Source organism: Aeromonas sp. 55A (genome assembly GCF_051919665.1).
Classification (GTDB): domain Bacteria; phylum Pseudomonadota; class Gammaproteobacteria; order Enterobacterales; family Aeromonadaceae; genus Aeromonas; species Aeromonas veronii.
In genome coordinates, this window is the sequence record NZ_JBQBEH010000008.1 from 2050001 (window position 1) to 2106197 (window position 56197).

47 protein-coding genes, 1 tRNA gene, 2 rRNA genes and 3 pseudogenes (2 of these 53 cut by a window edge) are annotated in these 56197 nt (G+C 60.9%); 26 read left to right on the plus strand and 27 right to left on the minus strand.

Translation table 11 applies throughout. From position 1 onward, the window contains the following. The 5 genes from ACTG2G_RS13520 to ACTG2G_RS13540 form a co-directional block, all read left to right on the plus strand. Window positions 1–881, plus strand: a 23S ribosomal RNA gene (locus tag ACTG2G_RS13520); it begins 2009 nt to the left of the window's first position. A 123-nt stretch (window positions 882–1004) separates the two neighbouring features. Next, window positions 1005–1119 (plus strand): 5S ribosomal RNA (gene rrf, locus ACTG2G_RS13525). 97 nt (window positions 1120–1216) lie between these two features. Further along, window positions 1217–1293 (plus strand) — tRNA-Asp (locus tag ACTG2G_RS13530). 409 nt (window positions 1294–1702) lie between these two features. Continuing rightward, window positions 1703–2020 carry a PTS system regulator TmaR gene (gene tmaR, locus ACTG2G_RS13535; RefSeq protein ID WP_005336024.1) on the plus strand — a complete coding sequence of 106 codons (318 nt, stop codon included), beginning with the start codon at window positions 1703–1705 and terminating at the stop codon, window positions 2018–2020. 208 nt (window positions 2021–2228) lie between these two features. Continuing rightward, the gene (locus ACTG2G_RS13540; RefSeq protein WP_429204269.1) at window positions 2229–5312 is read left to right on the plus strand and encodes a transglycosylase domain-containing protein; all 3084 of its coding nucleotides are present in this window, start codon (window positions 2229–2231) and stop codon (window positions 5310–5312) included. A gap of 109 nt (window positions 5313–5421) precedes the next feature. On the opposite strand, the gene yidA is transcribed toward ACTG2G_RS13540, so the two are convergent. From yidA to ACTG2G_RS13560, 4 genes are all read right to left on the minus strand, one after another. After that, window positions 5422–6231 (minus strand): sugar-phosphatase, encoded by an 810-nt coding sequence (gene yidA / locus ACTG2G_RS13545; protein WP_421348307.1) that lies wholly within the window; start codon window positions 6229–6231, stop codon window positions 5422–5424. 114 nt (window positions 6232–6345) lie between these two features. Beyond that, the gene (locus tag ACTG2G_RS13550; protein ID WP_421386736.1) at window positions 6346–8013 is read right to left on the minus strand and encodes a DUF342 domain-containing protein; all 1668 of its coding nucleotides are present in this window, start codon (window positions 8011–8013) and stop codon (window positions 6346–6348) included. Between the two features lie 255 nt (window positions 8014–8268). Further along, the gene (locus tag ACTG2G_RS13555) at window positions 8269–9417 is read right to left on the minus strand and encodes a competence/damage-inducible protein A (protein WP_421386615.1); all 1149 of its coding nucleotides are present in this window, start codon (window positions 9415–9417) and stop codon (window positions 8269–8271) included. Window positions 9418–9470: 53 nt separating this feature from the next. Beyond that, entirely contained in the window at window positions 9471–10709 is a 1239-nt protein-coding gene (locus ACTG2G_RS13560; RefSeq protein WP_421386616.1) for an HD-GYP domain-containing protein, read from the minus strand. 144 nt (window positions 10710–10853) lie between these two features. On the opposite strand from ACTG2G_RS13560, the gene metA reads away from it, so the two are divergent. Next, window positions 10854–11801, plus strand: a complete 948-nt coding sequence (metA, locus tag ACTG2G_RS13565) for a homoserine O-succinyltransferase MetA (RefSeq protein ID WP_421386617.1) — start codon at window positions 10854–10856, stop codon at window positions 11799–11801. Here the strand turns inward: metA and ACTG2G_RS13570 are convergent, their stop codons facing one another. Next, window positions 11802–12320 (minus strand): cyclin-dependent kinase inhibitor 3 family protein, encoded by a 519-nt coding sequence (locus ACTG2G_RS13570; RefSeq protein ID WP_216980033.1) that lies wholly within the window; start codon window positions 12318–12320, stop codon window positions 11802–11804. It lies immediately after the preceding gene. A 143-nt stretch (window positions 12321–12463) separates the two neighbouring features. Here ACTG2G_RS13570 and ACTG2G_RS13575 point away from each other — a divergent pair, with 143 nt between their 5' ends. Next, window positions 12464–12934, plus strand: coding sequence for an Lrp/AsnC family transcriptional regulator (locus tag ACTG2G_RS13575; protein WP_005336001.1), 471 nt, complete (start codon window positions 12464–12466; stop codon window positions 12932–12934). Between the two features lie 90 nt (window positions 12935–13024). Here the strand turns inward: ACTG2G_RS13575 and ACTG2G_RS13580 are convergent, their stop codons facing one another. After that, a complete protein-coding gene (locus ACTG2G_RS13580; protein ID WP_439985533.1) occupies window positions 13025–14989 on the minus strand; it encodes an LTA synthase family protein in 1965 nt (654 codons plus the stop codon). A gap of 259 nt (window positions 14990–15248) precedes the next feature. Between ACTG2G_RS13580 and ACTG2G_RS13585 the strand changes: the two genes are divergently transcribed. Further along, the gene (locus tag ACTG2G_RS13585) at window positions 15249–15506 is read left to right on the plus strand and encodes a DUF2442 domain-containing protein (protein ID WP_005335997.1); all 258 of its coding nucleotides are present in this window, start codon (window positions 15249–15251) and stop codon (window positions 15504–15506) included. On the opposite strand, the gene ACTG2G_RS13590 is transcribed toward ACTG2G_RS13585, so the two are convergent. Beyond that, window positions 15503–15763 carry a hypothetical protein gene (locus ACTG2G_RS13590; protein WP_439968996.1) on the minus strand — a complete coding sequence of 87 codons (261 nt, stop codon included), beginning with the start codon at window positions 15761–15763 and terminating at the stop codon, window positions 15503–15505. The genes ACTG2G_RS13585 and ACTG2G_RS13590 overlap by 4 nt on opposite strands. Between ACTG2G_RS13590 and ACTG2G_RS13595 the strand changes: the two are divergent. Both ACTG2G_RS13595 and ACTG2G_RS13600 read left to right on the plus strand, forming a co-directional pair. Next, window positions 15752–17718 (plus strand): annotated as a pseudogene (locus tag ACTG2G_RS13595) (TonB-dependent copper receptor). The gene ACTG2G_RS13590 and the pseudogene ACTG2G_RS13595 sit on opposite strands and share 12 nt — an antisense overlap. Window positions 17719–17827: 109 nt before the next feature. Then, entirely contained in the window at window positions 17828–19456 is a 1629-nt protein-coding gene (locus ACTG2G_RS13600) for an alpha-amylase family glycosyl hydrolase (RefSeq protein WP_421386624.1), read from the plus strand. A gap of 83 nt (window positions 19457–19539) precedes the next feature. Here the strand turns inward: ACTG2G_RS13600 and ACTG2G_RS13605 are convergent, their stop codons facing one another. Further along, entirely contained in the window at window positions 19540–20979 is a 1440-nt protein-coding gene (locus ACTG2G_RS13605) for a RimK family protein (protein ID WP_144713921.1), read from the minus strand. 186 nt (window positions 20980–21165) lie between these two features. On the opposite strand from ACTG2G_RS13605, the gene ACTG2G_RS13610 reads away from it, so the two are divergent. The 3 genes from ACTG2G_RS13610 to ACTG2G_RS13620 are packed head-to-tail and all read left to right on the plus strand — an operon-like array spanning window position 21166 to window position 22767. After that, entirely contained in the window at window positions 21166–21687 is a 522-nt protein-coding gene (locus ACTG2G_RS13610) for a GNAT family N-acetyltransferase (protein WP_106844032.1), read from the plus strand. Window positions 21688–21718: 31 nt separating this feature from the next. Further along, window positions 21719–21964: a DUF3624 domain-containing protein gene (locus ACTG2G_RS13615; RefSeq protein ID WP_076493290.1), complete on the plus strand. Its 246-nt coding sequence runs from the start codon at window positions 21719–21721 to the stop codon at window positions 21962–21964. Window positions 21965–22020: 56 nt separating this feature from the next. After that, window positions 22021–22767 carry an SDR family oxidoreductase gene (locus tag ACTG2G_RS13620; protein ID WP_421386627.1) on the plus strand — a complete coding sequence of 249 codons (747 nt, stop codon included), beginning with the start codon at window positions 22021–22023 and terminating at the stop codon, window positions 22765–22767. 61 nt (window positions 22768–22828) lie between these two features. Here the strand turns inward: ACTG2G_RS13620 and ACTG2G_RS13625 are convergent, their stop codons facing one another. Continuing rightward, window positions 22829–24301 carry a C69 family dipeptidase gene (locus tag ACTG2G_RS13625; RefSeq protein ID WP_439985534.1) on the minus strand — a complete coding sequence of 491 codons (1473 nt, stop codon included), beginning with the start codon at window positions 24299–24301 and terminating at the stop codon, window positions 22829–22831. Window positions 24302–24774: 473 nt separating this feature from the next. Here ACTG2G_RS13625 and ACTG2G_RS13630 point away from each other — a divergent pair, with 473 nt between their 5' ends. Together ACTG2G_RS13630 and ACTG2G_RS13635 are read left to right on the plus strand one after the other, a co-directional pair. Further along, complete coding sequence (locus tag ACTG2G_RS13630) at window positions 24775–25230, plus strand: hypothetical protein (protein WP_019446593.1); 456 nt, start codon at window positions 24775–24777, stop codon at window positions 25228–25230. Between the two features lie 143 nt (window positions 25231–25373). Then, window positions 25374–26525, plus strand: coding sequence for an iron-containing alcohol dehydrogenase (locus ACTG2G_RS13635; RefSeq protein WP_421386631.1), 1152 nt, complete (start codon window positions 25374–25376; stop codon window positions 26523–26525). An 89-nt stretch (window positions 26526–26614) separates the two neighbouring features. Here the strand turns inward: ACTG2G_RS13635 and ACTG2G_RS13640 are convergent, their stop codons facing one another. From ACTG2G_RS13640 to ACTG2G_RS13650, 3 genes are all read right to left on the minus strand, one after another. Beyond that, entirely contained in the window at window positions 26615–27073 is a 459-nt protein-coding gene (locus ACTG2G_RS13640) for a methylglyoxal synthase (RefSeq protein ID WP_005354960.1), read from the minus strand. Window positions 27074–27244: 171 nt separating this feature from the next. Next, window positions 27245–27721: a bacterioferritin gene (bfr, locus tag ACTG2G_RS13645; RefSeq protein ID WP_421386632.1), complete on the minus strand. Its 477-nt coding sequence runs from the start codon at window positions 27719–27721 to the stop codon at window positions 27245–27247. Window positions 27722–27865: 144 nt separating this feature from the next. Next, entirely contained in the window at window positions 27866–28072 is a 207-nt protein-coding gene (locus ACTG2G_RS13650) for a bacterioferritin-associated ferredoxin (RefSeq protein ID WP_005335965.1), read from the minus strand. Between the two features lie 136 nt (window positions 28073–28208). Here ACTG2G_RS13650 and ACTG2G_RS13655 point away from each other — a divergent pair, with 136 nt between their 5' ends. Both ACTG2G_RS13655 and ACTG2G_RS13660 read left to right on the plus strand, forming a co-directional pair. After that, window positions 28209–28520 (plus strand): HlyU family transcriptional regulator, encoded by a 312-nt coding sequence (locus tag ACTG2G_RS13655; protein WP_429204257.1) that lies wholly within the window; start codon window positions 28209–28211, stop codon window positions 28518–28520. Next, window positions 28517–30583: a tRNA(Met) cytidine acetyltransferase TmcA gene (locus tag ACTG2G_RS13660; protein WP_429204255.1), complete on the plus strand. Its 2067-nt coding sequence runs from the start codon at window positions 28517–28519 to the stop codon at window positions 30581–30583. The genes ACTG2G_RS13655 and ACTG2G_RS13660 overlap by 4 nt, the downstream gene beginning before the upstream one ends. Here ACTG2G_RS13660 and ACTG2G_RS13665 read toward each other — a convergent pair. Continuing rightward, a complete protein-coding gene (locus ACTG2G_RS13665) occupies window positions 30570–31289 on the minus strand; it encodes an SDR family NAD(P)-dependent oxidoreductase (protein ID WP_374996357.1) in 720 nt (239 codons plus the stop codon). The two genes, ACTG2G_RS13660 and ACTG2G_RS13665, sit on opposite strands and share 14 nt — an antisense overlap. A gap of 201 nt (window positions 31290–31490) precedes the next feature. Here ACTG2G_RS13665 and ACTG2G_RS13670 point away from each other — a divergent pair, with 201 nt between their 5' ends. From ACTG2G_RS13670 to ACTG2G_RS13680, 3 genes are all read left to right on the plus strand, one after another. Beyond that, entirely contained in the window at window positions 31491–32507 is a 1017-nt protein-coding gene (locus ACTG2G_RS13670; RefSeq protein WP_005335957.1) for a chemotaxis protein, read from the plus strand. A 175-nt stretch (window positions 32508–32682) separates the two neighbouring features. Further along, on the plus strand, window positions 32683–33162 hold the full coding sequence (locus tag ACTG2G_RS13675) for a hypothetical protein (RefSeq protein WP_346215908.1): 480 nt from the start codon (window positions 32683–32685) through the stop codon (window positions 33160–33162). A gap of 17 nt (window positions 33163–33179) precedes the next feature. Beyond that, window positions 33180–33794 (plus strand): superoxide dismutase, encoded by a 615-nt coding sequence (locus ACTG2G_RS13680; protein ID WP_439985535.1) that lies wholly within the window; start codon window positions 33180–33182, stop codon window positions 33792–33794. A gap of 83 nt (window positions 33795–33877) precedes the next feature. On the opposite strand, the gene ACTG2G_RS13685 is transcribed toward ACTG2G_RS13680, so the two are convergent. The 8 genes and pseudogenes from ACTG2G_RS13685 to ACTG2G_RS13720 form a co-directional block, all read right to left on the minus strand. Further along, window positions 33878–34825 (minus strand): SanA/YdcF family protein, encoded by a 948-nt coding sequence (locus ACTG2G_RS13685; protein ID WP_421255754.1) that lies wholly within the window; start codon window positions 34823–34825, stop codon window positions 33878–33880. Window positions 34826–35012: 187 nt separating this feature from the next. Continuing rightward, on the minus strand, window positions 35013–37772 hold the full coding sequence (locus ACTG2G_RS13690; RefSeq protein WP_439985536.1) for a collagenase: 2760 nt from the start codon (window positions 37770–37772) through the stop codon (window positions 35013–35015). A 218-nt stretch (window positions 37773–37990) separates the two neighbouring features. Then, complete coding sequence (gene menE, locus ACTG2G_RS13695; RefSeq protein WP_439985537.1) at window positions 37991–39418, minus strand: o-succinylbenzoate--CoA ligase; 1428 nt, start codon at window positions 39416–39418, stop codon at window positions 37991–37993. After that, window positions 39411–40339, minus strand: a pseudogene (gene menC, locus ACTG2G_RS13700) (o-succinylbenzoate synthase). Before menC ends, menE begins: the two are co-directional and overlap by 8 nt. Continuing rightward, on the minus strand, window positions 40339–41199 hold the full coding sequence (gene menB / locus ACTG2G_RS13705) for a 1,4-dihydroxy-2-naphthoyl-CoA synthase (RefSeq protein WP_005354934.1): 861 nt from the start codon (window positions 41197–41199) through the stop codon (window positions 40339–40341). Before menB ends, menC begins: the two are co-directional and overlap by 1 nt. Beyond that, window positions 41192–41989, minus strand: coding sequence for a 2-succinyl-6-hydroxy-2,4-cyclohexadiene-1-carboxylate synthase (menH, locus tag ACTG2G_RS13710; RefSeq protein ID WP_279500839.1), 798 nt, complete (start codon window positions 41987–41989; stop codon window positions 41192–41194). Before menH ends, menB begins: the two co-directional genes overlap by 8 nt. After that, window positions 41949–43706, minus strand: coding sequence for a 2-succinyl-5-enolpyruvyl-6-hydroxy-3-cyclohexene-1-carboxylic-acid synthase (menD, locus tag ACTG2G_RS13715; protein WP_335876109.1), 1758 nt, complete (start codon window positions 43704–43706; stop codon window positions 41949–41951). Before menD ends, menH begins: the two co-directional genes overlap by 41 nt. Before the next feature lie 32 nt (window positions 43707–43738). Beyond that, on the minus strand, window positions 43739–45061 hold the full coding sequence (locus ACTG2G_RS13720) for an isochorismate synthase (RefSeq protein ID WP_245097858.1): 1323 nt from the start codon (window positions 45059–45061) through the stop codon (window positions 43739–43741). A 208-nt stretch (window positions 45062–45269) separates the two neighbouring features. On the opposite strand from ACTG2G_RS13720, the gene ACTG2G_RS13725 reads away from it, so the two are divergent. After that, window positions 45270–46175 carry a 1,4-dihydroxy-2-naphthoate polyprenyltransferase gene (locus ACTG2G_RS13725; RefSeq protein ID WP_335862527.1) on the plus strand — a complete coding sequence of 302 codons (906 nt, stop codon included), beginning with the start codon at window positions 45270–45272 and terminating at the stop codon, window positions 46173–46175. 75 nt (window positions 46176–46250) lie between these two features. Here ACTG2G_RS13725 and ACTG2G_RS13730 read toward each other — a convergent pair. Then, window positions 46251–47644: pseudogene (locus ACTG2G_RS13730) on the minus strand (PepSY-associated TM helix domain-containing protein). Between the two features lie 268 nt (window positions 47645–47912). On the opposite strand from ACTG2G_RS13730, the gene ACTG2G_RS13735 reads away from it, so the two are divergent. Further along, the gene (locus tag ACTG2G_RS13735; protein ID WP_005335923.1) at window positions 47913–48320 is read left to right on the plus strand and encodes a hypothetical protein; all 408 of its coding nucleotides are present in this window, start codon (window positions 47913–47915) and stop codon (window positions 48318–48320) included. A gap of 171 nt (window positions 48321–48491) precedes the next feature. On the opposite strand, the gene ACTG2G_RS13740 is transcribed toward ACTG2G_RS13735, so the two are convergent. Both ACTG2G_RS13740 and dbpA read right to left on the minus strand, forming a co-directional pair. After that, window positions 48492–48782: a YkgJ family cysteine cluster protein gene (locus tag ACTG2G_RS13740; RefSeq protein ID WP_005341481.1), complete on the minus strand. Its 291-nt coding sequence runs from the start codon at window positions 48780–48782 to the stop codon at window positions 48492–48494. An 89-nt stretch (window positions 48783–48871) separates the two neighbouring features. Further along, entirely contained in the window at window positions 48872–50251 is a 1380-nt protein-coding gene (gene dbpA / locus ACTG2G_RS13745) for an ATP-dependent RNA helicase DbpA (RefSeq protein ID WP_421386644.1), read from the minus strand. Between the two features lie 542 nt (window positions 50252–50793). On the opposite strand from dbpA, the gene ACTG2G_RS13750 reads away from it, so the two are divergent. Continuing rightward, window positions 50794–51999, plus strand: coding sequence for a NupC/NupG family nucleoside CNT transporter (locus ACTG2G_RS13750; protein WP_421386645.1), 1206 nt, complete (start codon window positions 50794–50796; stop codon window positions 51997–51999). Window positions 52000–52062: 63 nt separating this feature from the next. On the opposite strand, the gene ACTG2G_RS13755 is transcribed toward ACTG2G_RS13750, so the two are convergent. Beyond that, the gene (locus ACTG2G_RS13755; protein WP_216980260.1) at window positions 52063–52563 is read right to left on the minus strand and encodes a metal-dependent hydrolase; all 501 of its coding nucleotides are present in this window, start codon (window positions 52561–52563) and stop codon (window positions 52063–52065) included. A gap of 125 nt (window positions 52564–52688) precedes the next feature. Next, window positions 52689–53138: a YaiI/YqxD family protein gene (locus ACTG2G_RS13760; protein WP_005335916.1), complete on the minus strand. Its 450-nt coding sequence runs from the start codon at window positions 53136–53138 to the stop codon at window positions 52689–52691. 139 nt (window positions 53139–53277) lie between these two features. Between ACTG2G_RS13760 and zntB the strand changes: the two genes are divergently transcribed. Together zntB and ACTG2G_RS13770 are read left to right on the plus strand one after the other, a co-directional pair. Next, a complete protein-coding gene (gene zntB / locus ACTG2G_RS13765) occupies window positions 53278–54243 on the plus strand; it encodes a zinc transporter ZntB (protein WP_439985900.1) in 966 nt (321 codons plus the stop codon). Window positions 54244–54256: 13 nt separating this feature from the next. Continuing rightward, window positions 54257–54769 carry a mechanosensitive ion channel domain-containing protein gene (locus ACTG2G_RS13770; protein WP_005354921.1) on the plus strand — a complete coding sequence of 171 codons (513 nt, stop codon included), beginning with the start codon at window positions 54257–54259 and terminating at the stop codon, window positions 54767–54769. Window positions 54770–54910: 141 nt separating this feature from the next. On the opposite strand, the gene ACTG2G_RS13775 is transcribed toward ACTG2G_RS13770, so the two are convergent. After that, on the minus strand, window positions 54911–55324 hold the full coding sequence (locus ACTG2G_RS13775; RefSeq protein WP_216952830.1) for a hypothetical protein: 414 nt from the start codon (window positions 55322–55324) through the stop codon (window positions 54911–54913). Between the two features lie 262 nt (window positions 55325–55586). On the opposite strand from ACTG2G_RS13775, the gene pulA reads away from it, so the two are divergent. After that, window positions 55587–56197 carry the beginning of a pullulanase-type alpha-1,6-glucosidase gene (gene pulA, locus ACTG2G_RS13780; protein ID WP_439985538.1) on the plus strand. Its footprint extends 3454 nt past the window's final position, so only the first 611 of its 4065 coding nucleotides appear in the window; it begins with the start codon at window positions 55587–55589; its stop codon lies beyond the right edge, outside the window.

The following is a 56197-nucleotide window of genomic DNA, read 5'->3' on the forward strand; positions in this document are numbered from 1 at the left end:
CCGTGAAGATGCGGTGTACCCGCGGCTAGACGGAAAGACCCCGTGAACCTTTACTACAGCTTGGCACTGAACATTGAACCTACATGTGTAGGATAGGTGGGAGGCTTTGAAGGCGTGACGCCAGTTGCGCTGGAGCCGTCCTTGAAATACCACCCTTGTATGTTTGATGTTCTAACGCAGGGCCCTGAATCGGGCTCGCGGACAGTGCCTGGTGGGTAGTTTGACTGGGGCGGTCTCCTCCCAAAGAGTAACGGAGGAGCACGAAGGTTGGCTAATCCTGGTCGGACATCAGGAGGTTAGTGCAATGGCATAAGCCAGCTTAACTGCGAGACGGACAGGTCGAGCAGGTACGAAAGTAGGTCATAGTGATCCGGTGGTTCTGAATGGAAGGGCCATCGCTCAACGGATAAAAGGTACTCCGGGGATAACAGGCTGATACCGCCCAAGAGTTCATATCGACGGCGGTGTTTGGCACCTCGATGTCGGCTCATCACATCCTGGGGCTGAAGTCGGTCCCAAGGGTATGGCTGTTCGCCATTTAAAGTGGTACGCGAGCTGGGTTCAGAACGTCGTGAGACAGTTCGGTCCCTATCTGCCGTGGGCGTTGGATGATTGAAGGGAGTTGCTCCTAGTACGAGAGGACCGGAGTGAACGAACCTCTGGTGTTCGGGTTGTCACGCCAGTGGCACTGCCCGGTAGCTAAGTTCGGAATCGATAACCGCTGAAAGCATCTAAGCGGGAAGCGAGCCCTGAGATGAGTCATCCCTGACCCCTTGAGGGTCCTAAAGGGCCGTTGGAGACCACAACGTTGATAGGTGGGGTGTGTAAGCGCGGCGACGTGTTGAGCTAACCCATACTAATTACCCGTGAGGCTTAACCATACAACACCCAAGAAGTGTTCTAAGGCTTGTAGCAAATACCAAGCGAACTACTCAAAATTCAGTGATAGTGACAAGCCAAGCGAAACATCACTACTCACGTCAGCTTTCTAGATTAAGAATTTGCCTGGCGGCCATAGCGCCGTGGAACCACCTGATCCCATGCCGAACTCAGAAGTGAAACGCGGTAGCGCCGATGGTAGTGTGGCATTCGCCATGCGAGAGTAGGACACTGCCAGGCACCCAATTAAACGGTGATGTGAAGAATCACGTCACTGGCTGCGAGGATGACACCTCATAAGAAGCGGCAACCAATTTAGCGCAAGCTAACCGAATGCGGAGCGGTAGTTCAGTCGGTTAGAATACCGGCCTGTCACGCCGGGGGTCGCGGGTTCGAGTCCCGTCCGCTCCGCCACTAATTTGAAGGCCTTCCCAGATGGGAAGGCCTTTTTGCTATGGGTGGTTTTGTCCAGTGGCCACAGATTTGTACGCAAGAATCAACACAAAGCCCGGTTTCATAACCGGGCTTTGGTGTTTTTAGCGTGTTAAACAGCCAGTGTTAGCATTTATCTGCAGGAAGAGAACTAAAACCCTGTCATCTCCTCCATTTTCTATCTATATCAAGCCCTTATCTGATGAATTGCTGGCCATTTTAACTGGTTTACTTTTGGCCAAACTCTGTTCATGGCGCGCGATTAGGGTTGTATCTCGTTTATAACTCGGTAGAGTAAGGGCATCTTGAGTTTGCCTGTCCCGCGCCGAGTTTGCCGGGTTCCAGGTGTAACTTGGCCAGTTTTTATCAACCTTAAGTCAGTGGTATCGATATGGAACAAGTAAACAAGTCCACCTTCAGCGATGTACTGGAATATGTGCGTATGTCCCGTCGCCAGAACAAACTCAAGCGTGAAATTGCGGATAACGAGAAGAAGATCCGTGACAACCAGAAGCGCGTGCTGCTGCTCGACAACCTGAGCGACTACATCAAGCCGGGCATGAGTATTGATGATGTGCAGGCGATCATCGCCAACATGCGTGCCGACTATGAAGAGCGCGTGGATGACCACATCATCAAGAACGCCGAGCTTTCCAAAGAGCGTAAAGAGCTGAGCACCAAGCTGAAGGGCATGAGCTCTCACAAATAAGCGTTGCGCTTTCGCTTAAGAGACACCGGCCACTGGCCGGTGTTTTGTTATCAGCTCTGATCTCTGCCACTCCTGCAACAATCGGCTCCCCTTTTTAGAATTGCCCTGTTACCATCACTACAAAGCGGTCAATAGTTTCAAGCCATTGACTTGAAAAGACTAAGCTTGAGTGAAACACAATAAATTGCGCAACCATGGTGGGGCTGATATGGGCGCATCAGAACAGACGGATTTGACACAAGTGGCATCTCAAGATTCATCTGTCCAGACCTCGGACGGGAACCCAAAGCGCAAGCGTCGTCCCTGGTGGCGTTGGCTGTTCTGTTTTCTCTTTTTATTTTGCCTGGGGGCGGTGATCGCTCTGGTTGGCTATGAGATGAAAACCTCGAAGCTGCAATCTCAGGAGATCTCCCGCTATGCCGCCAAGCTCACCTATCAGGTCGAGCCAGGCCAGAGCAAGCAGATCGCTTTCCCTGAGGATGGCCCGTTCGACAAGCGGCTCGGCTATGTGCAACTGCCGATGATGCAGGAGCGTTTGCTTCAGCGGGGCTATGAAGTCAGCAAGCAGGTGCATTTCTCCGACGCGCTCTATGACTACGCCAGTCGTGGCTTTTTCGTGCCCTATACCGAGAAGGTGCAGGCCGGACTGACGCTGCACGATTGCCGTGCCGAGCCCTTCTATCAATTCAAGTATCCGACCCATCACTATCCGGATTTTGACTCCATTCCGCCTCTTGTCATCCAGTCGCTGCTCTTTATCGAGAACCGCGACTTGCTGAGCAACGAAGAGCCGTTGGCCAACCCGGCGGTCGACTGGCCCCGTTTTGCCAAGGCCGCGCTTTCTCAAGTGGGCAAGGCGCTCGATATGCAGGATCAATCTGCCGGTGGCAGTACCCTGGCGACCCAGGTGGAGAAGTATCGCCACTCGCCGGATGGCCTGACCCTGTCGCCGACCGAGAAGATCCGTCAGATGGCCTCTGCCAGCGTGCGGGCTTATCGTCTCGGGCCGGAAACCCTCGAAGCGCGCAAACTAGTCGCCTGGGCCTACCTCAACTCGGTACCGCTCTCGGCTGCGCCGGGATATGGTGAAGTGCATGGTCTGGGAGATGGTCTCTGGGTCTGGTTTGGTGCCAATGTTGATGACGTGAACCGTCTTCTGGACCCCGCCCGCAACCAGAACACACCGCTGGCCGAACAGGGGCTTGCCCTGCGTCAGGTCGTCTCGCTGATGATTGCGCACCGCCGTCCCTCTTACTATCTGGCTCAAGGGCGAGAGGCATTGGCTACCCTGACCGACAGCTACCTGCGCCTGTTTGTGCAGGAGGGAATGATCACGCCACCTCTGATGGAGGCGGCGCTCAAGGCCAAGATTACGTTTCGTGACTTCCTGCAGTCCCCGGCTATCACCCGGGTGAACAACAACAAGGGGTTGCAGGTTGCCCGTACTCGCCTGAGCCGTCAGCTCGGGGTGCAGCTCTATGACCTCGACCGGATGGATCTGACCGCCGATACCAGCCTCAACATGCCGTTGCAGAACGAAATCTCCCGTTATCTGCAACAGCTGGCCGACCCGACGTTTGCCGCTCAGGTAGGGCTGTTTGGTGAGCGCCTGCTCTCGCCGGAGAAGACCGGCGATGTGCGCTACAGCTTCACCCTGTTCGAGAAGTCGCCGGAAGGGTTCAAGGTGCGGGTGCAGACCGACAACACCGATCAGCCGTTCGATATCAACGAAGGTTCAAAGCTGGAGTTGGGCTCAACCGCCAAGTTGCGGGTGCTGACCACCTATCTGGAGATCGTGGCCGAGCTGCACGACAACTATGCCGGGATGCCGGTCGAGAATCTGCGCAAGCTGGCTGCCGTCTCTCAGGACAACCTCAGCCGTTGGGCCATCTCCTATCTGATGACGGCTCAGGACAAGAGCCTGCCTGTGATGCTGGAAGCGGCGCTGGATCGTAAATACTCCGCCAGCCCCAACGAAGGGTTCTTTACCGGTGGCGGCATGCACACCTTCAACAACTTCCGCCGCGAGGATAACAATCGTATTCCGACGTTGCGTGACTCTCTGCGTGAGTCGATTAACTTGCCCTTTGTACGGCTGATGCGCGATATCGTGCGCTACAGCCTCTACAAGGAGGGCAACCGTGCCCAGTTGCTCAAGGATGACAAGGATCCCCGTCGTCAGGAGTATCTGGCCAAATTTGCTGACAAAGAGGGCCAGACCTATCTGCTGCGCTTCTGGCGCAAATATCGCGGCAAGACTCCCGAGGAGCAACTCGATACCTTCCTCGACGGTCTAAAGCCGAGTGCGGTACGTCTGGCGGCGGTTCACCGCTACCTGATGCCGGAAGCCAGCGAAGCTGCATTTGCTGCCTTCCTGGCGGAGCGGTTGCCGCGGGAGAAGTTGAGCGCCAAGCGGGTCAATCAGCTCTACGTCAGCTATGGCCCGGGCAAGTATTCACTTCCGGATCAGGGCTACATCGCCCGGGTTCACCCGCTGGAGCTGTGGCTGCTGGCCTATCTCAAGGAGTTCGACAAGGCCACCTTTGCCGACGCGGTGGCGGCCAGTCGTGACGAGCGGCAGGAGGTCTACAGCTGGCTGTTCAAGACTCGCCATCGCAGTGCTCGTGACAGCCGGATCCGCACCATGCTGGAGGTTGAAGCCTTCCTCGATATCCATCAGCGCTGGGCCAAGCTCGGTTATCCGTTCGACCATCTGGTGCCTTCGCTGGCGACCGCTTTGGGTAGCTCCGGCGACCGCCCGGCAGCACTGGCCGAGCTGATGGGGATTATCCAGAATGGCGGTGTCCGCTCGCCAACCCTGCGTATCGAGCACCTCTCGTTCGCCAAGGGGACGCCCTTCGAGACCGAGTTTGAGCCGCAGCACACCGAGGGTACCCGGGTGATGCCAGCAGAGGTGGCGGCCGCCCTGCGCAGTGCGCTCTCCAAGGTGGTCGAAGGGGGCACGGCAAGACGTATCGCCGGTGCCTTTACCTTGCCGGACGGCACTGTGCTGCAGATGGGGGGCAAGACCGGAACCGGGGATAACCGGATTGAAACCGTGGGTCGTTATGGCAACGTGACCAGCTCGCTGGCGCGCAACCGCACCGCGACCTTCGTTTTCTATCTGGGTGAGGATCACTTCGGTACCCTGACCGCCTATGTACCGGGTAGCCAGTCTGACAAGTTCAGGTTCACCTCGGCGCTGCCGGTGCAGGTGCTCAAGGGGATGGCTCCTCTGCTGACGCCTTACCTGCAACCGGGCTCCCATACTCAGTGTCTGGCGAACCAGTGATGCGAGCGAATTACCGCTCATCACGCAGATAACTGACCAGAAAAAACGGGGAGGCTGACAGCCTCCCCGTTTTTATTTCCTCATCGGACGCAGCAGCGCTCGATTGCGATCAGGCATTCAGTACGAACTGCTCGATCACCTGAGCCACGCCATCTTCATCGTTGCGGGCAGTGGTGTGCTGGGCGAGAGCCTTGATCTCGTCGGTGGCATTGCCCATCGCCACACCGAGGCCTGCGTATTCGATCATGTGGCGATCGTTGCCCGCATCCCCGACGCAGATCACCTGATCGGCGGTCAGGCCTAAGTGCTCGGCCAGTGCGGCCACGCCTGTTCCCTTGTTGCTCTGCTTGTTCATGAACTCGAGGAAGAAGGGGGCGCTCTGTACCACGGTATAGCGCTCATAGAGCTCTGCAGGCAGTCGCTCGATGGCGCGGGAGAGCTGGGGCGGCTCGTCGATCATCATCACCTTCATGATCTGTTCGTCGGCAGGCAGGTTGGCGAAGTCGATCAGATTGATCGGCATGCCGATCAGGCGGGATTCGTGCTCGGTGTAGGTGCTGACACGGGGACTGATGAGGCCCTGGGTGACCGAGAAACCATGGACGTTCACTTCCAGCTCGTCAGCCAGTCTGGCGACGGCGCTGGCGTCACTGCCGGTCAGCAGCTGGCTGCGGATGATGCGCTGATCAGCCACCTGTTGCACCAGAGCGCCGTTGTAGCAGATGACGTAGTCATGCTCTGTGGTGAGGCCGAGCTCTTCCAGATAGCGGCTCATCCCTTCCAGCGGGCGGCCGGAGGCCAGCACAACGGTTACCCCTTTGGCGCGCGCGGCACTGATGGCGGCGTGGGTGCGGGGAGTAATCTGGCCCTGCGGGTTGAGCAGGGTGCCATCCATATCCAATGCGATCAGCTTGTACATCTCTCACTACCTGAGTCTGGGTGGCCCGCCCGGTGGGGCCAAGGAAGTGGCGAGTGTAGCGAAAATCGGCGGCGGGATCACGGCCGGTTCAGCGATGGGGCCGTGCCGGTTGAGCTATTTGTGTCCCTCGTAAGGGGTCATCTCCAGGGTTTCATCATGGATGGTCAGGCGGGTAGGGCCTCGGGTGATGGTAACCTTGCGTTTGAAGCTGGCCATCTCGACCTCGATGCCGGAGTAGAGGTGCTGGGTGGCAATGACCTCCATCTGAGCCATCAAGTTTCGCAGCTCCTCCTGGTTGGCGGTGAGCTGCTCATCGAGCTGGGCCAGTTCGGCCAGCTGATGGTCCCGGATCGGTTTGAGCTTGCGCAGGGTATCCGGATTGCGCTTGTCGCTGGGCAGTTGCAGCAACTTCATGACCAGCTCCTTGATTTTCTCCAGCTGGGCCTGACACGCCTGCTGGCGCAGCTTGAGCTGGTGTTCCTGCTCCTTGTGGGTGAAGTAGCCGCCAAGGATCTGCAGCCGGGTATGGTTGGCGGCCTCGGCCCCCAGGCTGGGTGCCATGATCAGGCGATTGGCAATGCTGGTGCCCCCCAGCAGAGTGCCTTTGCGCATGTTGCTATCGCCCACCTTGATATCTTGTCCGCTGCGGGAGTAGCAGTGGCTGAGCTGGCTCTGGATCTGGATATCCCCCCCTGCTTCCAGCTGGGCATACTGGGCGTAGCTGGCGTGGATCTCCCCCTGCGCATTGAGCTGGCAAAGGTACTCTCCCTGCTCGTTGCGGCGGCCAATGATGCCGTGGCGTACCGTGATGCTGCCTCCAGCTTCGATCCAGCCCCCTTCGATAAAGCCGCCAATCACGATGTCACCGCTGACCTTGATCTTCATGCCCGGGTTGACGTCGCCGCTGACGATTAAGCCCCCTTCAAAATCAATGTGGCCGTGGCGGGCATCCACCTGTTTGACGCTGAGTACCTCGTCCACCTTCATGCCTGCTTTCTCCTGACAGGGCAGGCCAGCCCGACCGGCAATCAGCAGGTCTGGATCGTCGGGGGAGATAAAGGTACCCTCGCCAGCACTCATCGGGCTGTCTTTGCCATCCTTGGCGGGCAGGTCCTGACCGGTCACGGTAAAACCGGGCACCCCGACGGTGGCTGGATGGCGGCGCATCAGCGGAGCGCCTGCCTTGACGGTGACGATGGAGCCGAGATCCCGCAGATCGACCTTGCCATGCCCCAGCTCCTGCGGTTTGAGGATCCGTTCGGCCGGGGTCTCCACCAGCCGCTCATAGCGAGTGTCCTGACCATTGACGGCAGGCTGGCCGTTGGCAATCACCAGCTTGAGCTGACTGCCGGGGGCGGCCTCCTTGGCTGACTGGATGGCAGCGGTGAGCAGTTGCTCACTCACCCCCTGTTTGATTTCGCTGATGGCGATCGCCTCTTTCAACTGTTCCAGCGTCACATACTTGCCACCCCAGTCGGCAGTGATCTGGGCGATGGCGCTCATGCGATCCTTCTCCACTATTACGGCGAGTCGGGCATCCTGACGCTTGCCGACAGGGATGGGGTTGGCGGGAACGGGGGCGGCAGGGTTGGTGAGCAGGGTATTAAGCAGGCTGATAGCCTGTTTGATCCCCTCGGGCAGCGGCTGATAGCGGCGACAGTTGGAAGCGAGCAGCAGAGCCTGCACATCCTGTTCCGTGACAGGTTTGGTGAGACCGGCGGCAATCCGCAGGCAGACCAGTTCCATATCGCTTGATAGCAGCAACCACTCTTTGCTTAACACCGCATCTCCTTGCTGGATGAAAACGGAGCGATCGGCTCGCTCCTTTACTGTCATTTAATCTCTCAATGATTAATAAAGCGAGTCGCCAACCCTGAGAGTGGGCAGTATTCAGATATTTCCTCTGAATGGTCAATGAATTGAAGTCAAATCGGTGATGGCGGCCAGATAAATGTGGGCGCTGTTTGGAGACGGAGTGAAAAGGCGGATCGCAGCGCCAGCGACATATGGTCGCTGGCAGGGGAATGGCGGTTCTTATCAGCTGCGCTGGGCTGTTCTGGCCAGGGTGAGGTAATCGCCGAGTACCGGCTCACCCAGCATATGGCGGCGCAGCATATCGAGGGCGGCAAAGGCGAGGATCTTGCGGCGGCTCTCCGGGTCGGGGTGGCTGACCTTGACCGTCTGACCGATGTGCATGCCATCGGCGCTGAGCAGCAGTGGCACCCCCTCTGCACCCTCTCGCCCAATGGTCAGTTGCAGGCCTGCATCGGTGGTCGGCAGTTGTGCCAGCTCATTGGCCAGTTGCGTACTGAAGTTGGCCTCCAGCCGGGGATGGCCGTGACAAAGCGCCAGCAGGGCGCCGCCACTCTCTCCCTCCAGCAGAGCCAGCGGTTTGTCTTGCAGCAGCGCCAGGGTCTGCAGCGCCGGTTCAGTATCTCCGCTGCCAACCAGCCAGGGGTGGATCGTATCCAGCAGTCGGCGCTTTGCACTCTCCATGTCAGCGGTACTGGCGCCGTGGCCGATCAGTTTCAGCTCGATAAGGGGCATGGAGGAGCGGTAACCCAGCTCAATACCAGCTGGCCAGGGTTCGGCATCCAGCATATCGCTGAGCGCTGACTCCGAGACACCGAAGGTGTAAAAGCGACGCAGCTCGGTATCGACTTGTGCCCCGGCCAGCTGTTTGAGGCGCGGCAGAATTTGCTCGCGCACCATCTGTTTGAACTCGAACGGCACGCCCGGGGTGAAGAAGAGCTGACTCTGGCCACTTCGCACCACAAAGCCGCAGGCGGTGCCGACCGGGTTGTCGAGGATTTCGCTCCCCTGTGGCAACCAGGCCTGTTTGGCATTGCTTTGTGCCATGGGGCGACCACGGCTGGCGTAGCGCGCTTCGATGGTAGCGAGCCAGTCGGGGAAGAGGGTGAGTGGCTGGTCAAAGGCCTCGGCGGCGGCCTGAGCGGTGAGATCGTCGGCAGTGGGCCCGAGTCCGCCACACACCAGCACCACCTCGGCGCGGCTGGCACTCTCTTGCAGCACAGTTTTCAGGTCGGCGAGGTTGTCACCCACCGTCAGGCGACGGCGCACCTGCCACCCCTGTTCCAGCAGCAGGGCGCTGAGCCAGGCGGCATTGGTATCCACCACCAGACCCGTCACTATTTCGTCTCCGGTACTGATGATCTCGATACGCATGGCAGGCTCCTTGGATTAAACGGGTGGCAACGGTTGGCCTCGAGCCAACACAATCAGGCTTTATTGTGTTCGAAGTAGTAGCTGATCCGGGTACGCGGATTGAGGTACTCGAACACGGCGGGCGGCAGCCGTTTGGGGTGGATCACTTTGGCGATCGACAGTTCGGCTTGCTGCAGGTCGATGATGGCGGCTTCCTGACGGGGAATGCGCGGATCGTAGACCAGCACCGAGGGGTAGAGCAGGCGGGAAGCGTTGACCGACATTACCAGTCCCACCTGACCGTTGGAGAGTTGCACCACGCTGCCGGGGGGATAGATCCCCATCAACCGGATCAGCATGCTGAGGTACTCCGGATTGAACTGCGCCTTGCGCTGCTTGTAGAGGCCGCTCAGGGCTGAGTAGGGCACCTTGGCCTGCATGTGGCAGAGGTTATCGTACTCGTTGATCAGCGACACCATCTGGGTCAGCGGATCGAGCTGGCCACCCTTGAGCCCTTCCGGCCCGCTGCCATCGAGATATTCATGGTGATGGAGCACGATCCCCTTTGCCTCGGCCGGGAAATCCTTGGCCAGATTGAGCAGATCCAGCCCGTAGCGCGGGTGCTGGGCCATCAGGTTTTGCTCCGGCCTAGTGAGCGGCTCGGTCTTGCGCAGGATCTGGCTCGGGATCTTCAGTTTGCCGATATCGTGGAACAGCGCCCCCATACCGATATGGCGGATCTGGTCGGCCGACATGTTGCACTCCTTGGCCAGCAGCATGCTGAGTACGCTGACGTTGAGGGAGTGGAAGTAGAGGTTGTTGCCATCCTCGCTGTCGGAGACCAGATGGAGCACCATCTCGTCCACCGAGAGCAGCTGTTCTGTCATGGCGTTGACCAGCTCCTGCGCCTCGCCGATGGCATTGAGGGGGCGGGACTGGAGCTTGCTCATCACGCTGCGCACCTGGGCCAGCGACTGCTGAAACTGTTTCTCGCACTGCTGCAGGTTGCGACGATACTGCTGCAACTGCTCGATGCGGCGGTCCTTCTCCTGCTGCATCTGAGCCTGGCGCTGGGCGGCGTCTGCGCTCTCTTGTGGTTGAGGCTGTACCTGATTGAGGGGCTTGGGCGGAACGTCGCTCTTGTCGGGAATGATGGTGACCAGTTTCAGACCGAGTCGGCGGATCAGCTCGATCTCCTCTTCATTCTTGATCTTGAAGCTGGAAAACAGGAACGGGTGTTCGCGCCACCCCAGTGGCAGGGAGACATAGTTGCCGACTTGCAGTCGATCTACGGAAATCTTGATACCGGTCATTATCTTGGATGCAGGGGAGATACTGAGCCGTATGCTAGTCAAAGGCGAGAGTGAATACAAAAGGTATCTGATGACAGGGTGGGAGCTTTATTATAGGCTTCTGGATGTCCAGACATATTTACCGATGCAGTACAGGGAGTAAGCATGCCGATCAAGATCCCGGATCAGTTACCCGCCGCCGAAGTGTTGGGGCAGGAGAACATCTTCGTGATGACGGAATCCCGGGCCGTCACCCAGAACATCCGCCCGCTGCGGGTACTGATCCTCAATTTGATGCCCAAGAAGATTGAGACCGAGATCCAGCTGATGCGGATGCTCTCCAACTCGCCGCTGCAGGTGGATGTGGATCTGCTGCGCATTGATGACAGGGAGTCAAAGAACACGCCGCAGGCCCATCTCGAGAACTTCTATCACGACTTCGAGCAGGTGCGTGGCAACAACTACGACGGCATGATCATTACCGGCGCGCCGCTCGGGCTGGTGGAGTTCGAGGAGGTGGTCTATTGGCCGCGTATCGTCGAGATCATCGAGTGGTCCCATCAGCATGTTACCTCCACCCTGTTCCTCTGCTGGGCGGTGCAGGCGGCGCTCAAGGCACTCTACGGCATGGAGAAGCAGACCCGTGGCGAGAAGCTCTCCGGTGTGTATCATCATCATCGCCTCGATGAGCACGAACCGCTGCTGCGCGGTTTCGATGACGAGTTTGTCGCGCCCCACTCCCGCTATGCGGCGTTTGATGGCGATTTGATCCGCGCCCAGACCGACTTGCAGATTTTTGCCGAGTCAGAAGAGGCGGGGGTTTATCTGGCGGCGACCAAGGATTGTCGTCAGGTGTTTGTCACCGGGCATCCGGAGTACGACGCCCTGACTCTCGATGGGGAGTACCAACGGGATCTGGCGGCGGGCCTTGACCCGGCTATTCCGGTCAACTACTACCCGAATAACGATCCGGGCAAGACCCCGCGCGCCAGCTGGCGCAGCCATGGTCATCTGCTGTTTGCCAACTGGCTCAACTACTACGTCTATCAGCTCACCAGCTATCGGGTGGAGGATATCGGCAAGGTCTTCACCTATGACCAAGGGGGCAAGTAGTCAGTCGCCCAGCTCCAGCCGCTGGGCCAGCTGGTCGAGCCATTGGCGGTGGCAGGCCAGGGTAAACGCCTTGGGTCTGTGGGCCTTGATAGCGGCCATCGCTTCTTGCTGTGGCTGGCCGAGGGTCATCAGCAGCGCGGCGGCGACCAGACCGGTACGACCGCTGCCCCCTTTGCAGTGGATGACCAGATGTTTGCCATCCCCCAGCAGCTCGCGCAGCTGCGGCAGCGCCTGTTGCCAGGCGGCCTCGAAGGCTGCATCGGGTGCCAGATCATCCTCGATGGGCAGGTGGAGCCAGCGCATTCCTTCGTGCTCGACCTGCTGGCCGAGCTGCGCCAGTTCGAGTCGGGTCAACTCGGCGCTCGTCATCAGGGTCACCACCCCGTGGGCACCGGCCAGCCGCAGTTGATCGAGCGCCAGGGTCAGCGGCACCTGCTGGGTGCCGGGGCAGGGGGTCAGCAGCAGCTGACCGTCGACACGGGGAACCTCAAGGCTCCAGAAGGGGTGATACGGGTGCATGGCGGATCCTCGCGTGGTGGCCGCAGGGTTGCGGCCGGTGAATGGCGCCAAGGATAGGCGGGGCAGGGGGGATGTCAATGGCCGTTGTGTTTACCCCGGTTTACGGGCAGAGTCTAAAAAATTGAGCGGTTCAAGGAGTTAAGATGAGAAACCTGGATCAACTGGATTTGGATATCCTGGCCCATCTGTTTCGGGATGCGGGCATGACCAACAAGGATCTGGCCGCGCTGGTGGGCGTTGCCCCCTCCACCTGTCTGGAGCGGGTGCGCAAGCTGCAGCAGGATGGCGTGCTCAAGGGAGCGCACTGCGAAGTGGATTATCAGGCCCTCGGTGGCCACATTCAGGCCATGGTCTCCCTGCAGTTGGCCCGCCACAGCCGCCAGATCATCGATGCCTTCCGAGATGCCATTCTGGCGCTGCCCGAAGTGATCAGTCTGTTCCACATGGGGGGCAAGGATGATTTTCTGGTGCACCTGTGTGTCTCCGATACCGAGCACCTGCGCAACTTCGTCTTCGATCACTTCACCTCCCGTGAGGAGGTGGTGCACCTCGAAACCTCGCTGGTATTCGAGCACAAGTTCAGCCGCTCCCTGCCTTGCTTTCCCCAGCCATAACGGCCAGTGGGCCGACAGTCTGAATAGATGGAAAAAACCGCCAGCTGGCGGTTTTTTCATTCTGCTATCGGCTGAATCTGCACGGGTGGCTCAATTGGCGGCGGTGCGTTCATCCTTGGCCGTCTGATAGAGACTCTTCTGATAGGCCATGCTGCCCCACAGGGCCAGACCAAGCGCATCCTCCTTCAGGGCGTCCGGCTGCGCCGCCAGGGTCAGCTTCTCGCTGGCATTGTCGTAGACATAGCCTTCTGCCGCCCGCTCCGGTTGCAGGATCACCACATCCTTGCCGCGCATCAGGGCGAAGTTCTTGTCGTACTGCATGATGGCGCGCCCTGGCCAGTCGGCAGGCATGCGGGTCAGATCCTTGCCGAGCATGGGGTAGTCGGCACTGATCCCCATCAGGGAGAGCAGGGTCGGCGCCATGTCGATCTGGCTGACGACGCGCGGATCTTTTCTCGGCACTATGCCGTCGCCCACGATAACCCCCGGAATATGAAAGCGGGGGATGGGCACCAGACTGGCGCCACCGACCCGGCTGTCGTGGTCGGCGATGACCAGGAACAGGGTGTCCTGCCAGTATTCGGACTGTTTCGCCCTCTTGAAGAACTCGCCGATGGCGTAATCCGCATACTTGGCCGCATTGTTACGGGTCTGTTTGGGTTGCTCGAAGAGTTCGATGCGGTTGTCCGGGAATTCGAACGGATCGTGGTTGCTGGAGCTGAACACCAGACTGAAGAAGGGTTTGCCCTCTTTGTGCAGCGCCTTGAAGGTTTCGTCGGCCTTGGCCATCAGATCCTCGTCGGAGGCGCCCCAGGAGCCCTTGAACACCGGATTGTCGAAATCCTTCTGCTCGACGATGGTGGTGAAGCCGTTGCCGAGGAAAAAGCTGCGCATGTTGTCGAAGTGACTCTCGCCGCCATAAATAAAGCTGGTGTCATAACCCCGCTGTTTGAGCAGATCCGCGATGGTGAAGAAGTTGGTCTGGCTCTTGCCGAGTTTGACCACCGACTGTGCCGGGGTCGGCGTGAAGCCGGTTAGTACCGCCTCGATACCACGCACCGAGCGGGTGCCGGTGGCGTAAAGCTGCTCGAAGGCCCAGCCCTGCTGCGACAGGGCGTCGATGTTGGGGGTAAGCGGCAGGCCGCCGAGGGAGCCGACAAACTGGGCGCCCAGGCTCTCCTGCAGCAGGATCACCAGATTCTTCGGTTTACCCTGGAAGCTCGCCTCGTTGAAGGTCTGGCTGGGCAGCAGATCTGAGTTGAAATCACTGGCCGAACGGCCACTCTCCTTGCGCATGACTTCGAGCACCTTCTGAGGGGTCATCTCGCCGTAAAACTGGCCGGCATCCTCCTCGGCGCCCATCTGTTTGATGGCAAAGAAGAGGGAGTAGGCGGAGTTGACGGTGAGCGAGTTGACCAGCGGATCTTCGGCAAAGGCGACCATAGCCGGGTTCAGGGCGCGGTGGCCGAGACTGGAGCGGGCACCGAGAAAACCTATGGCCAGAATGAGCAGGGCGAAGGCCGGACGCAGATACCAGCGGGGGAAGCTGAGGCCATGCACCAGACGGCCGCTCAGCCACCAGCCACCGGTCAGCACGGCGCCACTGAAGAGTACCGCCAGCAGCAGTTCGGCCTTGCGGCCCGCCCACAGCATGGCGAACACCTCTTTTGGATAGATGAGGTACTCCACATAGAGACGATTGGGGCGTAATCCGTACTCATTGATAAAGGAGGGGGTGGAGATTTCGAGAAACAGCATCAGCCAGAGTCCGACGGTCAGCCACACTCGCATCAGTTGCAGCCAGCCGCGACCGATGGCATGGGGGCCTGCCAGCAGCAGAGTGAGCATGGCGGGGACACCCCAGACCCAGCAGAGGGTCGCAAAGTCGACCCGGATCCCTTGCAGCAGCATCTCCTGCCAACCGGCCACGGCATCCACCCGTTCCAGTTGCCAGAGACCGAGGGCGATTCGGCTGAAAGAGAGAGAGAAAAGCGCGAGCGCGCAGAAGACGGCGAAGGGCCAAAACGGGCCGAGTCGCTGTTTTAGAACTGTCATGTTTGTTCCTGAATGAGACTGTAAACGTCTGTCCACAGACGTTTTTTTAGTTGTTGTGAGGTTATGACAGATCGAATTGGTTAAGGTTGCATTCAAGTTTGTTAAAAGTCGGCATTAACACATTTATCATCTAAAGATGTGATGTCGCGCCACTAATGAGCACAGCATAATCTGCTGGGTAAAATGTGAGCTACAGCGTGTATGGATGGAGCGCTGGTGTTTATAATTGCCGCGAATTATCTCAATCGGAGCCGAAGGGATGCCGGTCTTTATCGATGTCGAGTATGTGCGGGGATGGCGCCTGTTTCTGGTGTTATCGGATGGCACCACGGGGGTGCTGGATCTGACCCCCTGGCGAACCCAGCCGCTGTTTGCAAAGCTGGAGAGCGAGCGTCACTGCGCCCGGGTCTTCATCAACCGTCACCACCAGCTGGAGTGGCCCGTCGGATGTACCTTGTCAGCCCATGAGGTCTATCACCTCATCTCTCCCATCGATGAGCGGGAAGCCTTCAGCTAATCCCCATTTTTTGTGAGCCAACGCCAGATTCCTGTTACTGGAATGTTTGCCCGTTTGCCTTTCTGAGCCAACTTGGGTAAAACCTGCGCAACATTTTGCCAACTTGCCTTCGCTTCACCTGACAGAGGCTTGCCGCTTTCGCGCCGCAGGCCTTTTTTGCGGCCTGATGGCAAACCTTTCCCTAGCTGAAAGGTTTGATTGGTTGAATGAAAATAACAAAACAAACAAATACATAAGGAAAATGTATGGCTTGTCATATGCGCCCCCCCCTTGCCCTGCTGGTGGGAGGGCTCGCCTGTCACGGCGCCGCCGGTCAGGAGCCGGTTCAACAGCTGGATCCCATGGTGGTGGTGGCAACACGCCCCGCCAGCACACTTGAAGTGACGCTGGATCCCAAGAAGCCCGGTTCCCCCATGCCCGCTGCCGACGGCGCCGGTTATCTGAAGAATGTCACCGGCATGAGCATGGTGCGCAAAGGGGGCTCGGTGGCGACCCTGTGCTGCGGGGGATGGGGATGTCCCGCCTCAACGTGCAGATGGATGGCGGCATGCTGGCCGGTGGCTGTGGCGGCCGAATGGACCCGCCCACGGCCTATGTGTTCCCCCAATCCTTTGACCGGATCCGGGTGCTGAAGGGGCCGCAATCCCTCGAGCAGGGGGCAACCCTGGCGGGAACCGTGCTGTTTGAGCGGGACCGGCCAGAGTTTATGGCACCGGGCTTCAAGAGCGACGCCTCGGCCCTCTTTGGCAGCTTCGGCCGCGATGACCAGATGGTCGACATGACGGCAGGCTCGACCGACGGTTATCTGCGTGGTCAGTTTACCCACTCCGACAGTGACGATTACCGCGATGGCCACGGTGACAAGGTGCGCTCCTTCTATCGCCGCGAGAACGGCACCGCCCAGCTGGGCTGGACGCCGAGGGAGCACACCTGGCTGGAACTCACCGCCGAGCGCAGCAACGCCCGCGCCGCCTATGCGGACCGCACCATGGATGGCCCCATGTTTGATCGCGAATCCTTCGGGCTGAAGCTCAAGCAGGAGCAGGTCACCACTCACTGGCAGCGCAGCGAGCTGACCCTGTGGGACAACTACATAGACCACATCATGGACAACTTCAGCCTGCGGCAAAACAGCAGCACCAAATCCCTGAGCAACCCTGATCGCCGCAATACCGGCGGCCGCTGGGCCAACGATATCGCCCTTCCTGCCGACTGGTTGCTGACCGCCGGGTTCGACAGCAACCGGGATCAACACAGATTTCGCAAGGATCTGGATTATGCTGACAAGCCACGTCAGCGCACCCTGCGCTTCGAGCAGCAGGGTGGCTTTGCCGAGCTGGGTCGTCAGCAGGGGGCTCACAGCTACAAGGGCGGTTATCGTCAGGATAGGGTCGAGACCACCCGCTATGGCGCCGGTGAACAGACCCTCTACAGCGATACCCTGAGTCTGAACAGCGGGTTTGGCCGCTACGAGTACCAGTGGTCGCAACGCTGGTCCAGCTATCTGGCGTGGGGGCAGGCAGAGCGGGCGCCGGACTACTGGGAGCGCAGCAAGGACAGCACCCCGTTCACCCTCAACCCGGAGCGCAGTCGCCAGTGGGATGCGGGGTTGGCTTTGCGCAGCCGCGAGCTGGACCTGACCCTCTCCCTCTTTAGCGCCGATATCAAGGACTACCTGCTCTACAACAGCAAGTCGAACAAGGTGCGCAATATCGATGCCCAGACCCGGGGTGGCGAGCTGGAGGGGCGCTGGCAGTTTGCCGAGCAGTGGCGTCTCGATGGTGGTTTGGCGGTGGTCTACGGCGAAAATCAGAGCGACAACAAGCCGCTGGCCCAGATGCCGCCGCTTGATGGCAAGCTGGCATTGGGCTGGCAGCCGGACGAGGCGCTGAGCTTTACCTTGCTGGGGCGCGCGGTGGCGGCGCAGGATCGGGTGGACGTCGGTTCCGGCACGGTCGCGGGTCAGGATCAGGGGGAGACTCCGGGCTTCTTCACCATGAACCTGAGCGGCGCCTGGCAGTTTGCCAAAGGGTGGCAGCTTTCGGCCGGGGTGGACAACCTGTTCGACACCTTCTACTACGAGCACCTCTCCAAGTCGGTGCACAGCAGTCAGGCCGGGCTGGGCTACGAGCAGAGCGGCCGCATCCCCGAGCCGGGCCGTTCCTACTGGCTCTCGCTCAACTACCGTTTTGCTTCGGCAGGGGTGCTATAACCAGTTGAGTCAGATAACGTTTTCAGTCACAGACACCGCTGTGTGAGCATCGCTATCATGGTGAAAAACAGGCGTATCAGACGCCTGCTCTCACAGCGGGAACATAACAATGAAACAGGGAACGTTACGCTATGGCGGCCTGCTCGGGGCCGCCCTGTTACTTGCGGCTTGCGGCGGCAGCGGTAGTTCAGGTGGGGAGAGTTCTCCCCCCGTCGTCAATCCGCCGGTCACCCACCCTCCGGTTGCCACGGCCAGTCGAGCCTGCTATGGCGACGATCAACCCGCCTGCAACCTGCGCATCTATCAGGTAATGGTGGAGTCGTTTGCCGATGGTGACGGCAGTGCCAACTACGGCGTCGGCTATGGCCCCTCCCAGCACAACGGCGATCTGCAGGGGATCATCGACAGTCTCGACCACATCAAGAGTCTCAACGTCAACGCCATCTGGCTCACCCCGGTGTTCGACTCCTGCGCGGGGCAAGGCGGCGATAATAAGCTCGATGCCACCGGCTACTTCGCCTGCGACTTTTTTACCGTGGATCCCAACTTTGGCAGCAATGCCAAGCTCAAACAGCTGGTGGATGGGGCGCACCAGCGCGGCCTCTATGTCTTCCTCGACGGGGTGTTTGGCCACGTCAACAAGGTGGGGGTGAGCAAGCCCTCGCCAGAGGGGCGTCTGCCAGCCCTCACCAGCGGCGGTGCGGGTTATCCCGGCCAGCTGGTGGATTACAGCAAGCCGGAGAGCCTCGCCTACTTCAAGGAGGTCGCCCGCTATTGGGTCGAGCAGTACGGCATCGACGGCTGGCGCCTCGATCAGGCCTATCAGCTTGGGCTGGATGATTGGCGCGCCATTCGCAGCGAGGTGGGGCAGGCCAGCGCAGCGCGCAAGGCGGCAGGGCAGCAGTGGGGTACCCTCGGCTACATGGTGGGCGAGGTGTGGAAGGGGGCTGACGACATTCGCGCCCAGGCTTACGGCAGCAGCGACAATCCGGCACTCTCATCTGCGTTCGACTTCCCGCTACGCTACGGCATCGTGCAGGCGCTGGCGGTGGAGGAGTCCGGCAAGGGCGGGCAGGGGGCCAGCGTGCTCGATGCCAGCTGGAACAAGGTGGAGAACTACCCAAATCACGCCATGCCGAACCTGATGCTGGGCAACCACGATCTGGTGCGTTTTGGTGATCTGCTGGAGCGTGGCAACTTCAAGTCGACCGAGTACTGGCAGCGCCACAAGGCGGCCTTCAGTTTCCTCGCTGCCCGCTCCGGCCCCATCACCTTCTACTATGGCGAGGAGTTTGGCGACGAGGTGCCGGGCTTTGCCGCCAAGGTCGGCGTTGACTGTGCGGCACAGGGCTTGTGCGACGATCATGTGGCCCGCAGCGATGGCAAGGTGCCCGCTGTCACCGGCTTTGTGCCGGGTAGCGAACAGGCCGAGTTGAAAGAGTGGCTGGCCCAGCTGCTGGCGATGCGCGCCGCCCACCCCGCCCTCTATCAGGGAGAGCGAGTCAAACTGGTGGCCGATGGCAGCCTCTATGGTGACATCAAGCAGACGGCGGGGGAGCAGATAGTCTACCTGCTCAACCTCTCCACCACGGCGCTCAGCTACAACCTGCCGACGGGCAAACTGCGCAGCGGCAGCGCGCTGGTGGATCTGCAAAGCGGCGAGAGTCTGGCCATCGGCGGCAGCAGCGTAACGGTGGAGATACCGCCCTTGAGCGGGCGTTTCCTGCGTCTGCAATAAGACAGCCGCAGCACGCTTTGATATGAGAGAGGGCCCCTTCGCGGGGCCCTCTCTGTCATTGGGGGCGACAAGGTCAGGACCGGTTATACGGTGGTCTGGCCCCGGTTTTCCAGCCGCTGGCGGAAGGCACGGGCCAGTCGCTCGTAGAGATCCTGCGCCTCCTTGTCTTCGATATCGCCGCGGATCCAGGGGTTGTCGACGATCTCCAGCAGCACGCAGTCGCGCCCCTGCTGGCGCAAATCGAGCCCATAGAGGCCATTGCCAAGTTGATGCACTGCACGGCGAGCGGTCTGCAGTACCCGCTCCGGCACCTCGTTAAGCGGCAGCGCCTCGATGCGGCTCATATCGAGGGGGTGCTTGCGGCGGCGAATGCGGTTGCCGGGTTCGGGCCGGTAGCGGCGGCAGGCGAACAGCGGCGAGCCGTCGAGAAAGCCGATGCGCCAGTCAAACTCGGCGGGGATCCGGCTCTGCACCAGCAGCAGGGCGGAGCGGCCCAGCCCCTCGTCCAGCAGGCGGGCCAGCTGTTGCTCGTCGCTGGCCATGGCGAGATCGCGCCCTTGCGCCCCGTCGGGCACCTTCACCATCAACGGCAGGCCGAGCCGCTGTACCAGCTCATCCACATGGTGGCGGCCGCGGCGGGTGACCACCATGGTGGGCGGCATGGGCACGCCGCTGCGCACCATCAGCTCGTAGAGGTAGAGCTTGTTGCTGCAGGCGAGGATGGCGCGGGAGCTGTCGATCACCGGCATCTTGAGCTGTTCGGCACGGTGGGCAAATTCGAAGGTGTAGTGGCCGACTGCGGTTTCGGCACGCAGCCAGAGGGTGTCGAACTCCGGCAGCCGCTCGATGGCCGACGGTGGCAGGATCTCGGCCCGGATGCCCTGGGCGGCGGCAGCTCGGATAAAGCGCTCCAGCGCGAGCCCGTCACTGCTGGCACGGCCGTCATCGGGGTCGACCAGAATGGCGAGCTGGTAGAGCGGCGCCGCCTGCTCCTCGTCACCGGTCCCCACCAGTGCCTGGGCGTGGTGCAGCATCAACTCTTTCTCGCTTGGGCTCAGCTCCAGCGGTGACAGGCTCTGCTGCTGGCGCACCGACCAGCCGTGGCGGCCGCGCTTGAGGGTCAGCTCCTGCAGCGGCAACTGGCTCAGGCCATAGTAATAGCGCGCCAGCCCTGCCAGCTCGTTCTGTTCACACTGGCCGAAGATGGCGCGTACTCTAATCCGATCCTCGCTCTGCTGGGCCAGCCATCCCTGCGCCTTGCGCCACAGCTTGGCCGGTGGCTGCTGGGGTTGCAGTCGGCTGATGGCTTGCAGACCCGGCAGGCAGTGGTGGCCGCGGGCCTGGGCCAGCAGCGAGCAGTAGTAGCCTGCGCTCAGGTGCTCCAGATTGCGGCAGAGGTTGATGATGCGGGGTCGGCCGCCGGTAGTCGGCACGCCATGTTGCAGATAGGTGCGGGCGGTCAGCAGATAATCGGCATGGCAAGGCCAGTCGCCCAGCTCTTCGACGATGACATAGGTACTCATATTTTCGGCTCCACAGATCAGACTGCCTGAACAGGCAGGATCCCCAGTGGGCTTCGATGCACCGACAAGCACGACAATGGCGCGAGGGGAAACAAGAGGTTACAGTGCCTAATATGACGCCTTGGTAACTTGTGATACAAGTCGCATTTTTGGTGCTGAGGATAAATAACCGAACAAGGACTCCCCGTGTTGACCGTACGTGCGGCCCGAACCGATGATCTGGGCGCCATCGTGAATCTGGAACGCTACTGTTTTCCTCCCGAAGTCGCCTTTGGCCGCAGCCGCTGGCACTATCTGCTGGCCCATGCCAAGGGGCGCACCCTGTTGCTGCTGGACGAGAAACATCAGCTGATGGGCTATCTCTGCCTGCTTGAGCACAGAGGCTGGGATCGGCTGGTCATTCAGGCGCTTGCCATCCGCTGGACGGTGCGCCGTCTGGGCTGGGCCCGCCGTCTGCTGGAGCAGGTGATCCGCGAGGGCAAGGCCGCTGGCTGGGGGGCGATCCGGCTGGAGGTGGCGGATGCCAACGAAGAGGCGCTGGCGCTCTATCAGGGATTGGGATTTCGTCCCCAGCAGCGGCTGGCGGACTACTATGGCCGCGACCAGCACGCCCACCGGCTGGTGCTGCCGCTGGTGAGCGACGAGGAGCGTGAGCGGCGCAGAGTAGCTCGCACTCAGGCGCGCAAGCCATCTTCACAGGCCAACTGACCGTATTGAACAAGCAACATCGAGGAGCTGGATGAGCTGCGACAACTGTCTTGCCACCGCCATCAGGGCCAAGCTGGGGCGCTGTCCGGTCTGCGCCGGCCAGACTTTTGTCATCGGCCTGAGTGGCTGGCTGGTCTGGTGGTGGTGCGGCGCTGATACCTCGGTCAACGCCCTCACCGGCCTGCTGTTTGCGCTGGGTGGCTCGGGCTTGTTGCTGCTCCATCTGGTGGTATTTGTCTGGCGCAAGGCGACCGGACGTGAATTGAGCGATGAATGAATCTTAATAGATTCAAAAAGATAAATAACAATATCGGTGTAGATATGGAGGTTCAGATGATTGCAATGGTAACGGGCGCCTCGTCCGGGTTTGGTGAAGCCATCAGCCGCCAGCTGGTGCAGGCGGGGTACAAGGTGATCGGTACCGGTCGCCGCGCCGAGCGGCTGGCTGCGCTGGCTGACGAGCTGGGCGAGCAGTTCCTGCCGCTGGCGTTCGATGTGCAGGACAAGGCGGCTACCCGCACCGCCATCGCCGCTCTGCCAGCCGCCTGGAGAGAGGTGGATCTGCTTGTCAACAACGCCGGTCTGGCGCTGGGGCTGGAGCCGGCCCACAAGGCGGATCTGGAAGATTGGGAGCAGATGATCGCCACCAACATCAGCGGTCTGACCCTGCTCACCCGCCTGCTGCTGCCGGGCATGGTGGCGCGCAATCGCGGTCACGTCATCAACATCGGCTCCATCGCGGGCACCTACCCCTATCCGGGCGGCAACGTCTACGGCGCCACCAAGGCGTTTGTGAAGCAGTTCAGCCTCAACCTGCGCGCCGATCTGGCGGGCACCGCCATCCGCGTCACCAACGTGGAGCCGGGCCTGTGCGGCGGCACCGAGTTCTCCAACGTGCGCTTCCACGGTGACGATGCCAAGGCTGCGACCGTTTATCAGGGGGTGGAGGCGATCCAGCCGGAAGATATCGCCAATACCGTGCTCTGGGTGAGTCAGCAACCGGCCCACGTCAACATCAACAGCATCGAGATCATGCCGGTGGCCCAGACCTTCGGCCCGCTCAATATCAGCCGCAGCTGATCGCTGCATTGGCTGAAACGAAAGAGGCTCCCGTGGGAGCCTCTTTGCGTTGGCGAGCCGATTACAGGCTCATGATCTTCTTGAACTCCTCCGGCGAATACTTCTTCTCGGTGCGCTTGGTGAGATCCGTCATCAGCTTGTAGCGCAGCGTTTTGGCCATCTGATAGGTCTGCTCCAACTGGCCATAGGAGTAGTCGGCAGCCAGCCCGATGGCGGTAGCCTTGTCGCTGGTATAGGCCTGCTTGAGGCTCTTGTCGAGCAGCGCCACCTCCTTGTAAAGCTTGTTGCTCTCCTTGCTCCAGACGCCGCGCAGCAGCGGCAGGTACTTGTCCGGATCGGCGCTGGCCAGTGCGGTCAGGCTGCGGAACTGCCAGTAGGCAGAGTCATCGGAGTAGCTGTCGCTACCGGTGCGATAGGGCAGGGGGTAGGACTCCAGGGTGTTGTAGAGCGGCACCATCACGGATTCGGCCAGCACGCCATAGCTCTGCCAGATGAGCCCCTGCAGCTCTTTGGGCATCTCCTTGCGCAGCTGGATGACGTGGGATTCCAGCTGGCGATCGATGCGGATCGGCCGCTCCGCCTTGCCCGCCAGCGGCGTGCCCTCATAGGTGGCGCTCAGCAGTTTGGCTACGTCCGGCACGGCGATGGGGGCATCCGGCTTCATAAAGAGCGGATATTGCGCCTGCCGGGTCGGCTGCGGGTGGCTGGCGGTCAGCATTTTCTGGCCGAGCCACTCCCGATCCACGTTGTACGGGTCAGCGATGACCCCGAACGCCTTGGCGAAGTTGAACTCTTTCGGATCGGCGTTATCCAGCAGTTTGTGTTCGCGTACAAACTCCAGCAGCTTGGGCGAGTGCAGCACATCGGCGCTGTCGAGATTGACGCCGTGGATGCGTAGGCCGTTGGCCACCATGGCATAGCTGTCGTCCGGCACCCGCACCGCAATCCAGTGGTGGCCGGAGCCGATCTCCATCAGCCAGGCCTCGTTCACATCCGCCAGATAGAGGCTGTTGCCTTCACCGGCGCCATATTGCTCTACATAGCGGCCAAGCAGCTCGACCCCCTCTTTGGCCGTCTTGGCCTGCGGCAGGATCAGGGTCGGGATGATGGCTTCAATCACTCCCTTCTCGATCAGCGGATCGGCTTTCTGGGCCTTGTCGTTGACCTCGGCACTAGTGGTGGCCGAAATGGCGACGTTGAACTCGTTGATGCCGCGCTCCTCGTAATACTTTCCGTCCGGGTCGCTGGACGTCGCATCCCAGTCACGAATGGCTGAGTAGGCGAAAAACGCCTTTGGCATCGGCACTTCCAGCCCGTTACCCAGTTTCCAGACCTTGCCCTCGTTCTGCTGCGCGGACCGGAAGGCGAGGTACTTGTTCCAGTTGTTGACGCCAAAATCCTCGTTTCTGGCGATCATCACGCTGCCATCGGCACTGGCCCCCTTGCCGACGATAAGGCCGGTACAGGCGTCGGCACTGGTGCCAAGCAGGGTGAGCAGGGTAGCGGAGAGAAGACTCAAGGTGTGTTTTTTCATAGATGTACCCGAAGGGTTGCGGTGAGTGAGAGTCAGGCGAGGGGATGAGGTGTGGGGAGGCTGCAACTCCGAACTGGCAGCGGAGTGAGCACGACAGATTGGTCTGCCTGTTATTGGTTTTTCGAACAGATCATCCATGACACGGCTGGCTGGTTGTGATGTGCGCCAAAATTGTATTCCTGAGTGGTTGTTTATTTTGTGATCGAGCTGCTGTTCCTGACTTTTCTCTGGCGTCGTGGTGCGCGGACGGCGAAATGTGCCAAAACAGCGTGGGCAGGCAGCAGATGAGTCATGATTCTGACGCCTGCTTGCGAGGGATGCGTGGTGAGATCCGCCATATCTCTGGAACTCGCACTATCTGACAAGTTGGCCTGTAACTTGCTGGTTTAATTGATAATGGTGGGGCCTGACGCCCCATGTGACCGGATCAGCCTGTGCCCATTGCCGCAGATGCGCACCGAATTGGAGCCCCCATGGATATCAAACCCTACAGCCAGCAGCTTGCCCAGAGCGCATCCAACAACCGTGCCCTCGCTACCCTCAACAGTGCCAGTAGCGGCGGCCAGGGCGGTGGCTGGGAGGAGATGGTCAGCCTCTCCACCCAGCGCATGACCGGTCAGGCCCAGCAGGTGCTGACCTACGAACATCTGGCCAAGAACAACAAGTTGCCGCCGGCGCTCGATATGAGCTCCGACAAGGGGGGCGTGGTGCAGCAGCTGGTGGACAAGGCGCTTGGTTTCGATCGCAAGAAGTTCAACGAGATCGAAGAGAAGCTCAAGACCATCGCCGATAACAAGAAGCTGACGCCGGAAGAGCGGGCGGAGCAGAGCAAGCCGCTCAACGAGCAGCGAGAGGCGATGCTCAAGGAGGCGATGGATCGCCTGACCGGCAAGAAGAGCTCATCCAAAGATGAGGCCAAAACTGCCTGATCCTGCCGCTGTTCTGAGATCTACCCGGTCGGCACCGATGGGCCAGTGTCGACCGCCTATGGGCAAGCTTCTGCCACCTCTTTTGACCTCACCTCCCCACAGGCGCACAATGTTCGCGCATTGAGCCAGTCGAGGAGTCCGCCGTGTACAACTTCCAATATGCCAATCCGACCCGTATCTGTTTCGGCGAGGGGCAGATCGCCAGCCTGCCCGAACTGATCCCGCCCGGCAGCCGGCTGCTGGTGCTCTACGGCGGTGGCAGCATCAAGCAGAACGGGGTGTATGAGCAGTTGACCCGGGCGCTGGAGGGGGTGACGTGGCAGGAGTTTTCCGGCATCGGTGCCAACCCCAGATTCGAGCTGTTGATGGAGGCGGTGGCGCAGGTTAAACGCGATCGCATCGACTTCTTGCTAGCCGTCGGCGGCGGCTCGGTAGTGGATGGCACCAAGTTTGTTGCGGCCGCCGCCTGCTACGAGGGGGATGATCCCTGGGATATCTGCGGTAAACAGGCGAGTGTGCACAAGGCGCTGCCGATGGGCTGTGTGCTGACCCTGCCAGCCACCGGCTCCGAGAGCAATCCCACCTCGGTGGTGAGCCGGGGGGATGTGAAGATCTCCTTCAGAAGCTCGCTGGTGCAGCCGCAGTTTGCGGTGCTCGACCCGACCACCACCTACAGCCTGCCGCCGTGCCAGACCGGTAACGGAGTGGTGGATGCCTTCGTCCATATTGCCGAGCAGTACCTCACCTTTCCGGTGGGAGGCGAGGTACAGGATCGGCTGGCGGAAGGTTTGCTGCAGGTGCTGGTGGATAATGGCCCCAGGGCGCTGGCGGAGCCGACCAACTATCAGGTGCGGGCCAATCTGATGTGGGCCGCCAGTCTGGCACTCAACGGCCTTATCGGTTGTGGAGTGCCGCAGGATTGGGCCTCTCACGCCATCGGCCATCAGCTGACGGCGCTCTACGGGCTGGATCACGGCCAGAGTCTGGCCGTGGTGCTCCCTTCGCTGCTCCGTGAGCGGGCGAGCCAGAAGCAGGACAAGCTGGCCCAGTTTGCCGAGCGGGTGTGGCATTCGACCCGCGAGGACAAGGCCCTGCGCATCGAAGAGGCGATTATCCGCACCGAGCAGTTCTTCCAGAAGATGGGACTGGGTACCCGGCTGGCCGATTATGGCCTCAGCGAAAGTTGCATTCCGGCGGTCTGCTCCAATCTCAAGCGGGTGGGGCGCACCGCGCTCGGTGAGCAGCAGGATATCGACCCGGATCGGGTGGCACGCATTCTCGCCCGCGCGCTATAAGCCGGCGCCGGTTTGTTTCCCTGGCTGATGCATTTTCCCAATTAAAGAGGGCCGCTTGTTGCGGCCCTCTTGCATGACGGGTTAGCCGATCACTCGGTGCGAGCCTTCAGATAACCGGCGTAATCCGGGATCTGCACGCTGAACGCCTGGCGCATATGGGGGCTGTCCATGATGAAGTCGGCGGTCGCTTCGTTGGTGGCTACCGGGATGTTCCAGACTGCCGCGAGGCGCAGCAGCGCCTTCACGTCCGGATCGTGGGGCACCGCATTGAGGGGATCCCAGAAGAAGATCAGCACATCGATCTTCCCTTCGGCGATCAGGGCGCCGAGCTGCTGGTCGCCCCCCATGGGGCCGGAGAAGAGGCAGGTGATGGGCAGTTGCGCCTGCTTGCCGAGCATGGTGCCGGTGGTGCCGGTCGCATAGAGGTGGTGGAGCTTGAGCTCCTCCTTGCGGCGCATCACCCAGTTCAGCAGAGGGGTCTTCATGTTGTCGTGAGCCACCAGAGCCACCCGTTTGTGGGGCGCCATCTCGCGTGCAATCTGTTCCATGGAAATCGTCCGTAGCATTGTTATTGGAAGAGAGCCGTATCCTAATCGAAAGCCATGACAGATGCTGCGTCGGGCGTATTAACTGTGATCCTGTCGAAAAGTTTTCGGGTCATGGCTGCTCAAATAAAGAGACCCGCGCTGGCGGGTCTCTTTATTTGCTGGCCTGCTGGCTCAGGAGACGTGGTGCAGTTGCGACTGCTGGTAGTTCTCCAGCCCGATGCGATCGATAAGATCGAGCTGGGTCTCCAGCCAGTCCACATGCTCCTCTTCATCCTCCAGGATCTCCTGGAACAGGTCGCGGCTGATGTAGTCCTGCACCGACTCGGCGTAGGCGATGGCCACCTTGAGGTCGGGGATGGCATCCATCTCCAGCGAAAGGTCGCAGCGCAGCATCTCTTCGACGGTCTCGCCGATACGCAGCTTGCCCAGATCCTGCAAATTGGGCAGCCCTTCGAGAAACAGCACGCGCTTGACCAGCTCGTCGGCGTGTTTCATCTCATCGATAGACTCGTGATACTCCTTGTGCCCGAGCGCCTTGAGGCCCCAGTCATCGTAGATGCGGGCGTGCAGGAAGTATTGGTTGATGGCAATCAGCTCATTGGCCAGCACCTTGTTGAGGTGGGCAATGATCTTGGGATCTCCTTTCATCGACAGTGCTCCTTGGTTCGTGCCTGAGGCTTCGATCGTTAGAGCTTAGTCCAGAAAAGTGACAACAAGAGGTCCGGCGAGCCAGCTCGCCTGAGAAAAGGGGTGACCCTGTTGGCGGGTCGCATCAGAAAAGAGGTGTCCGGATCAGGCCACTTCGTAGTAGAGCACGGGTTGCTCCTGCTCCATCTTGTCGAGTTCGGCGGCGATGATCTCCATGGTCATGCGCACGCATTTGCCACACTGGGCGCCCACCTCGAGCGACTGCTTGAGTTGGCGGAATTCGCTTTTACCTGACTGCACCGCTTTGCGGATCTGGGTATCTGTGATGCCGCGGCACAAACAGACGTACATGATGGTCACCTCTTGTGGAATGAGATGAAATCTAAATGAGAATGGTTCGTAGTGCAAATAACCATTGGTAATAAGATCCCCTGCTTGCCACTGTGCAACCCCTTGGGGACAATGCTGGCAACCAGAGGAGATCACCATGCTCAAGAAACTGTTCAGCGCCCTGTTCGGGGGCGAGCCGACCAAGGCGCCGGAAGTCACTCCCACCGAATATGCCGGCTATCTCATCTATCCGGAGCCCATGGCGGAAGGGGGTCAGTATCGGTTGGCTGGCCGCATCACCAAAGAGCTGGACGGCGTGCTGCAAACCCACCGTTTCATCCGCTCCGATCTGTTTGCCAATCCGGTCGATGCCGAGCGTTTCATGGTGCAGAAGGCCCACACCTTTATCGATCAGATGGGAGATCGCATGTTCGAGCCCCGCAAACCGGCTGACTGCCAAGCTTCATGACACTGCAAGAGGTCACCCTGCTGCGCGAGGCGCTGGCCCGCGCCGGTGAGCGGCGCCTGATCTGGCTGGAGGGGGAGGAGGCCGAGTGCATTGCCCGCGCCCAATCCCTGCTCGGCGAGACGGTCTTCTGGCTGGGAGCCGGGCCCGAGTGCTATGCCCCGCAACCGGCCGCCAAGGCGCTGCAGCGGCTTGGTCAGGAGTGCGACACGCTGGTGTTCAACGCCTTCAGCGGCTTTCATCCCGACGCCTTCGGGGCGCTGGCTGGCACTCTGCGCGCCGGTGGCTTGCTGTTGCTGTTGACGCCACCCAGAGCGCAGTGGCCCGCATGGCCGGATCCCGACCGGATCCGGCTGGTGGCCCAGCCGGAGGAGGCCAGTCGGGCCGGCCACGGCTTTATCGCCCGGCTGGTGCGGTTGCTGGAAGGTGATCCTACCCTCTCTCTGGATCCGCCGGTTTGCTCGCAGCCGTGGCAACCGATTGGGCCGGAGCGCAGGCTGAGCTGCGATCAGACACGGGCACTGCCCGCTATCCACAAGGTGTTGCACGGCCATCGTCGTCGGCCGCTGGTGCTGAGCGCCGACCGCGGTCGTGGCAAGAGTGCGCTGCTGGGGCTGGCTGCCGCCGAGCTGCTGCGCCAGCAGCCCGCGCTGAACATAGTGGTGACGGCCCCCTCGCAGGCAACGGTAGCGACCCTGTTTGCCCACGCAGCTCGCGGGCTAGATACTACGCCTGAACAGCTGACCGGACTGAGCTACTGCTCGCCGGATCGGCTGGTGCACGAGGCGATGAATCCCGATCTGCTGCTGGTGGATGAAGCGGCCGCCATTCCGACCCCGTTGCTCGAGGCCATGCTTGCCCGCCACAGTCGCATCGTGTTTGCCACCACCGAGCACGGTTACGAGGGGACGGGGCGCGGTTTTCACCTGCGCTTCAAGCGGGTGCTCGATAGCCAGACCCCGGAGTGGCAGGAGATCCACCTCTCTGAGCCCATTCGCTGGAGTGAGCGTGATCCGCTGGAGCCGCTGATTTTCCGCCTGCTCGGCCTCAATGCCGAAGTGGCAACTCCCTTGCCGCCGACCAACCCGAGCTGGCGTCTGGTCAGCCAGGAGGCGCTGGCGAGAGACGAGGCGTTGCTCAACCAGCTGTTTGGCCTGCTGGTGCTGGCTCACTACCAGACCACGCCGAGCGATCTCCGATCCCTGCTGGAGAGTCCGGATCTCGACATCCATCAGCTGGAGCAGGATGCGAGCCTGCTGGGAGTGGCCTTGGTGGCGCGGGAAGGGGAGATAGAGCCCGAACTGGCCGAGGCGATCTGGGCCGGGCGTCGCCGGCCGCGCGGCCATCTGCTGCCCCAGTCGCTGCTGGCTCATGCCGGTTTCAAAACGGCGGGGGGACGCAGCTACGCCCGGGTGATGCGTATCGCCATCCACCCCGAGCTGCACCGGCACGGACTGGGTTCGCTGCTGCTTGGCAAGCTTGAGGAGCACTATCGTCAGATTGGCATCGACTACCTCGGCTCGGCCTTTTCGGCCAGCGCCGACCTGCTCCCCTTCTGGCGCAAGGCAGGGCTGGAGGTGCTGCGCATCGGCCTGCAACGGGATGCCGCCAGCGGATGCCATGCAGCCCTGCTGCTCAAAGCGCTGAACCTCGAACATGAGATCGAGTTGAATCAATGGCAGCAGCGTTTCATTCGCCAGCTGCCGATCTTGCTGGCGGGTGAATTGAAAGGATTGGATCCCGAGCTGGTATGGCAATGCCTGCAAGGCAGTACCGTCACCGTGCCGGAGCTTGGTGAGTTCGAGCGCGACGAGATTGAGTGCTTTGCCCTGCATCACAAGCCGTTCGAACTGAGCCAATCCAGCCTGCAGTTGTGGCTGGCGCGCAATCTGGATGTGTTGGCTTCGCTGACCCCTGACGAGCGTTATCTGCTGATCGCAGCCATCTGGCTATATGCCGACTGGGGAATGCTGGCCGCGAGGTTGCAACTGGCGGGCAAGCCCGCCGTGATCAAGAGTTTGCGGGCGCTGCTGGCGCGTCTCTTGAGTTCCTCTACCACTCGATAGGTTTGCCCTGCCAGTCGAGAAAGCTCAGCTCGCCATCCGGTTGCAGCCGGTTCATCAGGTTAATCAGATGGTCGGCTACCAGCTCGGGACTCTGCACATTTCCCGCCGGTACATTGGCGTGAAACGGGCGGGAGAGTTGGGTATCCACGGTGCCGGGATGGAAGGCCAGCAATTTGACGCCGGGGGCCCGCCGGGCCAGCTCGATGGCGGCACACTTGAGCAGCATGTTGAGGGCGGCCTTGGATGCACGATAGCCATACCAGCCGCCCGTTCGGTTGTCGCCAATGCTGCCGACCCGGGCGCTGAGAACGGCCAGAATGCAAGGCTCGCGGCCAAACAGCGGTAACAACTGGTTGATCCAGCGCAGCGGCAGCAAGGCGTTGGTCTGGTAGAGGCGGGTCATGGCATCGAGATTGATTGCTTCGAGCCGCTTCTCTGGCTGGATCTCCCCCTGATGCAGGATGCCGTTGCATATCACCACCCGATGGGGTCTCGGCGCCAACTCCGCGATGCGGGCTACCGCAGTTGCCATCTGCTCATCGCTGTAATCACAACATAGCCAGTGCAGGGCCGGCGAAGAGGCTCCTGCTGGTGCGGGTTGACGACTGATGGCAATCACTGGCCCGACACCCGCCGCCAACCAGTGTGCGACCAGCGCCGCCCCGATACCGCCAGAAGCGCCAATCACGACGATACCTTCACTCATCTCAGGCTCCTTGTGGGTGCATGATGGATTTCACCATCCGCCAATGTTGTCCTGATTGGCAGATACGATCGTGCCAGCCTGCGGGATCAAGCGGTTAAGGCTGCAATCTTGCCGAGATCCGAGCCGTTGGGTGAAATCCATTCCTATACTGAGGGAAAACCGCAGCGGTCTGCTGCCCGCGCAACCAGAATGAGAGTCACCATGATGTCCAAAGATGGGGAAGAGCGTAAATCTATCCTGACCGAAAGTGGCACCAACGAGCTTGAGATCATCGAGTTTCACCTCAAGAAGCAGCTACCGGACGGTCGTGAAAAAACCGCTTATTACGGGATCAACGTCGCCAAGGTGCGCGAGGTGATCCGGGTGCCGGAGACCACCGATTACCCCAATGCCCAGCGTCATATGGTGGGGGTATTCTCCCTGCGGGATCGCCTCATCCCGCTGGTGGATCTGGCGGGCTGGCTCGGCATCAAGACCAACCCTGACCCCAGCCACAAGGTGGTGATCGTCACTGACTTCAACAAGATGGCTAACGGCTTCCTGATCGACAGTGTCAGCAGGATCCACCGGGTCTCCTGGGAGGATGTGGAGTCCCCCAGCCAGTTTCTGGAAGCGGGGGAGAACGACTGCGTGGTGGCCGTGGTCAGGCGCGATGGCAACCTCATCATGATCCTCGACTTCGAGAAGATCATCGCCGATATCAACCCCGAGCTCAGCATGGAGAAGTACGACGTCACCCAGGATCGCAAAGTGCTCATCGACGATCGCATGATGGCGCTGCGCCAGGGCAAAACCATTCTGGTGGTGGACGACTCGGCCTTTATCCGCAAGATGATCGAGACCACCCTGCGTACCGCTGGCTACAACGTGATCACGGCCAAGGACGGGGGAGAGGGACTGGAGATGATGACGGATTTCGATCGTCTGGCCCAGGAGGAGAGAATGCCGGTGACCGGCTTCGTCAATGCGGTGATCACCGATGTGGAGATGCCGCGCATGGATGGCATGCACCTGCTCAAGCGACTGCGGGATACCCCCTCCTACAAGGAGATGCCCATCGTGATGTTCTCCTCCCTGATGAGCGATGACAACCGTCAGAAAGCGCTGCAACTGGGGGCCAACGATACCATCACCAAGCCCGAGATAGGGCGCATGGTGGGGATGATGGACCATATGCTGCTGGGGATTGCCCCGCCTTCGCCCGCCAACAACATCTGACCTGCCATTAACTTGCCATTGGCCGGTCGAATCCACTGACCGGTTGCCTCAAGCGGCCACTCCTTGCCAAGGAGTGGCCGCGCTGTTTTGGCTGTGTACTGCGATCCCGACGCCCCTTGTCTCCTGGATATGATTCATGTAATGATAATTATTATCATTTGTTGATGTGAAGCATATGACAGCAACCTGGGTGAAGGGGTGGGTCGAGTCGACCGAAGGTGGCAGCAGCATGAGTCACTGGAAACAGCAGACCAGAGAGGGCAACCGGCTGTTTGACTGCGGCGAGTATCATCAGGCGCTGGCTCATTATCAGCAGGCGCTCTGGCTGGCTCGTCAGCAGTTGGTGCTGTGGCATGACGCCGATGAGGCAGTGGCGGCGCTGGTGGTGGCTCACCACAATCTGGCGGACCTGCTGGTGGCCATGACTCTGCCCGATCGCGCCGCCGACCTGCTCTGCTATGTGCACGACTGCCTGCTGGCGACCTGTCACTCCCCCGCTTGCTCCTCTCGCCTGCGAGAGGCGGCTTTGCGCCATACCCGCACAACCCGTGCCGAGTTGCTGACGTTCGTACAGCGCCACGGCAGCCACGCCGGGATCATGCGCTCGCTCGGTCACTGCCTGTGTCAGAGCGAGCCCTCATCCCGGCTCCATTAATCCGAACAGAGGTCATCATGAGCCATACCCTGCCAGCCCTGAACTATGCCTACGACGCACTGGAACCCCATATCGATGCACTGACCATGGAGATCCACCATAGCCGTCATCACCAGACCTATATCAACAACCTCAACGCCGCGCTGGAAGAGGCGCCAGAGCTGGCCGCACTGCCGGTAGAGGAGCTGCTGCGCCGCTTCGATACTCTGCCTGCCACCTTGCAGGGGGCGGTCCGCAACCATGGTGGCGGCCATGCCAATCACTCTCTGTTCTGGCTGGTGATGAGCCCGCAGGGGGGCGGTGAGCCGGGTGGTGAGCTGGCTCTGGCCATCGAGCGGGAATTGGGGGGATTCGATGCCTTCAAGCAGGCCTTCACTCAGGCGACTCTGAGCCGCTTTGGCAGTGGCTGGGCCTGGCTGGTGGTGGACAAGGCGGGCAGATTGCAGGTGGAGAGCAGTGCCAATCAGGATAGCCCCCTGATGCATGGCCATACCCCGATCCTGGGGCTGGATGTGTGGGAGCACGCCTACTATCTCAAGTACCAGAACAAGCGTCCTGACTATATCGCTGCCTTCTATCAGGTGGTGGATTGGGCCGAAGTGGCCCGCCGCTATCAGGCGGCGCGAGGCTGACTTGGCCGCTGGGAATGGGTGTACAGGTCACCGCCACAACCTGCGCTGTAATAACAAGACCCGCCAGTTGGCGGGTCATCTGTTTATGGTGTGGCTGTGCTGGCGCTGGCGGCTGAAGGGGCCACCGGCAATGTGGGCAAGGCCGCGCTGGGCGTCTTGGCGGTGGTTTCTACCGCGGGTTTAGCGGGAGTGACCGGCTCAGTCGTTGCCGCAGCGGATAAAGCTAGCGTGACTTGTTCAGTCACAGCCGAGGCAGATGGGGTAGCCGACTCGGTGGCAACAGCGGCAGAGACTGCCGCTGGCTTTGCCTCATCCACCGCCGGTTTGGGTTGTTTTAGGCAGGGTTGCAGGCTGCCGATGGTGCTCAGTGACTGGCAAGGCACAGGCAGACCGATGGGGACCGGAGCCCCGAGGAACTTGGGCCCCTTGTCCAGTACATAGAGGTCGAGCAGCCCCATCAGGCGGGCAAAGACTTCCCGCACCCGGGTGCGGATCCCCTGATAGGCGCTGGGATCCTCGGCATTGAAGCCGACCGCATCGATACCGAAATGGCGAGCGATGAAAATGGCCCGCTCGTTATGAAAGCCCTGGGATACCACGGTAAAGCGCTCCTGGCCGAACACCTCCTTGGCGCGAACCACTGAGTCGAGGGTGCGAAATCCGGCGAAATCCATATAGATGGCGGAGGCGGGGATGCCCGCCTTGATCAGGGCGCGGCGCATCTGGCGTGGCTCGTTGTACTGCACGGTGGCGTTGTCACCGGAGACGATGATGAAGTCCACCTTGGCATTGTTGTAGAGCTCGGCCGCCGCCTTGATGCGGTATTTGAAGTAGTGGTTGGGGCCGCCACCAGAGAGATATTTGGAGGTACCCAGCACCACCGCAACCCGGTTGTAGGGCACCTTGTCCACCTGATCGTAGGTGTAGTGACGGGCATCCGAGACGATCCACTCGCTGTAGCCCAGCAGCATGGCAATCAGGGCCAGCAGCAAAACGAGGCAGGCGAGGAGGATCTTGGCAAACTTCTTCATGCGCGGTGCGGTCAGGGTCTGAAGTTGGGAGTGGCTATCGGCATTCTATTACAACTCGGCCGCTGGCGTCAGGCTTGATAACGGGCGGGCACCTCATTCGGGCAGAGGCTGTCGCAGCAGAGGCCGGGGGTGCGGGAGGATAAAGCGAGGGGCTGCAATGGCAGCCCCTCTGGTCGGCGAAGGTTTATCAGTGGGCGGAGTCGTTACCCTTGCAGGCGTCTGACTCCTTGTTTGCTTGCCACCAGGGCAGCAGATCCCGGGCGAGCCATGCCTGATAGGCGTTGCTGTCGTTGGCGATCAGCCGGTCCAGCTCCCCTTCGAAGTCGCTCATCGCCTGCTGCCGATCCGGATTGCGCAGCGCCTGTGCCAGCGCCAACCAGCTGGCGCCGCGACCGGTATCGTTGAGGAAGCGGTGCACGGTATAGGACCAGGAGTAGACCATCTCGCCACCCTGGTCGTAGTCAAGGTGGAGGATAGCCGCCAGTGTCGGGCGCTGGTTGGCGGGGCGGTTTGCCACGTTATCCAGACCTCGGGCAAAGCACTGACCGTGGGCGATGAACTCTGCAATCCCCTCGGCCCACCAGGTGGTGCGGTTGAGCGGATAGTGGCCGAAGCTGCCGTACTGGTTGAAGCGGCCGTCGAGATAGTGAACGTACTCGTGGCGCAGGTTCCACACCTGGAAGGCAGGGCGTTTCCACTCCGCCTCATAGGCGAAGAAGCGGGCCTGATTGCCGGGACGAGCCGGATCCCCCTCGATATAGATGCCGCCATTGTCGGTGGAGACACCAAACAGCGCGCTGCCGTAGCGGCCCCAGTTGGCGGAGGAGTTGAAGATCACCAGCTCCAGCGCTTCGTTGTGATCATCGGCCACCGGTTGCCAGCCTGTCTCCATCTGCTGGTGGAAGCGCTGCTCTTCATCACCCAGCTCGCGGCAGATCCCTTCGGCCTGAGCCTGGGTCAGATCCTGGGCACGCAGACGCAGGGTGGGCGAGCAGGTGTGCTCGAACGGCAGAATATCTTCCATGCGGATCGGAGTGCAGAGCCCGGCGAACTCGCCGCTGACACAGGCTTCGCTGGTGCGATCCGTGTAGGTGAGGTAGTAGCTGGAGAGGGTCAGGGAGACCTCTTCCAACATGGCAGCCGGATGCTGTCCGCCCAGGATCAGCCCTTGCTGGCGCATGATGGCGATGACATCGCGATCCAGCTGTTGGCGATAGGCGATCGCCTTATCCGGGCTGGTGTGATGGAGGTAGCGCATCATCTGGTAGAGACGGCTATGGGCATCGAGGATGTTGTTGAAGATAAACAGATCCCGTGAGCCATCGCGCTGTTTCCAGAGGGCCAGCTCGCTCAGGCCCAGTTGCAGCAGGTTCTGGCGCAATGCCGCTTCCTGTTGCAGCACAGCTGCGCTGAAGTCGGCCTGCTGACCGTAAGAGGCGCTCTGATCGACCAGATTGAGCAGCTCGAACAGGCCATCGGCCCAGGGTTTGTGGCCATTGATCTGTGCCGCATGTTGCACCGCATAGCCGAGCGCCTGGTTGAGCTGGGTCAGCATGGGGGCGGCACTCTGGCGGAAGGCGGCTTGGCCAAGTTGGCCCTGCGCTGCCACGCTCCAGGCTTCCAGCACTGTGCCAGCCTGATCCTGTGGTTCAGCTCCCAGCAGCAATGGGTGGTTGAGCAGATCAATCATCACCCCGGCCAGAGCCCGGGCGGCCTGATCACTCTCTTTGCCAACGCCGCCATGGTAGTTGTGGGCGCGCACATAGTAGAGCAGCTTGTCCATTGCCGGATGGGTCGGCTGGTTGGCCGCCAGCAGAGCACGCATGCCGCGCACCACCGCCATCAGCTTGGCGTCATCGTGGCCGTAATCCGCCTGCCAGGCAGGGCTGTTCTGGCCGCTCACGTCGGCCACCAGTTTGGCGGCATCGCTGTCGAGCAGATCCACATCGGGCTGCTCTGGCTCGGAGCAGAGACGACCGTTGGCGCGGCGGCACTCCAGCTGCTCCTCCTTGCTGGCCAGCACGATGGGGCGATTGAGCACCCGGCTCTCCTGCCACTCTTTGCTCTCTGGCAGGGGCTGCCACTCGCCGCCGGCGACCGGGTATTGGTAGCCGCTATCTTGCAACGTTACCTGAACCTCGCTGCCAGCGGGGATCACCTGACGACAGATGCGATAGCGGATGGTGTTGCTCCCCTCCTTGCGCTCCTGCGGCTCATCACACTCCTGCTGAGGCGTGAGCTGATCCAGCTGCCACTGATAACGGCGCCAGACATGGATCTCGCTGACCTGAGCGGCAGCCTGACTGCCTGCCACCGGTTGAAGACGGAAGAAGATCTGCTCCAACCGGCCATCCCGCTCACTCGGGGTCTCTTCAAGTACCTGCAACTGCTGCCAATCCTGCGGCTGATAGTGCCACTCCGACGCGGTGCAGCGGCCCTGCGCGTTGAGTTCGCAGCGATCCAGCTCCCTTTCGCTCTGACCCAGGATGATGGCTTGCGGCAGCGGCAGACGATCCTGCCGCTGGGCGGTCGGCGTGCCCGCCAGCTGCTCCCAGCGACCCTGCTTGAGGCCATAACCAAAGTCATAACTGCTGGCGGGAATGAGCTTGCCCGCCGGAATCCGATCTTCACAGCGCACGAAGCTGATCTGCCAGCCCGCATCTACCTTGAGCTGCGGCTCGCCACACTGTTGCTCGGCCAGTGCGGCGAGATCGCTGCTCTGCCAGTCGAAGCGACGGTAGACCCTGAGCTGCTGGTAAGGAGCATTGCTGCTGCGCGCCTTGAGCTCGTAGGTGATCTCGGTGATGCGCGCGGCCAGTTGCCGGCTCGATTCGCCAGTCAGCTGATACTGTCGCCAGTCATTGGGGGAGTAGTTGGCTTGCGCCGAGGATGTAGCCAAAAGCAGGGGGCCTGCCAGCAGCAGCCACCCGGTACCCGAACGGTTCATTTTTATCCCTTTGTTCTTGTTTGTGTATTGTCTTGCGAGTAATCGCAAGGCAATTTAAATAGTTCCAAAGGGATATCAATTGCCAATTAAAAATCAGATAAATCAATAGGATGGTGACTTTTTGAGTCTGATCGAATTATCGTGGGTTGGCGCCGCAGTAAGGACTCACATGTTTCTTTTTTGTTTTCAAAGAAGATCGGTAAATTGTGAGTCCGATCTCATTCAGCTTGTCGTGCCCGAGTGGTCTGTTGTCGGGCTACCTTGCCCAGCAGTTGGCGAGAGGGCTTGAGATTGCCGCCAAGATCGGGCCAGGGGAGCCAGTGGTCGGGCACCATAAAGCCGGGCAGGGTGCTGCGGATCCAGGCAGCCAGTTCGGAGTCGGGAACCGGCTCGCCGTGCCAGTCGATAAAGGCGGCGGGGCGTTGCCCCCACTCGTCGCTCGGTACCGGCACCACCAGCGCCTGGGCGACAGCGGGATGATCTACCAGTCGCTGCTCTATGGTTTCGGGCTGGATGTTTTCGCCACCCGAGATAAAGAGGTTATCGAGCCGTCCCTCTACCAGCAGCTCCCCTGCCGCAGTGAACCTCCCCTTGTCGCGAGTATGAAACCAGCCTTCGCCATCGAGGGGCAGTTCCAGCTCGCCATCTCGGTAGTAACCGGCAAACAGGGTGGCGCCGCGCACGCAGATCTCCTGCTCCCTGATACACACCTCCCGTCCCGGTAGCGGTTTGCCAACTACGCCTGCATCGCCGGGTAATGCAGTGCAGACCTGACTGCCCATCTCGGAGAGACCATAACTCACCTTGGGTTCGAGCCCCATGGAGCAGAGGCGACTCACCAGCGGTTGCGGAATGGCGGCGCCACCGAGCAGCAACTCGCGCAGGCGGGTGCGAGCGGGATCAAAACCCTCTGCCAGCAGGCGCCAGAGCTGGGTCGGCACCAAGGACAAGTGAGTGATGGGCTGGCACTCCAGCCGCTCCTTGAGGGGCCGTTCACGCTGATCCAGCACCAGCGTGGCGCCCGCCAGAAAGACCCGAAACAGGATGGCGTAGCCGCCGACATGGAACAACGGCAGGGAGAGCAGCCAGCCGGATTCCTCATCGAGGGGAATGAGGGTGGCAGAGCCGCGCGCCGAGGCAAGGTGGTTGCAGAGCCGATGCACCACCGCTTTTGGCGTGCCGCTGGATCCTGAGGTGAGGATCATGTTGTTGAGCTGGGTCGATGCCAGCGGCCATGTTTCCTCGCTTGCCGGCAGTTCGCGCGTGAAGTCGAGCTGCAGGGGCTGCCAGTTGCCTGCCGGGATCTCCCCTGCCGACCAGAAGGCATCGACATCGAGTTGCACCGCCAGCTCGCGCTGCTTTTCGAGAGGAAAGGCGGGGTTGAGCGGGCAGAACACCACGCCGCTGCGTACGCAGGCCCATGCCAGCAGCACATCTTCCAGCGCACCGCGCACCACTGCAGCCAGATGATCGCCACGGCGCACGTCGACTTGTTCCAGCTGTTGGCACAGGCTGTTGAGGCGGGCATCGAGCTGGCGGTAACTGAGGGGCGAGGCGGCGTGGATGGCAATGCGGTTCGGGGCTGTAATTGCCCGGTGGCGTACCGGGCAAGGTGTCTGTTCGGGTGAACGGGAGGGGTCAATCACGGTAATACAGTTGCTCCAGTCGGCTCAGATCCGGTTTGCCATCTTCCCCCAGCAGGTTGCCTGCCATCCAGCGGCGGGTATCCAGACCCGGCGCCTGTTCGGGAGCCCATTCGCCTGCCAGATGAAAGAGCTGGTTCAGGCCCAGATCCGATTCGAAGCAGGAGGAGATGATAACCTTGAGCCGCAGTTCGCGGGCGCGGGCGATCAGCGCTTCGCAGTTGGCGAGTGAACCGAGCAGGGTAGGCTTGAGCACCAGCGCGCGCAGTTGCGGGATCGGCTCCCACGGCTTGCCTTGTGCCAGCAGCTCGTCCAGCGCCACCGGCATGCCGGTGCGGTTGGCGACAAAGGCGATGTCGGCAAAGTCGGCGCAAGGGTCTTCCAGATACTCGATGCGATTCGGGTCGAGGTGGCCACAGAAGGTCCACGCCTCCTCGCGAGTCCAGCCTTGGTTGGCGTCTAGCACCAGCTTGAGGGAGGGGAGGCGATCGCACAGCAGGCGGATCAGCGCCAGCTCGTCACGCATCGGGTAGCGCGCCACCTTCAGCTTGGCCTTGCCTGGCGTGCGGTGCAGCCACTCTTTCCAGTTGCGCAGCAGCTCCTGGGGGAGCCTTGAATGAGGGGATAGGGCTCCGGCAGCGGGTTGCGCTGCTCGGGCCATGTCCGGCGCGCGCAGTCGAGGCCAAATTGCACCGACGGCAGCACAGGGGTCGGGGTGTCGCCGGCGGCCAGGGCCGCCAGCGCGGCAAGGGCTTCTGCCTCTGCCTGTTGCAGGCTCTCTTTCGAGAAGCCGGGCAGGGGGGCGATTTCCCCCCAGCCGTCGTTGATGCGCACCAACAGCCCCTCTCGCGCCACCTCCACCTTGCCGTGAAAGGTCAGGGGCTGGGTAAAAGGCAGTTGATAGCGATACAGGGCGAGTGTCATCAGGGGTTCCGCTTGTATTTGGAGAAGTCGGGGCGACGCTTTTCGTTGAAGGCGTTGCGGCCTTCCTGACCCTCTTCGGTCATGTAGAACAGCATGGTGGCATTGCCCGCCAGCTCCTGCAAGCCCGCTTGACCATCACAGTCAGCGTTGAGGGCGGCTTTCAGGCAGCGCAGCGCCATCGGGCTGTTTTGCAGCATTTCGCGGCACCAGCGCACGGTTTCACGCTCCAGTTCGGCTAATGGTACGACGGTGTTGACCAGACCCATGTCGAGGGCTTGCTGGGCATCGTACATGCGGCAGAGGAACCAGATTTCGCGGGCCTTCTTCTGGCCGACGATACGAGCCATGTAGGAAGCACCCCAACCGCCGTCGAAGGAGCCCACTTTCGGACCGGTCTGGCCAAACTGGGCGTTGTCGGCGGCGATGGTCAGGTCACACATCATGTGCAGCACGTGGCCGCCACCGACCGCGTAACCGGCCACCATGGCAACCACAGGTTTCGGACAGGTGCGGATGTCGCGCTGGAAGTCGAGCACGTTGAGGTGGTGAGTCCCCTCGTCATCCCGGTATCCACCGTAGTCGCCACGGATCTTCTGGTCGCCGCCAGCGCAGAAGGCTTTCTCGCCAAAACCGGTCAGGATGATGGTGCCGATCTGATCGTCATAACGGGCATCGGCCAGCGCCTGCAGCATCTCTTTGACGGTGCGGGGGCGGAAGGCGTTGCGTACCTGGGGACGGTTGATGGTGATCTTGGCAATGCCATCGTTGGACTTGTGATAGAGGATGTCCTCGTAACCGGCGGAGCAATCCTGCCATTCAACAGGTGCATACAGTTCAGCTTCCGTCATTGCTTCAATCATGACTCGTCTCTTCTTGTTGGTTGACCCACTCCGCGAGGAGTCGGGCAAAGTTATCAGGCTGATGGGCGTGCAGATTATGGCCGCCATCCAGCACCAAGTGGTTGATTCTGCGATCCTGGTTCGCCAGCTGGCAAGCCAGCTGATGGAATTTGTGATCCCGCTTGCCACTCACCCAGGTGACCGGCAGCTGGCTCGCCATGAGCCAGGGGGCGAGATCCGGCTGCTTGCCTAGCGAGGTGGCGCGCAGCATGGTGGCGATGCCCTGACCGTCGTTGCCAAGGCGGTGGGCGATCTGGCGGGCCTGGGCCGCGTCGTCGAGATCGGCAAACACCCCTTGCCGGTACCAGTCTGCCAGCACGTCAGCCAGGGGCTCACGCTCGAAGCGCTGCGCCCACTGTTCATCGTGCTGGATGCGGGCGGCCCGTTCATTGTCTGGTAGCCCCGGGTGGCAGTTCTCCAGTAGCAGCCCCCGCAGCCCGGCTGGCTCGCGGCTGGCGTGATAGAGGGCCAGTCGCCCACCCAGTGAGTAGCCCGCCAGCAGATAGCGTTCAATGTTGCGGCTGGTCAGCTCGGCGACCAGCCACTGGTGGCTCTGCTCAAAGTCGCTGACGTTGAGATCGCGATACTGGCCGTGACCCGGCAGATCGAGGGCGATGCAGCGGATGGCGGGCAGCCGGTCGATCACCGGTTGCCAGTCGCCGCTATCCCCCAGCAGGCCGTGCAGCAACACCAGCGGCACATTGGCATCTTTATTTGCCACGGATGGCGGCCCCCAGCGCCTTGAGATCATCGGCTACCTGCTCGCTCGGTACCCGGATCTCGATCAAGGTAACGCCATGTTGGAGGGCGGCGCTGTAATCGCGTTCGAACTCGGGCAGGGTGGTCGGCGCCCGATAGGCGAGGCCAAACATGGCGGCAGCATGTTCAAAGCCGAGGCCGTGGGGCAGCCGGTAGTAGCTCTCCAGCAGCTCCCCTTCGGTGGGCACCGGCAACATACGGAAGATGCTGCCGCCATCGTTGTTGAGCAGGATCACCACCAGCGGTCGGCTCGCCTTGCTGAGCAGGGCGAGGCTATTGAGATCGTGCAGGGCGCTCAGATCGCCAAGCAGCAGGGTGGTGGGCTCATCACTGCCCGGCTCTATCGATTGGGCAAACCCGTAGGCGGTGGCGATGAGGCCATCGATGCCGGAGGCGCCACGGTTGGTCATCACCCGGCTCGGCCCCTTGCCCGTTTCGCCGAGCATATCCATCAGTCGTGCCGGCATGCTGTTGCCGACAAACAGTTGGCCTTCGATCAGGCGGTTGAGGCGATGGCAGACCCCAAGCTCGGAGAAGTGCTCGCAGGCAGCGGCGATCTGCTGGCTGGCGTTGTGTTGCAGCTCGGCCAATGTGTGCCAAGGGGCTTGTGTGGTGACCGGATGGGCCGCAGCAAAGGCGCTGGCACTGCAGAGCAGCCGGTTGCGCAGCCGGTAGTCGGGATCGAGCCGCGCCGGTTGCGGATCCACCAGCCAGTAATCCTGCCATGAATGGTGTTTGATGAACTGGCTAAGCCGCTTGGAGACAAGCCGCGCGCCAAATTGCAGCAGCACCTCGGCGCGACCCAGCTCGGCAACGAATTCAGGGTCGTTGAGCGCCAGATCCATGTGGATGAGGTTGCGGCTGTCGAAGCGGATCTGGCTCTGCAGATCTGCCAGCAACGGCCAGCCAAGTTGCTCCGCCAGCGCGGCGGCATTCTGTGCCTGCTTCGGGTCGGTAATACGGCCAGCCACAAGGATGCCGCGCTGTTGCCGAAAGCTTTCCCACTCAGCCTGAGGTAGGCAGGTCGGCTCGCTTTGCTGCCACGGGCTCCAGGGCTTGCGCGAGCAGAGCCAGTCACCGAGGGGGGCCAGATAATCGGAGAAATCCTGATAGTGCTCGCCCGGGTAGAGGGGCTCGGGGTACATGCAGTTGAAGTGCACCACCCCGGGAGTGAGCACCTGTTTGGCCAGCGCCTGATCTACCGAGCTCAGCACAAACGCCGCCGGAATGGTCGGGGTGGGGCTTGGCAGGTTCTGCTGATAGACGGGGTAGCGGCCGAAGATCCCCTGCTGGTCGATCGCCTGATTGGCGCCGTTGTCGATAAGCTCGTGAGGGCGATCGGCGGAGAGAATAATCAGCGGCACGCCGGTGAGCTGGGCCTCTGCCACGGCGGGCCAGAGATTGGCTACCGCGGTACCCGAGGTCATGATCACCGCCACCGGCCGGTTGCTCCCCTTGGCCAGCCCCAGCGCCATAAAGCCGAGGCCGCGCTCGTCAAAGTGCAGGTGACGACGAAAGCCCTGATGGGCCGCGGCGGCCATGGTCAGCGGCGCAGAGCGGGAACCGGGGGCCAGCGCGATGTCGCGTACCCCGAGGCGAAAGAGCTCCTCCAGCAAGAGGGAGGACCAGACGTGGTTGAAGGTGGCGTGCTGGCTCGAAAACGGTGTGCAGGCAAACTCTTCGCTGGCAGGCTCTTTACGGGTGGGCATAGGGGCTCTCGTAGCGTGAAAAGGGTGAATGACTATCCCAGCAGGGAGAGCACATTGGCGATCTTGTTGTCGAGTTCGGCCCACTCGGCGACAGGCTCGGAACCGGCGACAATGCCGGCACCGGCAAACAGGGTGACGCTGCCCGGCTGAATGCGGGCGCTGCGAATGGCGACCGAAAACTCCGAGGTCTCCCGGCTCAGCATGCCGCAGGCTCCGGCGTACCAGCCCCGATCGTAGGGTTCGAACTCGCGGATAAAGGCGAGCGCTGCCTCGCGCGGAGCGCCGCCCACAGCCGGAGTCGGGTGGAGGGCGTCGAGCAGCTGCCAGTCGCAGACCCCGGGCTTGAGCTCGGCTTCGATATCGCACTTGAGGTGCTGCAGCAGCCGCAGTTTGAGAATGCGCGGCTCGGTCAGGGTGGCATCGTGGGTCAGTGGTGCCAGACGGCTCAGGATGTCGGCGTGTACCAGTCGGTTCTCCAGCCGGTTCTTGCTGTCGGCCAGCAGCTCGGCGGCCAGTTGGGCATCGACCTCTTCATCGCCGGAGCGGCGAATGGTGCCCGCCAGCGCCTCGGTAAAGAGGTGGCGATCTTCCCGGCGGTAGAGCCGCTCGGGGGAGCAGGCGATAAAGGCCTGCTCGGGGGAGAATTGAAAACCGAAGTGGAAGCAGTCCTGGGCGTGGCGGGCCCACTGGTCGAGCATGGCCCAGGGATTGATATCCGCATCATGGTTCGGACTGGTCAGCACGCTCTCCCGCGACAGTACCACCTTGGGAGTGTGGGCCTGAAAATCGGGGGCGGTGACGCGCTCCACCAGCGTCTGCCACTGGGCGGGGCCGGGGCAATCCTGTCGCTGCCAGGGCTGCTTTTGCAGGGCGGGCAGCGGGGCTTCCGGGCGCAGGGCATCGAGGGCGGCTTCTGCCTCCTGCAGTTCGGCCTCGAGATTGTTTTCATCCAGCCAGAGGTTGAGGCAGAGGCTGACGCACTCGCCACGGCGCACCAGCTCGATGCGGGGCAGCACGAAACGGCAGGGGCTAAACCCTTGCCAGCCTGATTGGGCCGGATCAAACGCCAGTCCGCCATAGTAGCGAGGGCTGTCGTCATGATGCTGGTTGGCTGTGTTAGTGCACACCTGCTTGATGGCGTGCGGCTCGGTCAGTTCATGGATGGCGCCAAGCGCGACATACTCGGGACGAGCCTCTCCACGGGCCTGCCAGTAGATGCGGGGATAGAGGGTTTGCGCCGCGAGCCAGCCCAGAAAGGAGCGGATTTCGATCGCCACTCGCAACCGTACGAAGCCGCTGACGTTGCTGTGACGCAGGGCGTCCAGTTGTTGCTTGATATGGGTCTGAGCCAACATGGATTCTTGTCTGAGCCGGGTAGTAACGAGCGATCCGGTAGCTGGATGCCGTAGGTTTATGCCAAAGGGCGATGATTTCCTATATATTATCTGCCCATTCGTCCATGTAAATCGCCCGCGGGAGCTTCACTCTCCGGGGCCAAGTATACCCAAATCCGGTTCGATAACCCTTAACACGATCAATATCCGATTGTTTGGCCATCACAAAATGACAAATACCTTCTCTGTTTGGTTGCTGGCGGCGCGTTTGCGAACATTGCCGCTCGCCTGCTCTTCCATCCTGCTGGGCTCGGGGCTGGCTGCCAGTCGTGGCGCCTTCGATGGCACCATCATGGCGCTCTCCCTGCTGACCGCCATCCTGCTGCAGATACTCTCCAATCTGGCCAACGATTACGGCGATGCGGTCTCCGGCGCTGACAACGGTGAGCGGATCGGCCCGCAGCGGGCGGTGGTCTCCGGTCTTATTACCAAAAAGCAGATGTGCGTGGCGATGGGGCTGACCGCGCTGGCGGCGGTGGCCAGTGGCCTGCTGTTGCTCGGCTGTGCCTTCGGCGGCCAGTGGCTGCAGATTTTGGCATTTGTGGTGCTGGGTGGCGCGGCCATTGTCGCGGCGGTGACCTACACCGTGGGCAAGACCCCTTACGGCTATCGCGGGTTTGGCGATATCTCGGTGTTCCTCTTCTTCGGCCTGCTGGGGGTGCTCGGCTCCTACTACCTCTTCACCAAAACGCTGGAGTGGGATCTGCTATTGCCTGCCGCCGCCTGTGGCCTGCTGGCAACCGCCGTGCTCAATATCAACAATGTGCGCGATATCGAGACCGACGCCGCCAGTGGCAAGATCACTTTGGCGGTGCGCCTTGGCCGCAACCGCGCCATCGCCTATCACTGGGTACTGCTGGGAGCGGCGTTGCTGGCAACCATCGCCTTTATCCTGATCCAGCCCGCCAGTTTCTGGCCGTGGATCTTCCTGCCCGCCATGAAGCCCCTTAGCGATGCGGCCAAGACTCTTCGCGAAAGCTACGATGGCGAGGTGCTGACCGGTTCCCTCAAGAAGACCGCCATCAGCGCCTTTCTGTTCAGCCTGCTGCTCTCCATCGGGTTGGCGCTCTCCTGACAGCTGGTCGCAGCTCGCCAAGGCGAACAATGAAAAGGGCTCCCGAGATGGGAGCCCTTTTTGGTTTTGGCCGGTTTAGCTGGCGCGCACCACCTTGAGGGGGCGGCGGGAGAAGAGCAGGGTATCCAGCAGCCAGATGGTGACCATGGAGGCGCCCACCAGCGGGAAGGCGATCCCCAGCAGGATCAGCAGGGCGATGGCTCCACGCATCGGCGGGAGTTTGGCAGGCAGTGGCGGCGCGGCGAGACGGCCCTGCGGACGGCGGCACCACCAGATCCACAGACCACTCACGGCGCTGGCCTGCACCATCAGGCAGATGATCAGCATGGCGAGCTGATGGGGCCAACCGTAGAGCTTGCCCATGTGCAGCATGACGCCGCTCTCCACCGTCTTGGCGACCGGGCCGTAATCCTGCCAGCGCACATCGGCCAGCACCTTGCCGCTGTATTGATCGATATGCAGGGTGGCGTCGTTGCGCGGATCGTCGGCAAACAGGGCGATGGTGTAGACTCCTGTGGCGCCGATCGGCGGGGTGATGCTGTAACCCGGTTGGACTCCCCGCTCATGGGCGATCTCGACCACCCGTTGCAGCGCAATGCGCTGGCTTGCCATCACCACTCCCTCATGCTCGCCGTGGTTCATGGCACCGTGATCGTGCCCCTCATCGACCGGCTGCGAGCTGGGCATGGGGGTGTTCTCCACCGCCCAGGGGACGGTCTGCTCGTGAGCCTGATTGAGGGTGCGGGCCAGTGGCGCCGATTTGGGCACCTCATTCCACATGGCGGCGGGGAAGCGGTTCCAGACCGCAGCAAACTGATCGCCCCAGAAGCCGGTCCAGGTCATGCCGCTCAGCAACAACAGCAGCAGGAAACCGGCTCCCCAGAAGCCGACCACTGCGTGCAGATCCCGCCACCAAAGGCGTCCGCGCTGGTTCACTCTGGGCCAGAGGATGCCGCCCACCCCGGGCCCCTTGCGTGGCCACCAGAGGTAGAGGCCGCTCAGCAGCAGTACCAGCCCCCAGCCTGCCGCCAGTTCGATCAGCCTGTCCCCCGTGGTGCCGAGCAGCAGGTCGGCGTGCAGGGAGCGAGCCACCGCTTGCAGATTCCACTTGTTGTCCATGGTGCCGAGTAGGACGCCGCTGGCGGGATCCATAAACAGGGTCAGTTCCTGTTCACCCCGATTGACGATGAACTGAGCGCTCAGGTCGGGAGCGGCAGGTGGCAGGTATTTACGCAGGCTGGCATCGGGCATGGTCATCATCGCCTTGGCCAGCAGCTGGTCGGCACTCAGGGTCTGGCTGGCGGGGGCACCTTCATCAGCTCGGGGTACATCAGGTTGTCGAGCTGGGGTTTGAACAGATAGACGATCCCGGTCAGTGACAGCAGGATCAGGAAAGGGGCGACAAAGAGACCGGCGTAGAAGTGCCAGCGCCAGATCCGTTGGTAATGACTCGAGTCCCTGTTTTTCATTGCACATCCTTGTTGGGGTGCCAAACCTTTCGGCAGGTGGAATGTTTGTGGCGGCGCGGATAATAGCAGTAACGTTTCGTTAACTGCAATCGCACATCTTGAGATCGATTCAGTGCGGGCTGTCGGTAACATGAGGTGCCGACGGTTTGCTGGATAGGATGAGCACGCTTTGGGAAAAGCCTGTTTGCTGCTGGACTTTTCCTTATAAATTATTACCTTGTGGTAACAATTTGCAGGCGATGGTGGTGGTAACGGAATGGGAGCAGTCATGCAGCCACATGGGCAATTCGACATGGAGCGCAGGGGCCAGATGCTGATCTGCCGCCCGAGTGGCCCCTTCAATCTGGCTGGTGCCATGGCCTATGAGGCGCGCTTTCGTCACGAACTGGCCGGATTGATGGATGGCCCCTGGGGGATTGTCGAGGTCGCGACCGAGTTTGAAGCGGCCGGGCCCGAGGTGCTGGCCCGTTTTCGTCGCCAGTTTGGCTGGTGTGCCGAGAGTGGGTGTCAGTTTCTGGCGGTGGTCTTCGTAGGGGGCTTCAAGCGCTATCTGGCGGATAACATCTTCAAGGGATTACCCTTTCGGGCGGTACGTTACTTCGAGCAAGAGGCAGCGGCCATCCAGTGGCTGGGAGAGCAGCTCAACACCGCTCCCTGTGAACCTGCGAGCGCTTGACCACCCGTATCCTGACTGGCCTTGGCTCAATCCAGCTTGATAAACCACTTGTCCCGTTCGCCAACGCAGTCGGGTTCACCCATTTCGAATTCGCGGCAGATCAACGGCCGCACCTCGTACTCGTACATGGATGGGGCACATCATCGTGGTGAGTGCATTCGAGGATCCTGGTCAATCCAGCTTGATAAACCACTTGTCCCGTTCGTCAACGCAGTCGGGCTCACCCATTTCGAATTCGCGGCAGATCAACGGCCGCACCTCGTAGATACGGCACATCATGGTGTTGCGGTCGAGGGCGGCGCACCAGCCATCGTCCAGCCGGCGCATGACCGGTATCTCGCCATCCCGTTCCAGTACATAACGGTCCGGCACGCCGGTATCGGTAAAGAGCATCACTTCGAGGCGGCAGCAGCAGGCTTCGCAGTTCTGGCAGCTCACATCGGTTTGGATTGCTTGGGTCATGGTGCCTGTCTTGCCGCATGGCGGCATCGGAGATATGAAACAGGCGCCTGTCAGGCGCCTGTGGTCTGGCTAACGGCTTGCAAAAAACCTTAGCCCAGTTTGCGGGCGCGGTAGCTGCGACCCTTGATCTTGCCTTCCTGCAACCGCTTGAGGGCGGCGCTCGCCACGCTGCGCTTCACCGCGACGTAGGAGTACTGTTCGGAGATCTGGATCTTGCCCACATCGGCGCCGGCAATGCCGCCTTCACCGGTCAGGGCACCCAGAATGTCACCGGCCCGCACCTTGGTCTTGCGGCCTGCATCGATGGAGAGGGTCGCCATCTGCGGGGCGATCGGCTTGATGTCGCGGCCGATGCTGTCGAGATCACCCAGCGGCATCGGAGCCTGCTGGTACTCTTCGATAAAGTTGACGCGCTGGGCCTCGTTCGGCTGATAGAGACTCAGGGCCAGACCCTGCTGGCCGGCACGACCGGTACGGCCGATGCGGTGCACGTGCACTTCCGGATCGTAGGTCAGCTCGTAGTTGATGACGGCGCCCAGCTCCTTGATGTCGAGGCCACGGGCCGCCACGTCGGTGGCCACCAGAATGGTGGCGCTGCCGTTGGCAAAACGCACCAGCACCTGATCCCGCTCCCGCTGTTCCAGATCGCCGTTCAGCGCCAGCGCCGAGAAGCCCTTGGCGGCCAGATGGTCGGCCACGTCGTTACAGGCGCGCTTGGTGTTGCAGAACACCACGCAGGAGCTGGGCTGGTAGTGACTCAGCAGCCAGGTGAGGGCGTCGAGGCGCTGACCGGCAGGCACTTCGTAGAGCTTCTGTTCGATGGCGCTCCCCTCGTGCAGGGACTCCACGCTCACCTCGACCGGATTGCGCTGCACGCCGCGGCTCATCTGGGCGATCCCTTCCGGATAGGTGGCGGAGAAGAGCAGGGTCTGACGCTGCTGGGGGGCATAGCTGATGACCCGGTTGATATCTTCGCCAAAGCCCATGTCCAGCATGCGATCCGCTTCATCCAGCACCAGCGTCTTGAGGCCGGAGAGCTCCAGCGTGCCTTGCTCCAGATGCTTGAGAATACGACCCGGTGTGCCGACGGCAATGTGGGCACCAAAGCTCAGGGTGGCGGACTGCGGTGCGGTCGGGGTGCCGCCGCACAGGGTCACCAGCTTGACGTTGGGCAGGGCGCGCGCCAGACGACGGATCTCCTGAGCCACCTGATCCGCCAGTTCGCGGGTCGGGCAGAGCACCAGCGCCTGCACTTCGAGGCGGTTGACGTTGAGCTTGGCCAGCAGGCCGAGGCCGAAGGCGGCGGTCTTGCCGCTGCCGGTTTTTGCCTTGGCAATCAGGTCTTTGCCATCGAGCACCAGGGGCAGGCTCTGGGCCTGGATCGGGGTCATCTGCAGGTAACCCAGGCTGGTGAGGTTCTCTTGCAGGGCGGGGGAGAGATTGAGGCTGCTAAATTCGCTGTTGTTCACAAAAGGACTCTATTTCGGAGAAAACGGGGATGCGCGAGCGCTAAGGCCGCGCATCATACCAGAATGTGGCATCGGATGTGGCGGATTTTTGAACGGCTGGTCACGAGGGGCCATGAAAGGTTCATTTGTTGCCAAACCGATCGCGGGCGAGCACTGACAATGTAATAAGGACTATTTTTCAAACACTCATCTAATTATTTATCATGGATAAACGTTTTCTATTTTCAGTATTTTAATATAATGACTGGAAAATATTATGCGAGCAGTTACTGCGCCACAAGGAATGTTGCGAAAATGCTGATTAAATATTTTCAAAGAATATGAAAACGGCGCCACCACTACTCAACATTATGTTTTAAAAGGATTTATGTTATCTGTGTTGCGCGATTAATATCAGTTCATTGCACAATTAATTTAAAAACGTTTGTATTATCCTGCCTCCATAATATTGCGCGGGATTGTGATGGCTATCTGATTTTTAAATGTGCAAATGTCTATGATGGCGCCGGTCAAAAATTACAATTTACTCAGGTGCTACAGGTATGGAATACGTTCACTTTGTGCTCGGACTGGTGATGGTCCTCGCTCTCTCTCTGCTGGCTAACCGCCACAACTGGAAACAAATCAAGCTGCGTTATATCGGCCAACTGCTGGTGGTCGAACTGGCGCTGGCCTGGTTCATGCTGAACTCCGAAGTGGGTCTGGCGGTGGTGGGTGGCTTCGCCGCCGGCTTCACCAAGCTGATGGAGTTTGCCAAACAGGGTACCGACTTCGTGTTCGGTGGCCTGGTCAACGAAGGGGCCTTCTCCTTCTTCCTGATGGTGCTGATGCCCATCGTCTTCATCTCCGTGCTGATCGGTATTCTGCAGTACATCCGTCTGCTGCCGCTGGTGATCCGCGGTATCGGTACCGTGCTGGCCAAGATCAACGGCATGGGCAAGCTGGAGTCTTTCAACGCCATCAGCTCGATGATCGTCGGCCAGTCCGAGAACTTCATCGCCCTCAAGAACATCCTGCCGCACCTGAACGAGAAGCAGATGTACACCCTGGCGGCGACGGCCATGTCTACCGTCTCCATGTCCATCGTCGGTGCCTACATGCAGCTGATCGAGCCGCGCTACGTGGTTGCCGCGCTGGTGCTCAACATGTTCAGTACCTTCGTCGTGCTGTCGCTGATCAACCCCTACGAGCCGGATAACTCCGTAACCGACATCAAGGCCATTGCCGAAGGTGACGAGCACCACACGCCGAAGAGAGAGAACTTCTTCGAGATGCTGGGCGAGTACATCATGGCCGGTTTTTCCGTGGCCGTTATCGTGGCGGCCATGCTGGTGGGCTTTATCGCCCTGATTGCCCTGGTCAACTACCTGTTCGAGCTGGCGTTTGGTGTCAACTTCCAGTACGTCATGGGCTACCTCTTCTATCCAATCGCCTGGATCCTGGGTATCCCGAGTGGTGAAGCGCTGCAAGCGGGCTCCATCATGGCGACCAAGCTGGTAACCAACGAGTTCGTGGCCATGATGGATCTGGGCAAGATTGCTGCCGAGCTCTCCCCGCGTACCGTCGGCATCCTCTCCATCTTCATGGTCTCTTTCGCCAACTTCAGCTCCATCGGCATCATCGCCGGTGCGGTAAAAGCGCTGAACGAAGAGAAGGGCAACATGGTTTCCCGCTTCGGTCTGAAGCTGGTCTACGGTTCAACTCTGGTCAGCCTGCTCTCTGCTGTTATCGCAGGCATCATGATCTGATCCTCAGTGGCATCTGCCACGGTTTGAGCCCCTGACCTCGTCAGGGGCTTTTTTATTTCTGGCTTACAGGCGCCAGCCGCACCACCAGCCGGCAACCAGCAGGGTGAGGGTGCAAAAGCCGGTTTCGATGGCGCCGCCACTGCGCAGCGACCAGCCCGGCAGGCGGTAACGGCGCTTGATGGGCCAGAAGAGCGGAATGCCCGCCGGGGTGAGCCAGTCCCCCAGCAGATGGCTGAGGTAGCCGACGATCAGGGCATCCTTGACCCCCATGGGCAAGGTGTCCGGCGGCAGGCTCTGGTTCAGCCCCCAGACGGCAGCGGCGACCGCCAGCAGACTGTGGGTGAAACCGCGATGCCCGAACAGCCGCGACAGAGGTTTCGAGATCCACGGCAGTCGTTGCCCCAGCACCGATTTGGGGTGGTCGAGGTCGGGCAACAGGGCGCTGGCCAGCGCGGCAGGGATGGTCTGCCACAGACTGGCATCTGCCAGGGCCGGAGTGAGCTGCAGTTTGTGGGCGATCAGGGTGCAGGTAACGGAGAAGAGCAGGTGCCCTTGGGCGGTCATGATGATTACGGCGTGGACAAGATGGCGGCGCATCTTACCAGCCTGACGGTTGTGGTCAGCTCTTATTTTAAAAATCAGGATGTTACGGCGAAAAAGCGCCCATGTTGGGCGCCTTTAGGGTCTCTTTACAGCTTGCCTTTGACCAGCCACTTGTCGAGGGCGTTGGCGAAGCGCTGTTTGTCAGCGGCATTGAAGGGGGCCGGGCCGCCGGTCTGCACGCCGGCCGAGCGAAGCTCTTCCATAAAGTTGCGCATGCCGAGCCGCGCCTTGATGGTCTCGCGGGTGTAGATCTCGCCACGGGGGTTGAGCGCCTCGCCACCGGCATCGATCACCCAGGAGGCGAGGGGGATATCACCGGTGATCACCAGATCGCCGGGCTGAACCTGCTGGGCGATGACATGATCTGCCACATCGAATCCCTTCTCCACCTGCTGGGTTTTGATGAAAGGCGAGGGGGGCACCCGCAATCCCTGATTGGCCACCAGGGTGGTGACGACCTGGGCGCGGTGGGCGGCGCGGTAGAGGATCTCCTTGACCGGAATGGGGCAGGCATCGGCATCAACCCAGATGGGCATGGCATGGTTTCCTGTAGTGAAAGCGGATGAAAACGAGAGCGGCCATGTTAACACAGGCCTCCCCTTCCCGGCGCGGGGCTGAGTCGGCCCCGCCTTTGGTGTAAGCTGGGGCCAGCACATGAAACGAGAAGGAGACGAGATGGATCGGGTGCCCGGTGAAGTGATTTATGCCCTGACCCTGGATGGCAAGGGGGGCATGGCGCCGCTGATGGCGGGAAGCGAAGTCCCGGCGGGACATCCCGGCTGGCTGCATCTGGATTACGGCAATCCCGATTCGGCGCGCTGGCTGTTGCAGACCCCCTTGCTCAGCGAGGCGGCCAGGGAGTCGCTGCTCGGCCAGAGCAATCGTCCCAAGCTGGTGCGGATGGGGGAGACGGTGCTGCTGATCCTGCGCGGCATCAACCACAACAAGGATCACAGGCCCGAAGAGATGGTGGCGCTGCGCATCTTCATCACCCCGGATCTCATCGTCAGCAGCCGTCGTCGTCCGCTGCTCTCCGAACAGGATGTGTTCAACCAGCTCAAGCTGGGGGGCGGCGCCGATACCCCGGCCGACTGGCTGGTGGAGATTTGTGATGCCCTGACCGATCGGGCGGGGGAGTTTGTCGAGGAACTGCACGACAAGATCCTCGATCTGGAGGAGATGGTGCTGATGCGCGACATGCCCGCCAATGGCCGCTTGGCGCTGATCCGCAAGCAGCTCATCATGATCCGCCGCTACCTCTCCCCCCAGCGGGATCTGGTGGCGCGCCTTGCCAACGAGAAGATCAGCTGGCTGGATGAGGATGATCGCCGTCGTCTGCTCGATATCGCCGATCGGCTGCGGCGCTGGCTCGACGACCTCGATGCCGGGGTGGCGCGCACCGCTGTGCTGGCAGACGAGATCAACAATCTGATGGCGGAGGCGACCAACCGCCGCGCCTACCAGATGTCGGTGATGGCGCTGCTCTTTTTGCCCGCCAGTTTCCTGACCGGCCTGTTTGGCATCAACCTGGGGGGCATTCCCGGGGCCGAGAATCCGACCGCCTTCTGGGTCTTCTGTGGTTCGCTGGTGGCGCTGGCCAGCGGGCTGGCTATCTGGCTCAAACATCGGCGCTGGTGGTAAGGAGGCATAACCCATGTGGCAATCAATTGGTCTGACCCTACTGCTGTTGCTGGGGCATACCCTGATCCGGCGGCTGATTCACAAGAGCCTGCTGGCGCTCGGTCAGAGCAGGCAGGTGAGCGAGAACCGGGTGCTCTACGTGGCCCATGTGTTCCACTTCCTGCTCGGCTGTGCCACCTTGCTGGTGCTGGCCGGGGTGTGGGGGCTCGACTTCTCCCGACTGGTGGTGCTCGCGTCCTCCTTCTTTGCGGTATTGGGGGTCGCCATGGTCGCCCAGTGGTCGATCCTCTCCAACATCACCGCCAGCATCACCATCTTCTTCGCCTTCCCCTACAAGATTGGCGACCGGATCCGCATCCTCGACAAGGATGATTCGGTCACCGGCGTCATCACCGAGATCGGCCTCTTCTATGTGCGGGTGCGTGATGACAACGGCGATCTGGTCACCTATCCGGCCAACCTGATCCTGCAAAAGCCGGTCAGAAAGCTGGAGGGCAAGGTGGCGGAGCCGTTGCAACCGGAGTAGCAGGACATTTGCTGCCGGGGGCTGGGCGTAGCGAGGAGTGATGCTCTGGTGTAAATCCACCACGCCTTCATTCGACACAGGCTATTGTGGATGCGTGCTGCGGCCACAATAGCCAGAACGACTCAACAGTTGGCTCCGCAGCTAGATCTCCTGTTGTGAGAGATCGGCCTGCGGCTTGTGTTGCCAGATTGCGCCGAGCAGCAACTTGAGCAGCAGTCCGGGCGGGTTGTCCAGCAGTTTGCCGGACTCCAGCAGCAACTGGCCATCGGCGCGAAATCCGAGGCTGGCATCTATGGTGCCATCCTCCGAGACCACCTGGATCAGGCCATTGAGGGCGGAGCGCTCACCGGGCTGACAGCGCAGCCGCAGTTCGCGGGGTTCCCCCAGCAGGGTAAAGGCGCGGCTCAGCGGGGGTGAGTCTTCATAATCGGGCCAGTTGAAGAAGTGATACTGTTCGGCCAGGGCGCCTGCCTGCTGGCAGAACTGGTCGAACAGCTGCCCGATCGCCTGATACTCCTGATCGAGTCGTCTTGCCTGCTCTTCAATCCGTTTCATTGCTTACTCCTTGTCTATCCACTTGATCAGACATTGCTTTTCTGACCCCGTGACTGCCGTTTTCCAGATATGAGGCCAAATGGCCGCGAGGTCTGTGAGCCGGATCGAAGTTTCAGTCTGAAAACGTTATCTTGTTGAAACTGGATGGTTTTTTTGCCCTCTCGCTCACATTTGAATCGATTACCGCTGATTAATATGGCACCGCCTGGCAATGACCGGGTGCTCGACTATCGAGACTAACTACAGCGGGAATTATAAAAATATGGATATGAAAAAGACCAAAGTGGCGCTGGTAACAGCCTCACTGCTCGCGCTTTTGTCTGGCTGTAATGACAACAGCTCTGATGCCTCCGGTGTGAACCCCGTCCCCCCTACACCGCCTACACCTGAAGTCACCGATGGGCCTGTCGCTCGTCTGCCCAAGATGGATCCCCCGAAAGAGTTGCTGGTTGCCGGCGACAATCAGGTGGTCATTGCACTGGTGGATACCCAGTCGGCAGCCAAAGGCGCCAAGGCACCGTTTGACAGCTACAGCCTGCACCTTTGGAACAACGACGCCTGCAAGGCAACGGCAGATAGCAGCCTGAATACCGGGTGGGATGACAAGAGCAAGACACCGGCCACCGCCGACAGCTTTGGTCCGGCCTGGGTCGTTCCGCTCAACAAGGTGGAAGGGTGCATCAACTTTATCGCCCGCAACGGCGATCTGGCCAACCTGACCGGCAGCGATATGAAGGTGATCTTCAGTGAGCACCCGGATCGCACCGTGGCCATTGTCGCGGGCAAGAAAGATCTGTTTGGCAGCCGTGCCGAAGCCTTTACCGCCGCCTTTGGCGTGGCGGGGGCCAGCGCTCATTTGATCGATGGCAATAC

What these genes read in the sequence shown, in the direction of transcription:
- tmaR (WP_005336024.1), top strand. Translation starts at nt 1,703, where the DNA reads ATGGAACAAGTAAACAAGTCCACCTTCAGCGATGTACTGGAATATGTG.
- ACTG2G_RS13540 (WP_429204269.1), top strand. Translation starts at nt 2,229, where the DNA reads ATGGGCGCATCAGAACAGACGGATTTGACACAAGTGGCATCTCAAGAT.
- yidA (WP_421348307.1), bottom strand. Translation starts at nt 6,231, where the DNA reads ATGTACAAGCTGATCGCATTGGATATGGATGGCACCCTGCTCAACCCG.
- ACTG2G_RS13555 (WP_421386615.1), bottom strand. Translation starts at nt 9,417, where the DNA reads ATGCGTATCGAGATCATCAGTACCGGAGACGAAATAGTGACGGGTCTG.
- ACTG2G_RS13560 (WP_421386616.1), bottom strand. Translation starts at nt 10,709, where the DNA reads ATGACCGGTATCAAGATTTCCGTAGATCGACTGCAAGTCGGCAACTAT.
- metA (WP_421386617.1), top strand. Translation starts at nt 10,854, where the DNA reads ATGCCGATCAAGATCCCGGATCAGTTACCCGCCGCCGAAGTGTTGGGG.
- ACTG2G_RS13570 (WP_216980033.1), bottom strand. Translation starts at nt 12,320, where the DNA reads ATGCACCCGTATCACCCCTTCTGGAGCCTTGAGGTTCCCCGTGTCGAC.
- ACTG2G_RS13575 (WP_005336001.1), top strand. Translation starts at nt 12,464, where the DNA reads ATGAGAAACCTGGATCAACTGGATTTGGATATCCTGGCCCATCTGTTT.
- ACTG2G_RS13580 (WP_439985533.1), bottom strand. Translation starts at nt 14,989, where the DNA reads ATGACAGTTCTAAAACAGCGACTCGGCCCGTTTTGGCCCTTCGCCGTC.
- ACTG2G_RS13585 (WP_005335997.1), top strand. Translation starts at nt 15,249, where the DNA reads ATGCCGGTCTTTATCGATGTCGAGTATGTGCGGGGATGGCGCCTGTTT.
- ACTG2G_RS13590 (WP_439968996.1), bottom strand. Translation starts at nt 15,763, where the DNA reads ATGACAAGCCATACATTTTCCTTATGTATTTGTTTGTTTTGTTATTTT.
- ACTG2G_RS13600 (WP_421386624.1), top strand. Translation starts at nt 17,828, where the DNA reads ATGAAACAGGGAACGTTACGCTATGGCGGCCTGCTCGGGGCCGCCCTG.
- ACTG2G_RS13605 (WP_144713921.1), bottom strand. Translation starts at nt 20,979, where the DNA reads ATGAGTACCTATGTCATCGTCGAAGAGCTGGGCGACTGGCCTTGCCAT.
- ACTG2G_RS13615 (WP_076493290.1), top strand. Translation starts at nt 21,719, where the DNA reads ATGAGCTGCGACAACTGTCTTGCCACCGCCATCAGGGCCAAGCTGGGG.
- ACTG2G_RS13620 (WP_421386627.1), top strand. Translation starts at nt 22,021, where the DNA reads ATGATTGCAATGGTAACGGGCGCCTCGTCCGGGTTTGGTGAAGCCATC.
- ACTG2G_RS13625 (WP_439985534.1), bottom strand. Translation starts at nt 24,301, where the DNA reads ATGAAAAAACACACCTTGAGTCTTCTCTCCGCTACCCTGCTCACCCTG.
- ACTG2G_RS13630 (WP_019446593.1), top strand. Translation starts at nt 24,775, where the DNA reads ATGGATATCAAACCCTACAGCCAGCAGCTTGCCCAGAGCGCATCCAAC.
- ACTG2G_RS13640 (WP_005354960.1), bottom strand. Translation starts at nt 27,073, where the DNA reads ATGGAACAGATTGCACGCGAGATGGCGCCCCACAAACGGGTGGCTCTG.
- bfr (WP_421386632.1), bottom strand. Translation starts at nt 27,721, where the DNA reads ATGAAAGGAGATCCCAAGATCATTGCCCACCTCAACAAGGTGCTGGCC.
- ACTG2G_RS13650 (WP_005335965.1), bottom strand. Translation starts at nt 28,072, where the DNA reads ATGTACGTCTGTTTGTGCCGCGGCATCACAGATACCCAGATCCGCAAA.
- ACTG2G_RS13655 (WP_429204257.1), top strand. Translation starts at nt 28,209, where the DNA reads ATGCTCAAGAAACTGTTCAGCGCCCTGTTCGGGGGCGAGCCGACCAAG.
- ACTG2G_RS13660 (WP_429204255.1), top strand. Translation starts at nt 28,517, where the DNA reads ATGACACTGCAAGAGGTCACCCTGCTGCGCGAGGCGCTGGCCCGCGCC.
- ACTG2G_RS13665 (WP_374996357.1), bottom strand. Translation starts at nt 31,289, where the DNA reads ATGAGTGAAGGTATCGTCGTGATTGGCGCTTCTGGCGGTATCGGGGCG.
- ACTG2G_RS13670 (WP_005335957.1), top strand. Translation starts at nt 31,491, where the DNA reads ATGATGTCCAAAGATGGGGAAGAGCGTAAATCTATCCTGACCGAAAGT.
- ACTG2G_RS13675 (WP_346215908.1), top strand. Translation starts at nt 32,683, where the DNA reads ATGACAGCAACCTGGGTGAAGGGGTGGGTCGAGTCGACCGAAGGTGGC.
- ACTG2G_RS13680 (WP_439985535.1), top strand. Translation starts at nt 33,180, where the DNA reads ATGAGCCATACCCTGCCAGCCCTGAACTATGCCTACGACGCACTGGAA.
- ACTG2G_RS13685 (WP_421255754.1), bottom strand. Translation starts at nt 34,825, where the DNA reads ATGAAGAAGTTTGCCAAGATCCTCCTCGCCTGCCTCGTTTTGCTGCTG.
- ACTG2G_RS13690 (WP_439985536.1), bottom strand. Translation starts at nt 37,772, where the DNA reads ATGAACCGTTCGGGTACCGGGTGGCTGCTGCTGGCAGGCCCCCTGCTT.
- menB (WP_005354934.1), bottom strand. Translation starts at nt 41,199, where the DNA reads ATGATTGAAGCAATGACGGAAGCTGAACTGTATGCACCTGTTGAATGG.
- menH (WP_279500839.1), bottom strand. Translation starts at nt 41,989, where the DNA reads ATGATCTCAAGGCGCTGGGGGCCGCCATCCGTGGCAAATAAAGATGCC.
- menD (WP_335876109.1), bottom strand. Translation starts at nt 43,706, where the DNA reads ATGCCCACCCGTAAAGAGCCTGCCAGCGAAGAGTTTGCCTGCACACCG.
- ACTG2G_RS13720 (WP_245097858.1), bottom strand. Translation starts at nt 45,061, where the DNA reads ATGTTGGCTCAGACCCATATCAAGCAACAACTGGACGCCCTGCGTCAC.
- ACTG2G_RS13725 (WP_335862527.1), top strand. Translation starts at nt 45,270, where the DNA reads ATGACAAATACCTTCTCTGTTTGGTTGCTGGCGGCGCGTTTGCGAACA.
- ACTG2G_RS13735 (WP_005335923.1), top strand. Translation starts at nt 47,913, where the DNA reads ATGCAGCCACATGGGCAATTCGACATGGAGCGCAGGGGCCAGATGCTG.
- ACTG2G_RS13740 (WP_005341481.1), bottom strand. Translation starts at nt 48,782, where the DNA reads ATGACCCAAGCAATCCAAACCGATGTGAGCTGCCAGAACTGCGAAGCC.
- ACTG2G_RS13750 (WP_421386645.1), top strand. Translation starts at nt 50,794, where the DNA reads ATGGAATACGTTCACTTTGTGCTCGGACTGGTGATGGTCCTCGCTCTC.
- ACTG2G_RS13755 (WP_216980260.1), bottom strand. Translation starts at nt 52,563, where the DNA reads ATGACCGCCCAAGGGCACCTGCTCTTCTCCGTTACCTGCACCCTGATC.
- ACTG2G_RS13760 (WP_005335916.1), bottom strand. Translation starts at nt 53,138, where the DNA reads ATGCCCATCTGGGTTGATGCCGATGCCTGCCCCATTCCGGTCAAGGAG.
- zntB (WP_439985900.1), top strand. Translation starts at nt 53,278, where the DNA reads ATGGATCGGGTGCCCGGTGAAGTGATTTATGCCCTGACCCTGGATGGC.
- ACTG2G_RS13770 (WP_005354921.1), top strand. Translation starts at nt 54,257, where the DNA reads ATGTGGCAATCAATTGGTCTGACCCTACTGCTGTTGCTGGGGCATACC.
- ACTG2G_RS13775 (WP_216952830.1), bottom strand. Translation starts at nt 55,324, where the DNA reads ATGAAACGGATTGAAGAGCAGGCAAGACGACTCGATCAGGAGTATCAG.